Below are 57,248 nucleotides of genomic sequence, written 5' to 3' on the forward strand. Positions count from 1 at the left end.
GAACGGGTTCACCGTCGGATCGTTGGCCTTGACCGCGGCGGTGAACAGCGAGGTGTCCACGCCCCGGCCGGTGCGGGTTGCGCTGTCGGTCAGGTCGAAATTGCCCGACAGGCTCCAGCGCCAGCCGCCGAACATGCCCAGCGCCGTCGTCGCCAGCTCGATCTTGTCGGTGTCGATCTTGCGGCGCAGGGCGTCGCGCACGTCGAGATAGCGATAGAGCGCCACGTCGCCCGCGAACGGCGAGAACGGATTGTCGTCGTAGAGGTCGAGCTTGACGCCGGTCAGGCCCAGATAGCTGATCCGGCTGGTGCTCTCGAGATTGCCGCTGAACGACACCGTGGTCTTGCCGAAGTTGCGGCTGTAGCCGCCCTGGATCGCCCCCTCCTCGCCGCGCGGCAGCAGGGTGCGCGAGGCGGTCAGGTCGTCGGTCGCAAAGCCGCCGGCGCCGGCGACGAAGTCGGCAAGGCTCGGCGCGGCGCCCGCGAAGGCGCCCGGAACCGCGGCCTTGGTCACGGTCGAGCCGACCAGGGCCGACAGGGCCGGATCGATCTCGGTCGGCGTGGCCAGCGGCGGGCCGACGATGTTGCCCTGCAGGTCGTAGGGCGAGGTGCTGGCGCGGACGATGTCGCGCTCCTGCTCGTAGAGCGGGGTCTCGCGGCGATAGCGGACATTGACGGTCCAGCGACCGTCGGCGTCGACCTTGAACAGTCCGCCCCGCTCCTCCGAGAAGGTGCGGCCGCCCTCGGTGGCGAAACGCCGCTCGTCCTCGACGGAGACCTGGCGGAAGTTCTTCTTGAGGACGAAGTTCAGCACCTTCTGGTCGGCGCGGTAGCCGTAGGCCAGAGCCTTTTCCTCGGGATAGATCTCGGCCTTCTGCACCGCCTCGGGCGGGATGCCGTTCATCTCCTGCGGTCCGGAGATGCGCTGGCCGTTGATGACGATGATCGGCGGCTCGTCGCCGCCCCGGCCGCGCGAGGAGACGGTCAGCGGCGCCAACGCCGTGACCAGCTCCGACAGGCTGCCCGCGCCATAGGCCTGGATGTCGGCCTCGTCGAGCACGTGTTCGGCCTCGATCGGCCCCTCGGTCTTGCCGCGCGGCGCGGCGTCGACCGTCACGCCGGCGACGCTGTCGATATCTTCGGTGGTCGTGCTGGCGGGCGTGGTCTCGACGGGCGCGGTTTCAACGGGCGTGGTCGCCGAAGAGGTCGTCGAGGATTTTGCGTCCGACGCCTTGGCGTCCGAGGCGGCGGCCTCGGCGCTTGCCGGCTCGGCGGGCTTGGTCTCGCCCGGCTGGCCGCTTCCCACGGCCAAGGCGGCCGCCAGACCTTGCAGCAGCGTTCCGCCCAGCGCCATCGCCCCCACTCCCCACGCTCGCCCCGACGCTCAACCGTCGAGTGCCGCCCACAACCGAACCTTGGCCATGGATTTTGGCTGGATAACGGCGTTTTCGCGGATGCGAAAATTAAAGCCCTGTAAGGTGGGAAACCGGTTTCTTTGGTCCCGGAACGTGGGAGTTTCTACTCCTCCTTCGCCGCCTCCTTCGCCGCTTTCTGGGCGGCCAGCTTGGCCAGCACCCGGCCGCGTCCCTTCGACAGGGCGGTGATCACGCCGCGGAAGGTGCGGACCTCCTGGTCGGTCAGGCGGGCGCGGGCCAGCGGAACGCGCAGGTTGCGCACCATCGACGGCCTCTTCTCGGGCGGATGGTAGAAGCCGGCCTTGTCCAGCTCGCCTTCCAGATGCTCGTAGAGGCCCTGCATCGCGGCCTGGTCGGCCGGCCCCTCGACGTTCAGCTCGAACCTCTTCCAGGGGCGGTCGTCGACCGTCATCTTCCATTCGTAGGCGTTGATCGACACGGCCTGGGCCAGGTTCAGCGACCGGAAGCGCTCGTCGATCGGGATCGAGACGATGGCCTGGCACAGGGCGATGTCGTCGGTCTCCAGCCCGGCGCGCTCGCCGCCGAACAGCAGCCCGACCTTGCGGCCCTGCTCGACCTCGGTCGCCAGGTGGCCAGCGGACTCGCGCGGGGTGTAGACCGGCAGGCGCGTCTCGCGCGGGCGGGCCGTGGTGGCGTAGACCAGATGCAGGTCGGCGATGGCCTCGGCCAGGCTGCCGAACACCTTGGCGTCGTCCAGCGGCCAGCTGGCGCCCGAGGCGCTGGCCCAGGCCCGCTCCTGGGGCCAGCCGTCGCGCGGATTGACCAGCCGCAGCTCATAGAGGCCGAAATTGGCCATCACCCGCGCCACGGCGCCGATGTTCTCGGCCAGCTGCGGGGCGCTGAGGATGACGCACGGCGGCGTGCGGACGACGTCTTCGGGAGCAGTTTCGGTGGTCATGGGCGTCCCTTTGCCGCCGCAGCGCGCCTCCGCGCAAGTCCGAAGCGCGTTCTGGCGCGTTTAGCCCCCGCTCACGCTTGTTCCGACCGGAGGCCCCATGCACCGCCGCGCCCTGCTCGCCGCCCTCGCCGCGCCAGCCCTGGCTGGGACGCTGGCGGCTTGCCGCGGCGGCTCGCAGGCCGATCCGGCCTTCGACCCGGAGACCCTGAACCCCAAGCTGACGACCCTGGCCGAACGGGCCCGCCCCGGCATACTGGGCGTCGCGGCCCAGGACCTGACCACCGCCCAGCGCATCGCCACGGCCGGCGACCTTCCCTTTCCGATGGACGGGGTCTGGAAGGCGGCCCTGGGCGCGGCCGTGCTGTCGGAGATCGAGGCCAAGGCCCTGTCGCCGTCCGAGACCCTGGCGATCGAGGACGTCGACCTGTCGCCGCCGCCCGGCGCCGTGGCCGACGCCTGGCCCGCCCACGGCCGCTATACCGTCGAGGACCTGCTCAAGCGCGCCGTGGCCCTGTCCGACAACACCGCCGCCGACGTGCTGCTGAAGCGGATCGGCGGCCCCGGCGCGGTCACCGCCTGGCTGGAGCTGAGGAAGGTCGAGGGCGTGCGCCTCGACCGCTACGCCCGCCAGCTGCTGCCCGAGCGATCGGGCGCGGCCTCGTTCCGCGCCGACTGGAAGGGCCAGGCCTGGCGCAAGGCGGTGCTGGCGACGCCGGAGACAGAACGCCGGGCCGCGCGGCAGCGCTATCTCGCCGACCCGCGCGACACCGCCACGCCCCTGGGCGCGGTGCGCTTCCTCGAAGCCCTCAACCAGTTCGAACTGACCAGCCAGGACGGCCGGGGCCGCCTGCTGCGCCTGATGGAGGCCGCCGCCGGCGATCGCCTGCGCCCGGCCCTGCCCGCCGGCGCCCGCCTGGCGGCCATCACTGCCTCCGCGCCCTACGACCTTGGCCTCTGCGCCGCCGACGCCACCCTGGCCATGGTCCAGCTTCAGAACGGCCGCCGCTTCGCCCTGGCGATCTTCCTCAAGGCCTCGCCGCTGGAGGACGAGGATCGCAACGCGCTGGTGGTGGACATCGCGCGGACGGTGCTGGGAGCGGCGGAGCAATCGGGCCGATAGCGACGAGCAAGCACGACCTGACAGCGATCGCCGCCATCGGCTATGCTTGGACCTCACTCACGCGAGCGACCGCCATGTCACCAGCCGCCCCGCCCGACACGCCGCCCCTCGCCCCGGAGGAGACGCCCGGCCCGGACGGGCTGGCCATGCTGGGGCCCGCGGTGCGGGTCGACTGGCGCCGGCCGCCGGGCCGTGACGCCACGGTCGATTGGCGGATATTCTGGCTGGATGCCGAGGTGGCGGCGGGAACCCTGACCCGCGCCAATCCCACGACCAGCGTGTCGATGGTCGAGGCGACGCTCGCCGGCTCGATGAACCTCAGCTTCCTTCCGGACATGACGCTGTGGTGCGAACTCCGGGGCCCGAACCTGCCGCTGACGCGGACGACCCTGCAGGTCTGGCCCGCCCCGGTCGAGCTCGCCGAAACGGCGGACGGTTGCGCCCCTGAAAGCCTGGCGCCCCCTACTCCGCCGCGCTGACCTTCGTCGTCAGACGCGTGCGGGCGCCGGCCAGGGCCTGGACCAGCAGGCCCGGATTGAGCGGCTTGGCCACGTGCAGATCGGCGCCGGCGGCGTGGGCGGCGGCGATATGTTCGTCCATGGCGTTGGCGGTCAGCATGATCACCAGCATCCGCCGCGCGCCCTGGGCCGCCTCGCGGGCGCGGATCGCGCGGGTGGCGGTCAGGCCGTCCATCACCGGCATCTGCATGTCCATCAGCACCGCGTCGAAGGGCTGCTCGTCCAGCGCCCGCAACGCCGCCTCGCCGTCCTCGACCATGGTCAGGTCGACGCCGAACGGCTCCAGCACGATCTCGACCACCTTGCGGTTGCCCGGATGGTCCTCGGCCACCAGCACCCGCAGGCCCTCCAGCGAGATCGGCCCGTCGTCCTCGTCGTCCTCGTGGCCGAGGATCTCGGTCGAGGGCTGCAGCGCCAGGTCGACGATGAAGGTCGCGCCCCGTCCGGTCACCGCCCGCGCGTCGATCGAGCCGCCCATCATCTCGGCCAGGGCCGCGCAGATCGACAGGCCCAGGCCCGTGCCGCCGAACTGGCGAGTGATCGACTGGTCGGCCTGGACGAAGCGCTTGAACAGGCGCTCGCGCACGGCGTCGTCGAAGCCCACCCCGGTGTCGCTGACACTGAAGCGGACCACGTCGCCGATCCGCTCGACCGACAGGTCCACCCCGCCGACGCTGGTGAACTTCACCGCATTGCCCAGCAGGTTCGACAGGATCTGGCTGATCCGCCCGGCGTCGCCCTCGTAGCGGCCGATCGCCTCGGGCGACACCGACCACGAGAAGGTCAGGTTCTTGGCCTCGGCCGAGGCGCGGTGCAGCTCGGCCATGCCGGCGACCAGGGTCTCCAGGTCGAAGGGCGCGAAGGTCAGCTGGAACTCGCCGGCCTCGATCTTGGAAACGTCGAGAATGTCGCCCAGCACCTGCTCCAGCAGGCGCCCCGACGAGGCGACCAGGGCGGCCAGCTCGCGGCGGCGGGCCGGATTGCTCTCTTCGGCCAGGCGGTCGCCGACGGCGATGACGCCGTTCAGCGGCGTGCGCAGTTCGTGGCTCATATTGGCCAGGAACACCGACTTGGCCTGGTTGGCCTTTTCCAGTTCACGGGTGCGGTCGGCGACCCGGTCCTCGAGCGAGCGCAGCAGGTCGTCGTGCACTTCCCGCTGCTTGCGCAACGCCCTGGCCAAGGCGCCGATCTCGTCGCCGCGGGCCTCGATGCGGGCGGCCGCGACGCCGTCGTCCTCGCGATGGGCCTCGGCCAGGCCCCGCAGCGGCGTGACCACTTCTCGCGCCATCAGGCGATAGAGCAGCAGCAGCTGGGCGATCACCCCGACCACGCCGAACAGCAGCACCCAAGAGGCCGTCTTCACCGCGTTCCAGACGATCTGGTCCGAGCGGAAGGTCATCAGGAAGTACCAGTCTGGCTCCTTCATCCGGCCATAGGCCACCACCCGGTCGCCGCCCCGGTCGCGCAGGGCGCCGACGTCGCCCCCATTCTTGCGGATCTGGGCCACCAGGTCGGCCACCCGCTCGCTGGACTGCACCCGCGCCAGCTGGGCGGCGTCGACCACCCCGTCCTTGGCCAACCCGGGCGCGGCGATCAGCTCGCCGTCGGACGAGACGATCAGGTTCTGGCCGCCCGGCAGGGCGTCGCCCACCGCCCGCAGCAGGAAAGAGTCGAGCGACAGGCTGGTGCCCCAGGCCCCGACATGGCGTCCGTTGAGGTCGAAGGGCGTCATGCAGGCCGCGTTCAGCCCGCGCCCGCTGGGATTGGAGATCAGCTTGCGCAGCTTGGTGCACTTCATCACCCGCTGCGGATTGGCCTCCGGCCGGGTCAGCAGGGTCATCTCCTCCTTGGAGATGTCGAGCGTCGGCGGCGCGTCCTGCCGGTAGTAGAGCAGCCGGTCCTTGCGCTTGGGGCCGAACATCACCAGCCGGGTGTCGGGCGTGAAGAAGTAGAAGTTGTCGTAGTGGCCGATCTCGGTCTCGCCGGCGTTGGCCACCACCTCCATGGCGCCCACCAGCAGGGCCTTGTCCGCGCGGCTCAGGTCGGCGGCGTGGGGCACGAAGCCGCCGATGCCGTAGACGTAGTGGTTGCCCGTCCGACCGCCGTCATAGAGGCGCGGGGCGGTGCGGCGGGTGCCGTCGCCATGGTCGGGGAACAGCAGGTCGAACTGGCGGTCGATGTCAGGCTCGATCTCGCGCAGGCGGCGCAGCAGGGCCAGGCTGGAGGCGTCGTGCACCTTGACGAGGTCGGAGAACAGCCGGTCCTCGGTCTTCACCCGCTCGCCGACATATTCGGCCAGGTGGCGCATCTGGGTCTCGGCCGCGCTCTGCTGGACGAAGTAGAAGGTGACCGCCGTGACCAGCCCCGTGACCGCGATCGACACCAGGGCGGCGAAGGCCAGGAGCCGTCGCGCCAGGGGCGATTTCACGTCCGTATGGCGCCACAGGCTGCTCACGCATCTCCCCCAAACCGTCCCCCGCCAGGGACCTTCCGCACGATCTCAACCCATTAGGGCGCTGCGGGGGTGATGTCGCCTGCGGTGGAATGCCGCGCTCCCGCGCGAGGCGCCGCCACGCAGCCTTTCCCCAGCGGCCGCAACAGTCTATAGGGCTCGCCGTCCGCGCCACGTTCCGGCCCTGTGCGCCGAGCGTCAGAGCGCGCCACCGCGAGAGGAAGACCCCGCAATGGCCAAGATTAAAGTCGCCAATCCCGTCGTCGACATGGACGGCGACGAAATGACCCGGATCATCTGGAAGCTCATCAAGGATAAGCTGATCTTCCCGTATCTGGACCTGGAACTGGACTACTACGACCTGTCGGTCGAGAACCGCGACGCCACCGACGACCAGGTGACCATCGACGCGGCCAACGCGACGAAGAAGCACGGCGTGGCCGTGAAGTGCGCCACCATCACCCCCGACGAGCAACGCGTCGAGGAATTCAGCCTGAAGAAGATGTGGAAGTCGCCGAACGGCACCATCCGCAACATCCTGGGCGGCGTGATCTTCCGCGAGCCGATCATCTGCCAGAACGTGCCGCGCCTGGTGCCGGGCTGGACCCAGCCGATCATCGTCGGCCGTCACGCCTTCGGCGACCAGTACCGCGCGACCGACTTCAAGTTCCCGGGCAAGGGCACCCTGTCGATCAAGTTCGTCGGTGAAGACGGCGAGACCATCGAGCACGAAGTCTTCAAGGCTCCGGACGCCGGCGTCGCCATGGCGATGTACAACCTCGACGACTCGATCCGCGACTTCGCCCGCGCCTCGTTCGCCTACGGCCTGAACCGCGGCTACCCGGTCTATCTCTCCACGAAGAACACGATCCTCAAGGCCTATGACGGCCGCTTCAAGGACATCTTCCAGGAGATCTTCGACGCCGAATACGCCGACCAGTTCAAGGCCAAGGGCATCCACTACGAGCACCGCCTGATCGACGACATGGTCGCCTCGGCGCTGAAGTGGTCGGGCGGCTACGTCTGGGCCTGCAAGAACTACGACGGCGACGTGCAGTCGGACATCGTGGCTCAAGGCTTCGGCTCGCTGGGCCTGATGACCTCGGTGCTGATGACGCCGGACGGCAAGACGGTGGAAGCCGAAGCCGCCCACGGCACCGTCACCCGCCACTACCGCCAGCACCAGAAGGGCGAGTCGACCTCGACCAACTCGATCGCCTCGATCTTCGCCTGGACCCGCGGCCTGGCGCACCGCGCCAAGCTCGACGACAACCAGGAACTGGCCAAGTTCGCCGCCACCCTGGAAAAGGTCTGCATCGACACCGTCGAGAGCGGCTTCATGACCAAGGACCTGGCGCTGCTGGTCGGCGACAAGCAAGGCTGGCTGACCACCGAGGGCTTCCTCGACAAGATCGACGAGAACCTCCAGAAGGCCATGGCCGCCTAAGCGGTCCGGCCTTTCGGAACGAGAAGGCCCTCCCTCACGGGAGGGCCTTTTTCTTTGGGCGTCATGGCCCAGGGCTTGCCGAAGCCCCTCTCAAACATCCCGTCATTCCCGCCCTTGTGGCGGGAACCCCTGGTTCCGCTCGCACGTGAAGCGCCAGCGGACTGCTGAGCAGTCCGCTCCTTCCGCCCTTGCGGCTGATAGAGGGTTTCCCGCCACAAGGGCGGGAATGACGGGAGAAAAGGGGTGGGATTGCACCAGCGTTAGCGCCCATGTCCGCTTATCGGCGCCGCTCGCCACGATCCTGACGCGGGGGAGTGTTCACCTGCACGGGCGTCGGCGTTCCGGCGCTCGCCACGGACGCGTGATGCCAAGACCGCTGATCGACCAACCCGCCCGCCGCCGCCCCTCGCGCGCGACGCAGCTGGCGGCCGGGCTGGTCAGCGTCGGCGCGCACGCCCTGGCCCTGGTCGCGGTGCTGATGGCGCAGCCGGAGCCGCGTCCGCCCGAGCCCGAGCCGATCGCGGTCGATCTCGTCCAGCCTCCTCCCCCGCCGCCGCCCGAGCCGGAGCCCAAGCCGCCGGCCCTGGAGCCGAAGCCCGAGCCCACGCCCGCCCGGCCGCCCTCGCCCGCCCCGCCCAAGCCCGACCCGAAGCCGCCGACCCGCACCGCCCGCCCGGCCGTGCGCCCGCCCGACGTCGAGCCCCTGGTCGCGACGCCCGCCGACACCACCACGATGGCCGCCGAACTGGGCGAGGCCGATCTCGCCGGCGCGACCACCGTGGGAACGGGATCCGGCAACGGCGCGGGCGACGGCGCCAGCTGCGACATGGTCCGGCGGCTGCAAGCGGCCCTGCGGCGCAATCCGCGCGTCCGCTCGGCCCTGGCGTCGGCGCATGGCGAGGCCGCAGCCTCCGGCAAGGCGGTGCTGGTCTGGCGCGGCAAGTGGCTGCAGAGCCCCGGCCAGGTCGGCAAGGGCCTGGCGGGCGTGCGCGAGGCGATCATCATGGAGGTCGGCTTTGCTCCAGCCGCCTGCCGCGCCGACCTGATGCGCGGCCTCGTCGTCGTCAGCCTGGCCGACGGCCCCGGCGCGCCGCGCCTGGCGCTAGGCGACGCCTCCTGGCGCTGGTCCGACCTGCTGTTCGCGCCTGGGACGCGACGACCGTCTAGAGGATGACGACCTCGCCGTCCTCCTTGGTGAAGCTGGCCGGACGGCGCTCCAGCAGATCGAGCACCCGTTCTGACGGGCGGCACAGAGCCACGCCCTTGGGCGTCACCACGATCGGCCGGTTCACCAGGATCGGGTGCTCGACCATGGCGTCGAGGATGCGCTCGTCGGAGACCTCCTCGGCCAGCAGGCCCAGGTCCTGGGCGGGCGTTCCCTTCTCGCGGATCAGGTCGCGAAGCGGCAGGCCGGCGCGGGCGGCCAAGTCGCGCAGCTGCTCGGCGGTCCAGCCGGCTTGCAGATACTCGACGACGACCGGCGCGTAGCCGGCGGCCTCGACCATGGCCACGACGTTGCGCGAGGTGCCGCAGGCGGGGTTGTGGAAGATGGTGATCGGGAAGTCGGTCATGACGCGGTCTCCGCTTTCAGCAGCCAGCCGAAGACGCCCGCCGCCAGCAGGGCGCCGGCGAGCTGGGCGAGGATGAAGGCCGGGGCGCAGGACGGCGCGATCCCGGCGAAGGTGTCCGACAGGCTCCGCGCGATCGTCACCGCCGGATTGGCGAACGAGGTCGAGGCCGTGAACCAGTAGGCGGCGGTGATGTAGAGGCCCACCGCCATGGCCGTGCTGTCGGGCTTGAAACGCACGGTCCCCAGGATCGTCGCCACCAGGCCGAAGGTCGCCACCATCTCGGCCAGGGCCTGGGCGCCGCCCGCTCTCAGCTTGGTCGAGACCTGGACGATCGGCTCGCCGAACATGGCGTGGGCGATCCAGACGCCCAGCACCGCGCCGGCGACCTGCACGACCGGATAGGCCAGGGCCAGCCGCCACGGCAGCTCGCGCCGCAGCGCCGCGACCAGGGTCACGGCCGGGTTGAAGTGCGCGCCGGAGATCGGTCCGAACACCCCGATCAGCACCACCAGCGCAGCCCCCGTGGCCAGGGTGTTGCCCAGCAGGGCGACGGCGACGTTGCCGCCCGCCAGGCGCTCGCCCATAATCCCAGAGCCAACCACCACCGCCAGCAGCAGGGCCGAGCCCAGGGCTTCGGCGACGAGGCGGCGCGACCAGTCGAAGCGCGCCATGTCAGCAGCAGGCCCCAGCCTTGGCGACGATCGCGCCCAGCGGCGCGCAGACTTCCGGAGCGCCATTGCAGCAGTCCTCCATCAGGAAGCCCAGCAGGCCGCTCATCGCGCCGTAGTCCGCCGAATAGATGATCGACCGGCCCTCGCGCCGCGAGGTGACCAGCGCCGCATGCGACAGGACGTTGAGGTTGGCCGACAGACTGTTGGGCAGAACGTCCAGCGTCCGAGCGATGTCGCCGGCCGCGATCCCGACGGGACCGGCCTTCACCAGCAGGCGGAAGATCGCCAGGCGTCCCTCGTGACCGAGGGCGGAGAGCATGTTGACAGCGGACTTCGATTCCATATTTCCAATATGATGGAATTATTGGACAGTTCAATGACGCTCTTGGAGTCGCCCGTGACCGAGTTCCCCGCCCTCGACCGCAAGTTCCTCGCCCCGGTGGATCAAGCCCGGCTCGATGTGGCGGCGCCCGCGACGCATCCACCTCGCATCCTGCTGCTCTATGGCTCGCTGCGGGAGCGCGCGTTCAGCCGGCTGCTGATCGAGGAGGCGGCGCGGATCCTCCAGGCGCTGGGCTGCGAGACCCAGATCTTCGACCCGCGCGAGCTGCCCCTGCCCGACGCCGCTGGCCCCGACCATCCCAAGGTCCAGGAACTGCGGGCGCTGTCGCAGTGGTCGGAGGGCCAGGTCTGGTGCAGCCCAGAGCGCCACGGCGCGATCACCGGGGTCATCAAGTCGCAGATCGACTGGATCCCGCTGGAGATCGGCAGCGTCCGCCCCACCCAGGGCAAGACCCTGGCGGTGATGCAGGTCAGCGGCGGCTCGCAGTCGTTCAACGCGGTCAACACCCTGCGCCTGCTGGGCCGCTGGATGCGGATGATCACCATCCCCAACCAGTCGTCGGTGGCCATGGCCTACAAGGAGTTCGACGAGAACGACCGCATGAAGCCGTCCAGCTACTACGAGCGCGTCGTCGACGTGATGGAGGAACTGGTGAAGTTCACCCTGCTGACCCGCGACCGGGCCGACTATCTCGTCGACCGCTACAGCGAACGGAAGGCCGACGGGCGCATCCCCGAGCATGTCGCCCTGGGCGCCGAAGCCATGCGCCACGAGACCGTGGCGGCTGACTAGCCGTCGGTCGGCCAGGGACCGATCATGTCGACCACGCGGCCGGCGCCTTCGGCCCCGCCGAGGGCCTCGGTGAAGGCGCGGCTCTCGATGAACTGCAGGCCCATCTGGCCGTCGCCCTGCCAGACCATGCGGGTCAGGTGGACGAGGCGCCGGGCCGGGTCGACCAGGTGCAGCGGGCCGGCCTGCGGCGACAGCTCCGGCCCGGCGATGCGGGCGCCGCCCTTGGCGATGTCGATCAGGCGACAGCGCAGCGGCTCGCCGCCCACCACGAGGTAGGCCTTGCGCGAGGCGGGGTAGCGTCGGTAGGCGCGCTTTTCCATTCCCTGGACTTCAATCTGGCTCATCGCGGCGATTCTACACCCGACTTGGTGAATACAGCTTTGCGATTGTACGAACCGCGTCTTCGGCCTCGGCGCGGTCCGGCGTCTCGTCGGCGACGCCGTAGCCGAACATCTCGCTCTCGCCCACCTGCTGCACGACGATCCCGTCCGGGCGCGGCAGCACCGAGACGTGACGGTAGTAGAGGCCGTAGCGGACCTCGGGCTGCGGCGCCAGCCAGGCGATCTGGCCGCGCACGGGCGTGACGCTCTCGTCCTTCCACAGCGCCCGCGCGCCATAGCCCGTGCAGTTGACGACCACCGCCTCCTTCAGGCGGGCGAGATCCGCCGGCGTGTCGAAGGTCATGGTCTCGATGCGCCCGCCCTCGAGCAGGAAATCGGTGGTCAGCTGGTGGGCCAGGTCGGCGACGTTGAACTGCATCTGCACGCCCCGCCGCGCGCGGGCGACCGGGAACGGATGCGCGCCCGGCGGCAGGTCGCGCATGCTGGGCACCAGGCCCGCCAGGCGCTCATTGTAGGCGGCGAAACGCACCGCCGGCGCGGCGTTGACGGGGCCGGGGCCGCGCGGCGGCGGCAAGGCGTCGAACAGGGTGTAGCGGTCGCTCCACGCCACCGGCTCGCCCGGCAGGCCCAGCAGGGTCTGGTAGGCGGCGTAGGAGGTGCGGACCATCCGCTCCCACAGCGCCGGAAAGTCGGCTGACACACGGTCGGCGTCGGCGATGCGGCTGTCGGGCGACCAGGTGCCGGTGGCCCGGGCCGAGCGGGTGTAGGGCGTGCGCTCCTTGGCGTAGATCGTCACCTTGGCGCCGGCCCGCTGCAAGGTGAGCGCCGTGGTCAGGCCGATGGCCCCGCAGCCGATGACGGCGACCTCGCGGGTCCCGCCCTCCAGCGCCTTGCCCGCCGCGATCTCGGCAGAGCCCCACGACAGCGACCAGCCGCTGCCGCCGTGGCCGTAGTTGTGCACCACGCGCTTGCCCACGACGGTCTCGACGTCGAGGCGCGGCCCCATGGCCCGGAACGGTCTCAGGCAGACGGTGATCTTGGTGATCCGATCGACCTCCATCCGCAGCGGGGCCAGCGGCGTGGCGAGAAAGCCGGTCGGCCCCGGGGCCGGAAGCACGCGCCCCGTCGTGGCGCAGGCCGACAGGCCAGCGGCGCCCAGGCCGCCCAATCCCGCCAGCACCGCCCGCCGGCTGCTCGCCTCCGCCATGCCCCGCCTCCTGGAAATCCAGGGGCGAGCCTAGAGGCGCGGGGAAAGCCAGGGCAAGGCGCGAGGGCGGATGGTCCCCAGGAAGATGCCTCAGCGCCGAAACTTCACGCGACGGCGTCCCGAAACGATCCTGAACTCTTCTCCTCCCGTCATTCCCGCCCTTGTGGCGGGAAACCCTGGTTCCGCTCGCGAGGGCAGCGCAAGCGGCGTGCTGAGCACGCCGCCCCATCCGCACCTGCGGCTGACAGAGGGGCTCCCGCCACAAGGGCGGGAATGACGGGAGTTAAGAAGCAGCCGCCAGCTTCGAGTGCTTGCGCGAATAGCCGAAGTACATGACGCAGGCCGCCGCCGCCCACAGGCCGAACAGCAGGTAGGTGTCCCACGGCAGGCCGATGATCAGGTAGAGGCAGAAGGCCACGCTCAGCACCGGCAGCACCGGATAGAGCGGAACCTTGTAGCCACGCGGCAGATCGGGCCGGGTGCGGCGCAGGATGATCACCCCGGCCGAGACGATGGCGAAGGCGATCAGCGTGCCCATGCTGGTCAGGTTGACCAGCACGTCCAGCGGCACGAAGGCGGCCAGGAAGGCGATGAAGGCCGCCACGATCACCGTGTTCCAGACCGGCGTGCGGGTGCGCGGGTCGGTCTTCTGGAAGAGGCGCGGCAAGAGGCCGTCGCGGCTCATGGCGAACAGGATCCGCGTCTGGCCGTACATCACGACCAGGGTGACGCTGAAGATCGAGATGATCGCGCCCAGGCACAGGATCAGCGAGGTCCAGCCCGCGCCGGTCAGGTTGCGCAGGATCACCGCCAGCCCCGCTTCCTGGCCCGCGAAGGCGGTCCAGGGCTGGGCGCCGACGGCGGCCACGGCCACCAGCACATAGACGGCGGTGACGATCAGCAGGCTCAGCACCACGCCCAGCGGCAGGTTCCTGCGGGGGTTCTTGACCTCGTCGCCGGCGGTCGAGACCGCGTCGATGCCGATATAGGAGAAGAAGATCGACGAGGCCGCCGCCCCGATCCCGGCAACGCCCATCGGCGCGAACGGCGTCAGGTTCTCCGACCGAAAGCCGGTGAAGGCGATCACGACGAAGAACAGCAACACCAGCAGCTTGGCCACCACCAGCACGGCGTTGACCGTGGTCGACTCCTTGGCCCCGCGCAGCAGCAGCACCATGCACGAGCCCACCAGCACCACCGCCGGCAGGTTGAACACCCCGCCCGCTCCGGGCGGCGCGGCCAGGGCCTCGGGCAGGCGCCACTGGAAGAGGTCGAAGAACAGCTCGTTCAGGTACTGGCCCCAGCCCACGGCGATGGCCGAGGCCGAGACGGCGTATTCCAGCAGCAGGCACGCCCCGACCAGGAAGGCGACGAACTCGCCCAGCGTGGCGTAGGCGTAGGAGTAGGACGAACCCGAGACCGGGATGGTCGAGCCGAGCTCGGCGTAGCACAAGGCCGTCAGGGCCGCGGTGATCCCGGCGATGACGAACGAGACGATCACCGCCGGCCCGGCCAGGGGCACGGCCGTGGTCAGGGCCACGAAGATGCCGGTGCCGATCGTGGCGCCGACGCCCAGCATGGTCAGCTGGAACAGGCCGATCGAGCGGTGCAGTTCACCGGACAGGTCGTTGGGATTGTCGTCCCCCTCGGCCGCGATCGCGCCCACGGGCTTGCAGCGGAAAAGATCGGCGAGACGCAGGCCGGCCATGGGCGCTCCGGAAATTCCTCAGGGGCGGCGGGCGCTTAAGCCCGACCGCGAGCGGCGACCCCATAGAGCGCCCAGGCCCGTCAGGAAAGCGGATTCCATCAATGGAACTCCCGGCGCGCGAACGCCCTTGCAGGAAGGGCATGAATGCCCATTCTAGGCGGCGTTAACCGTGCGGGGGCGCAATGACTTTGCAGAAGCGGATCTGGGACCTCATCGTCCTGGCGATCTTCGTGTTCGCCGCCGCCTACGCCACGGCGCCCTGGTTCGCGTTCCGCGCCCTGAAGGCGGCCGCCCAGTACGAGGACGTGCAGGCGATCGGCGAACTGGTCGACTTTCCCTCGGTGCGCCGCAGCCTGACCGGCCAGCTGGACGAAGAGGCGCCGGCCGCCAAGCCCGAGGCCCCGTCGATCTGGAGCAACCCGCTGGGCGTCTTCAAGCGCGCCATCGAGCCGATCGCCCCGCCCGAGCCCAAGGTCGACCGCTACCTCACCGTCCCGGGCCTGCAGGCCCTGACGCGCGGCTACGCCCCAGGCGCGGCCCCGCTGTCGCCGCCGCGCCCGCCGACGGTGCTGGCCCGCATGCAGGCCGTGGTGCGCGGCCCCTACCCGACCATCGCCTACTGGGACCCCAACCGCGTCCGCATCGCCGTGCGCCGACCGGACGCCAAGGACAAGGCGACGATCTTCACCTTCCAGCGCCGGGCGCTGTTCGAGTGGAAGCTGGTCCACATCCGCCTGCCCGGCGACGAGCGGTAGCCTGCCTCAGGCCACGTAGGTCTTCTGGAACTGCTGGGCGAGCTTGATGGCCGCGCCCTTCGACGCCTCCGGGCCGGCGTTGGTCGCGGCGATGATCGCCGCGCCGCGGCCGGGCGCGATCAGCACCACGTCGTGCCACAGGGTGTTGGAGCCCTCGTGGGCCAGGATCGGACCCCGGCTCCAGGGCTTTTCCGGCACGACCACCCAGCCCAGCGCATAGGTCGCGCCCGGCGCCGGCGTGGTCAGGCGGCGGATGCTGTCGGCCGAGAGGATCGCGTTGTCCTTCAGGAACAGCCGGGCGAAGCGGGCGTGGTCCTGGAGCGTCATGTGCACCGTGCCGGCCGGACCGAGCGCCGGCGGATTGTCGGCCGGTCCCGCCGGATCGACCGGCGTCAGCCCGCCGCCCGGCGCGGACACGTGCCCCCAGGGGACGTCGCCCTTCGGCGCGCCGAAGCCGGCGCTTTCGATCCCCAGCGGCTGGAACAGGCGCGTGCGGATCGCCTCCTCCCAGGCGACGCCGGTGATCGCCTCGATCGCCGCGCCCGCCAGCACGTAGTTGAAGTTGGCGTATTCGAAGGTCCCCGGCTTGCCGGTCGGCGGCGCGGACAGCACCTGGGCCGCGACCTCGGCCCGCTGGACGGGAAGCGGCCGCTTGTCGAGGTTGGCGCGGACCAGCCACGCGCCGGCCATCACCGGCCCGTCGCGGAGGCCCGCACTGTGGCTCATCAGTTGCTCGATCGTGGTCTCGCGCCAGGCCGGGTCGAGCTTCACGCCCGGAAACAGCGCGCCCAGGGTCGCGCCCCATTTGGCCTGGCCGGCCTCGACCAGCCGGGCGTAGAGCGCCGCCGTCATCGCCTTGGTGTTGGAGCCGATATGCCAGGGATCGGAGGTCGTCGCCGGATCGGCCGCGCCCAGCCGGCGCACGCCGCCCACGACTTGCGCGATCACCTTGTCGCCGTCGCTGATCAGCCCGGCCACGGCCGGGGCGCCGGTCTCGGCCAGCACCGCCGCCGGGTCGACCGGCGCGGCGGGAGCGAGCGCGGCCTGCCGCGCGACCGCCAGGGACGGCGCGGCTCCCGCCACGGCGGCCAGGGCGAGCAGTCGGCGGCGGTCGAGCATGGTGAACCCCTCGCGTAAAGAACGAGGTTCGTTCAAGCTCAACCCCTCGGCGATGGCAAATGAAGGATCGGTAAGGCCGGCTTGCCGAGCCGGCGCACGATCGCTACGAGCGAGGCCGAACGGCGGGGGCGACCATTCTCGACATGACGAAATTCCGACTGAACCGTCGCTACTTCTGGCTGGGCATGGTCCTGACCATCGCCTTCACCGCCGCCGCGACGGCGATCCATCCCTCCGCGATCAACGGCGCTTTCGTCCTGCCATGGGTGCTCGTCCATGCCGGGCGGATGCGCGACCTGGGACTGCGCGGGGCCTGGGCCGGCTATGTCATCGCCGCCGTACTGTTCGCGCTCAGCACCCTGGCCGTCGTCTCGCCCCCGCCGTTGATCGCCGGCGGCATGGCGCTGGCGATCCTCTTGGCCACGTTCGGCTTCACGGCATGGCTGGGCGTTCGGCGCGGCCAGGCCGACGACAACCGTTTCGGCCCCGCCCCGAGGGGCTGGCGGCTGGGCCACGCGGCCTAGCTCCGCGCCTCTAAGACCCTATCAGGGCGCCGAACGGGCGTGCACCCGCAGCAGATCGCCGCACGGCGGCTCCTCGACGCCTGGCCGGCCGACCTCGCCGTCCGGCGACGCTTTTTGACCCCGGCGCGGGACGGGTGGTATCAGCGACCCCGCGTTTTCCGCCGAGGCCCTCGCGCATGACCCTGTTCCCGCCCGCCAAGGCGCATCCGGCGTGATCGCCCTGACGCTGGAGGTCCTGGCGCGGGCCCTGCCGTTCTTCATGCTGGTCGGGGCCGGCGTGGTGCTGGCGCGGCTGCGGCTGTTCGACGGCCGCATGGCCCAGGGCCTTTCCGCCTACGTCTACTGGATCGGCTTTCCGGCCCTGCTGGTGCATTCCCTGTCGCGCATGGGCCGGCCGGGTCACGACCTGACCCTGGGCCTGGCCGCCTACGCCGGCTGCCTGGCGGCGATCATGGGCCTGCTGGTGCTGGCGGGTCTGGCCTTGCGCTGGACCCGCGAGGAGCGGGCCGGCACGGCCATGGCCGCCGGCGTCGGCAACAGCGCGTTCCTGGGCCTGCCGGTGGCCGCCGCCGTGTTCGGGCCCGAGATCGCCCGCCTGGGCGCGGGCCTCGTGGCCGTCGACTTCGTACTGGCCACCGCCCTGGGCGTGGCTTTGCTCGGCTGGGCCGGCGGGCGCTCGGTCTGGCGCTCAACGATGCAGGCGTTCCGCAACCCGATCGTCGCCGCCGCCCTGTTCGGCGCGGCCCTGGCCCTGATCGGCCTGCAACTGCCCGGCGTGCTCGACCGCGCGGTCGGCGCGGCCGCCGCCTCGGGCAGCCCGGTCGCCCTGGTGGCGCTGGGCGTGGTGCTGGGCCTGCCGGTCGAGGCCGACGTCCCCGCCCCGCGCTGGAGCCCGGTGATCGCCGCCGCCCTCGCCAAGCTGCTGGTCCTGCCGCTGCTGGTCTGGACCGTGGTCGGCCTGACCCCGGCTCCGGCCGCCTTCCGTCTGGCCGCCACCCTGCTGGCGGCGACCCCGACGGCGGTGAACGTCTTCATCCAGACCCGCGCCTACAACGTCTTCGCCCGCGGCGGCGCCCGCATCGTCGCCCTGACCACGGTGGTCGCCTGCGTGACCCTGTCGGCCGTGGCGGTGTGGCTGAAGAGCTAGGGTCGCTGGGGTCTGAGAATGGACAGGAACGGTCGTCGGCTTGGTCCTCTGAAACCAGACAACCTCATCATCGAGTCAGCCGCCGCCCTGAAGCCATTCCTTCACCGCCGTCATCGCCGGCGTTTCGGGGCGTGATTTCAGCCGCGTGAGCCAATAGCGGCCGGCGTCGACGCAAAGACTGAAAGGCTGAGCCAGCCGGCCGCTCGCAAGGTCCTGCTCAAACAACCGGGCGGGCAGCAGGGCGACGCCCAGGCCGCTTGCCGCCGCTGCCGCCAGGCTGGACGAGGCGTCGAATACCGGGCCGCGGATAGCCGGCGTGGTAAGGCCGGCGGCGTCGAACCAGACCTTCCACTCGTCGCGACGGTAGGACCGCAGCAAGATCTCTCCTTGCAGGTCGGCCGGCGTCTGCAACCGCCGCGCAAGGCTCGGTGAGCAAAGCGGCGTCAGCGGCGCTTCCAGGATCGGGACGGCGTCGGTTCCGTGCCAGGCCCCGTCGCCGTAGCGGATCGCCAGGTCCAGCCCTTCGCCCGCGACGTCCACCCGGTTGTTGTTGGTCATGATCCGAAGGTCGACGCCGGGGTGGAGCGCGGTGAAATCGGGCAGGCGCGGAAGCAACCAGCCGTTTGCGAAGGTTGCGACGACGCCGATGCTGACGATCTCCTGAAAGCGTCCGCCAGCGAACCGGTCGAGGGTGGCGGCCAGGCGATCGAGGGTGTCGCTGACGATTGGCGCGAGGGCGGCGCCTTCGTCGGTCAGGGCAAGGCCCCTGGGCAGCCGGCGGAACAGGAGCGCGCCGAGCTGATCTTCCAGCAGCTTGATATGGTGGCTGACGGCGGCCTGGGTGACGCGCAGCTCGAGCGCGGCGCGCGTGACATTGAGGTGCCGCGCGGCCGCCTCGAAGGCGCGCAGGGCGTTGAGCGGCAGTCGCGATCTTTCCATGAGAAAGCATTAGTTCATTTTATGGATATCGCCAATTTTGATCGCTTGTAGCGCAGGCAAGGCGCGGAGAACCTCTTATCTGTCGCTGCGACATGAAGAAAAACGATGTGTCGCGCACATTGGCCACGCTTTGGGGGAGGGTCGAACATCATGAAACTTGTTTGCACCGTGGCATGGGCTGCATTGCTCCTCGCCCCGGCGTCGCAGGCGGCGACGCCTGGCGCCGCGCCGGCCGGTTGGCAGCCCTCCCCAGGTCACCGCCAGATGCCGATCTGGCCGGGAGCGGCCCCAGATACACCGCCTGTCCCGGGGCCGGAGACCGCGAAGGATGGGGGCGTGACCAACGTCACCCGGCCGACGATGACGGTCTATTCGCCCAAGGGGAAAAACAGCGGCGTCGCGGTCATCGTCATACCGGGGGGCGGCTTTCAGCTGCTGGCCATGGATCTCGAAGGCGTCGAGATCTGCGACTGGCTGACTTCCAGGGGCGTCACCTGCGTGCTGCTCAAATACCGCGTGCCGAGCATCCCCTACCGCTGGCAATGCGACTGCCGCCCGCACAATAAGGAGATTTCGACACCGTCCCTGCAGGACGTGCTGCGGACCGTGCGGCTGACGCGGGCTCGCGCCGCCGAATGGCGGATCGATCCGCGCAAGATTGGGGTGATCGGGTTTTCCGCAGGCGGGTATCTGGTCGCCGAGGCCAGCACCCACTTCGACGATCGCCTCTATGCGCCTGTGGACACGGCCGACCGGCAAAGCGCTCGCCCGGATTTCGCCATCGCCGTCTATCCAGGGCACCTGGCTCTGGCCAAGAACAGCATCGCGCTCAATCCCAATATCGAGAAGGCCATCACGCGCCGCACGCCGCCAACCTTTCTATTGCAGAACGAGGACGACCATGTGGACAGGGTCGAGGACGCGCTGAGCTACTACATGGGCCTGAAGAAGGCGGGCGTCGCCGTGGAACTGCACTCATACGCCCAGGGCGGCCATGCCTTCGGTCTGCGGGAGAAGAAGCTTCCCGTGTCTGCGTGGCCCAGGTTGGTGGAGACATGGCTGCGGACGATCGGGATGCTTTCGGAGTGAACGGCGCAGACATTGCGGATCGCGCCGTGTGGGGGCGAGGGTCCGCAACGGGCGAGCCCCGCCGGCGCCGAAACTTCGAATGACCACTATGGGTCGTGACTAGCCCCTACCCGCCCCTCTTCCGCCCCAGCCGCGCCAGCCAGGGCTGGGTCGGATAAGCGATGGCGCCGGCGACGCTTAGGGTGATGGTGGTGCCCTTGCCGGCGGCGCTCTCGATGGCCAGTTGGGCGCCCATCTTGCTGGCCCGTTCGTGCATGCCGATCAGGCCGTAGTGGCCCTCGCGGCTGGCCCAGGCCATGCGGTTGGCGCCGATGCCGACGCCGTCGTCGCGGATGGTCACCTGCAGCTGCCGCACGCCGTACGAGACGCGCACCTGCACCTGGCCGGCGCGAGCGTGGCGGGCGGCGTTGAACAGGGCCTCGCCGCCGATGCGGACGATCTCCTCCTGCACCAGCGGCTGGATGGCGCGGGCCACGCCCTCGACCACCAGCTCGACCTTCACGCCGGGCTCGAACGGCTGCTCGGCCATCAGCTCGCGCAGCTGGATGTCGAGGCGGCGGGTCTCGCGGCCGCGCAGGTCGCGCACCCGGTCGCGGCCCTCGACCAGCATCTGGTCGGCGCGGTCCAGCGCCTGGTTGATGACGTCCTTGGCCGGCAGGTCGTCGGGGATCTGATAGGCCACCGACTGGAAGCGCATGATCAGGCCCTGCACGCTCTGCAGCAGGGTGTCGTGCAGCTCGCGGGCGATGCGCTCGCGCTCGGCGGCGCGCTCCTCCAGCCGGTCCTTGATCTGGGCCGACACTCGCCGCAGCCGCAGGGCGTAGACGCCCCATAGCGCCAGGCCCACGGCCGCCATGCACAGCAGGCGGAACCACCAGGTCTCGGCCAGGGTCGGCGGGATGGTGACGACCACCTGGGCGCCCCGCTCGTTCCAGACGCCGTCGTTGTTGGCCGCCTTGACCCGGAAGCGGAAGGTCCCGGGATGCAGGTTGTTGTAGAGCACCTCTCGCCGGCCGCCGGCGTCCACCCAGTCGCGATCGACGCCCTCCAGCCGGTACTGGAAGCGCACCCGGCCGGGCACGGCGAAGCTGAGGGCGGTGTACTGGATGCGCAGGCTGGTCGTGCCGGCCGCCAGGCGCACGGCCGAGGGGTCGGCGAAGCGTCGCTCGCCCGCCACCACCGCGCGGATCGCCACTGGCGGCGCCACGGTGTTGAGCGCCAGGCGGGCCGGATCGACGACCAGCACGTTGCGCCGGGTCAGGATCCAGACGCGGCCGTCGCCGCCGGCGGCGATCTGCGCGCCCGGCGACTTCTGCACGAAGCTGTTGAGGCCGTCGCGGAAGTCGAACACCTGCCGGGCCAGCGGCGCGCCGGGCTTGTCGAGGGCGCGGTCGAGATCGGCCGAGCGCATCCGCACCACCCCGGCGTCGCCGATCGTCCAGGTGTCGCCGGCCGGGGTCTGGACCAGGCCGTTGACCGAGGCCAGCCACGGATAGCGCTCGGCGTCGAGGGTCGCGGTCTTGCCGTCGCGCAGGCGGGCCAGGCCCTGGCCGCCGCTGAGATAGAGCGCCGCCGCCCCGGGCAGAACGCCCTCGATCTCGCCGATCGCAAAGCGCTCCTTGTAGAGCGGCTCGAACGGCGGGCGCCCTTGCAGCGGCGGCGGGGTGCGGAACAGGATCGCCGCCCGACCGTCGGGCTGGACGGCGGCGTTGGAGGCCACGCCCAGGGTCGGCGACAGGCCCGGCCAGCGGTTCCAGGTCCCGTCCTCGCGCCAGTAGAGGCCCTTGTCCAGCGCGGCCATCCACAGCCGGCCCTCGGCGTCCTGCGCGCAACCGAAAGCGCTGGCCTCGGCGGGCTTTTCGAAGGTCTCGACCTTGCCGGCGCGCACCTTCAGCACGGTGTCGCGCAGGGTGACCCAGACGCCGTCGTTCTCGTCGGCGCACAAGGCGCCAGCCGACCAGCTGGTCCGCGCCACTGGCTTGGGCGCTTTGCCGGGGGCGATGGCGTAGACGGTGTGGGCGTCGGCGACCCAGACCGTACCGTCCCGGGTGGCGGTCATGCGGTAGCCGCGCGCGGAGTTGGGCGGGATCGCCTGCTCCACCACCACGCTGGCCGGCCGCATCATGTCGAGGCCCAGCTCCGTGCCGAACCAGACATTGCCCTCGCGGTCCTCGAACACGGCGTGGGTCTGGTCGGAGGTCAGGCCGTGCACGGCCTTGTAGGCCTGGATGCGCAGGCCCGCCGCGTCGGCGCTGCGGGCCGCCACGCCGGGCGCTGGAATGTGCACGACGCCGTCGGTCCAGGTCGCGCCCCACAGGTCGCCCTTGTGGTCGAACAGGATCTTCGAGCCGCCCACCTCGTCCTGGCGCGGATAGGCCCGGGCCAGCGACGAGGCGGCCGGGGCCTCGCCGGCCAGCAGCCGCACGCCCTTGGTGTCCGACACCCAGAGGCGACCAAGGGCGTCCTGCGCCAGGCTGGCGCGGCGGGCGACCTTGACGCCGGTGGCCGAAAACCGGGTCTGGCCGGGCGCGCGGCGCAGCACGGTGTCGCCCAGCACCAGCCACTGGACCCCGTCACGGCTGAAGAAGATCTGCCAGACCTCCTGCTCGGGCACGCCGGCCTCGGCCCCGAACTCCTGCCAGCGACCGTAATGCCAGCGGGCCAGGGTGTTGCGCTTGCGGCCGCCGCGCGCGACCCAGATCCCGCCTTCGCGGTCTTCGGCCAGGCTCGTGACCTCGCGCGAGGGATTGGGCATGCGGGCGTCGATCAGCTGGCCGTCGCGATAGACCGCCACCCCGCCGCTGCGGCCAAGGCCCACCCACAGCGCGCCGGACTTCGCGCCCAGCACCTGCGAGACGTTCAGCCGCCCGGGCTTGGGCCCGCCGCGCTGGATCTGCTCGAAGGCGACGCCGTCGAAGCGGAACAGGCCGTCGACGCTGCCGATCCATAGATAGCCGTCCTTCGACTGGCCGATGCTGTTGACCCGGCTGGGCGCGCCGCCCTCCAGAGACCAGCTGACGCGCTTGTATTCGGCCAGGGGCTCGAGCCCCGGCGCGGCCTGCGCCGAGACGGCGAGGCCCAGGGCGAGCGCGACGCCCGCCAGTGCCGTGCGAAAGCCCCCCGCCCGGCTCAAAGGTCGATGATGCCGCGCTTGGCGGCCACGGTCACCGCGTGGGTCCGGTCGTTGACGTAGAGCTTGGCGAAGATGCTCTTGATGTTCGACTTGATGGTGTCTTCCGAGAGGTTCAGCTCGCGGGCGATGTGCTTGTTGGAATTGCCGTTGGCGATCAGCTGCAGGACGGTGATCTCGCGGGCGTTCAGCGTCTCGTCGATGGCGTGGATGGCGATGCGCTCGGCCACCTCGGCCTGAAGATGGCGGCGGCCGGCGTGGACGCCGCGGATGGCGTCCAGCAGGTCGCGGCGCAAACTGCTCTTCAAGAGATACCCCGCCGCGCCGGCGCGCAGGGCGTGCAGGGCCTGGGCGTCGCCGGTGAAGGTGGTCAGCACGATGATCCGCGCCTCGGGATGGGCCCGGCGGATGGTCTCGATAGCGACCACGCCATGGCCGGGCATCTGCAAATCCATCAAGGTGATGTCGGGACGCAGCGCCTCCCAGCTGGCGACCGCCTCGTCGCCGGTGGCGGCCTCGCCGACCACGACCATGTCGGCCTGCGTCTCCAGCACCGAGATCACCCCTTCGCGCAGCATCGGGTGGTCGTCGGCGATCAGTACGCGGATGCGCTCGTCGCTGGCAGGGGACGCGCCGCTGGCGGGGTACTCGTTCATTTCGGCGGCGTCCGGGGACCGGTCCTTGCGCATGGGACTCGTACAGGTGACGTGTTTGGCGAACCGCGACCATACACGAAAGCGGCGCAGCATTACCCTTTCGGGGGTTGACGCGGAACCGCCCGGATCAAGCCTGCGCGGGAATGGGACGCCCATTGGCAAGCGCCCAGTCGAGGGCGAAGTCGGCGACGTCCTCCCAGCCCGGCTCGTTGCACAGCCAGTGCGAGCGGCCCGAGAAGCATTGCAGGTCGGTGCGCGAGGCCGCGCGGCGCTGCTGGCGGGCGCTGGCGGCGACCATGGCGACCGGCGCGACCCGGTCCTCGTCGCCGGCGATCAGCAGCAGCGGCGGCCGGCGACAGCCCGTTCCCTTGCGACGCCTCCAGGGGCCGAGCAGGGCCTGACGCACCACCCTGGCCGGCGCGGACACGATCTGCTCGGCATAGGCCGCGCGGCGGTCGGCCTCGGGCAGGGTCTGGGCGAACAGGGCGGCAAAGCGCTCGGGGCTCAGCGGCGCGGCGCCGTCCCAGTCGCGCCAGCGGGCCAGGATCCGGCGCAGGGCCCAGGCCGCGCGCGGCCGCTCCAGCAGGCCGAACGGCGGGGTCGAGGCGATGGCCACCCCGCAGGCGCCGCAGCCGCGATCCAGCAGGAGCTGCACCACGAGACCGCCAAAGCCGTGGCCGATCAGGATCGGCGGCTCCGAAAGCGTGGCGGCGCGGACGGCGTAGCTTTCGACCACCTCCTCCAGGCTCAGCCTGCCGAAGGCGCGGGGCGGCGAGCGGCGCAGGGCCTCGACCGGCGCGTCCAGCAGCGGCCAGGCCGGCGCCAGCACGCTCAGGCCGCGCGCGGCGTAGCGGTCCTGGAAGCGATCCCAGTGCCTGGGCGTCAGCCAGGCGCCGTGGATCAGCAGGACGGTGGCGGTCACGACGGGGTCCGATCCTTACTCATTCCGCCGCGATCAACGGCCAGGCCTCGCGCTCGCCGCCGCGCAGGCGACGCCAGACGCTGGGCGACTGGCCCTCGAAGCGACGGAACATCCGGCAGAAGTGGGCCTGGTCCGACAGGCCGCAGGCCAGGGCGATGGCGGCCAGGCTGTCGCCGGTCGACAGCATCATGTCCTTGGACCGGGCGATCCGGCGGCGGTTGACGTAGGTCTTGGGCGCGTCGCCGAAACTCGCCCGAAAGGCCCGCGAAAAGTGGCTGGGGCTGAGGCGGGCGGCGGCGGCCAGCTCGGCGCTGGTCACCCGGTCGGCCAGCCGCGCCTCCACCAGCGCCTTGACCCGCAGCACCTGCCAGGGCGCCAGGCCTCCGCGTTGCAGGGCCGGCGAGGCGGCAGGCGCGCCCGCCGTCTGGGGGGCGAAGCTGCGCGAGGCCGCCGCGTCGATCTGCGGCAGCAGCCGCACCGCCACGGCGATGCAGCGTTCGGCGTCGGCGGGGTCGGTCGCCAGGACGTGGCGGGCCTGCTGCAACAGCTGGCGGATCTGGTCGTGCGCCGGTTCGGGGGCCGGTTCGGCGCCCGTGTCGGAGGCGCGGGTCATGACGGTCTGGGCTTGCATCGTCGCTCTCTTGGGAAGGTGGTCAGTCCAGGACGCCGCCGACCACTTGCCGGCGCAGGAGCAAACTCAACCAAGGCGCGCCGCAGCGCCATTCCCGCACGGGTGAAGCGCACTCACCCAGGCGGGTGAAAAATCCCGCCCCTCTGGGACCGCTATCTCCTCCCCCTATTTCACCGCCACGCCTCGGGCCTCGTCCGAGAACAGCGACAGCAGGCCCAGCGCCGCCGACGGCCAGAAGGCCGCGGGTCCCAGCAGGGCGAAGGCCAGAGCGCCAAGGCCGCAGCCGGCAGCGAACAGGCCGACGGCCACCGACAGCTTCCTGATCCGGGCGATCGAGGCTCCCCGATCGGGTCCCCGGCGGATCAGCTCGGCGACGTCGAGCATGATCTGGGTGGTCGAGCCGGTCATCAGAGTGGTGGGCGGCGCGGTCGGGATGTGCACCCGGTGGGCGGCGTTCTGGATGGCCATGGCGCAGACGAAGACCGCCGCCACCAGGATCAGCTGCCAGCTGTCGCCCTTGGCGAACGGCGCCAGGGTCACGGCCAGGGCCGAGCCGGCGACCAGCAGCAGGGTCTTCACCCCCAGCATGATCCGCAGCACCGGCAGGCCCTCGGCCTCCAGCCGGAACGTCACAAGTCTGCTGATCACCACCGCCGCGCAGAAGATCGGCAGCACCAGCAGCTTGGCCACCGCCCCGTCGGCCCCGTGGATCATCGCCGCGCCGAAGGTGACGAAGTTGCCGGTGACGTGGGCGACGAACAACCCCTGCAAGGCCAGGAACCCGACCGTGTCGAGATAGCCGCCATTGAAGCTCATCACCTTAGAAAGGCTGGGAAAACGCATGGTCACCATCCGTACTTGAGCTCGACGCCGAGATAGTCGCTGTCGTCCCGGCCGGCGGCGCGCAGGGCGCTTCCGGCCTCGAAATGGACGGCCTCGATGGTCCCCGTCAGGCTCCGATTGAAAGCATAGTCGGCCCGCAGGTGGCCGTAGGCGCCGGTCCAGCGACCGCCCTGCCCGGCCGTGCCGGCATAGGCTGCGAAGGGCTGGCCGTAGATCGCGTCCGCCGCCGTGCGCCGCCACTGGCCGGCCAGGGCCGCCATGACGGTCAGCTTGCCGGTCGGCGACACCGTCACCGACGGCTTCAGGTGCGCGATGTTGGCGTAGCCGGTGTAGCCGGCGCGGGTGAAATAGGCGGCGTTGGGATAGAGCGGGTTGAAGGTTCCGAGCCGCCCGTCCCCCTTCCGGGTGTCGCCGCTGGCGAGATCGCCTTGCAGCCCCAGACGCGGCGACCAGGGGATGCCCGCGAACGTCCAGCCGCCCCGCGCCCCGGCCGCCCAGGCGCGGACGTCGGTCGAGCCGACCTCGCCGCGCTGGGCCATGGCTTCGAGGTCCCAGTCCAGGCTTTTAGCCTTGCCGGCGTAGCGCAGGTCGTAGACCTGCCGATCCTCCTGCCCGACCGCGTCGCCGTAGCGGGCGGTCGAACGGGCCAGGCGACCGGCATAGGCCGACACGACCCCGCCGAACGCCTTGCGCTCGACGCGCGCGAAGTCGAGCCGCACGTGTCCGCTGGACGTATCGTCGAAGGCCTCGTCGTCGGCATATTGCACCGGCTGGCTGACGACGCCGGCCAGGGTCCAGGGACCCCGGCTCCAGTCGACCCAGACCGCGTCGAACGACTGGCGCACGCCGGGGCCGTCTCGCGCCGACAGGAAGCGCTGCTGGTCGATCGGGAAGTCCTGGCGGCCGACCCGCACCGTCGCCTTGCCGCCGGCCAATTGGCCCACGTGGTCGACGAAGGCCAGGCGCAGGTCCAGGCGGTCGGCGTCGGCCCCGCCGACATGCCGACGGCCGAAGGCGCGCACGTCCTCCAGCATGACGAAGGCCCGCCAGGCGCCGGCCCGGGCGTCGGCGTGGATTTGCAGGCGCTGCGACAGGCTGGTGTCGGGCGTCTCCTGGCCGAAGGTCGGGGCGTCGCCCAGCTCCAGCCGCTCGCGCAGGGTCAGGCCCAGCGACAGGAAGGCGTCGTCGCCCAGCGGAACGTATTTCAGGCCGTCGAGAGGCTCGGTCCGCTTGGCCGGATCGGCCAGGACCGACCAGTCCTCCTGCCAGCGGTTGACCTTGATCGCGGGACGCTCGGCCGCCAGGGCGGGACCCGTTACGAGGAGTGGGGCCGCGAGCACCAGGGCCGCGGCCGCCAGCGTCCTCATGACCCTCTCCGCGCGTCGAGATCGTGCCAGGCGACCAGCAGGAAACCGCCGACCAGGCCCAGGTGCTCGAAGAAGCTGTTGGTCGCGCCGAACCGTTCGGGCGGCGCCATCTGCCAGAAGCGGTTGGCCATGAAGGTCGCGCCCAGGGTGAACGTCGCCAGGGCCAGCGCCCCCAGCCAGCGCAGCCGGCCGCTCAGGATCATCGCCGAGGCGGCCAGCTCCAGCGCGATCACCGCCACGGCGAACGGCGCGGCCGGCGACAGGCCGAAGTGGGCCATCTCGCCGACGGCCCCGCCGAAGTCGAAGGCCTTGGTCAGGCCGCCCTGGATATAGGCGGCGCACAGGCCCAGCAGCGCGACCCAGCGCACCGCCTGCGAGGTGAGGACGGCCCGCATCAGACCGCCCAGCAGGCGCAGCCCAGCGCGCCCCAGAACGACTTCAGGTCGCTGATCGGCAGGCTCTTGGTCCAGGCCGTGGCGTGGTCGTGGCCGTGCACGCCGCAGCCGCTGGCGCAGGCGCACGACGCGGCCGCCTGGCGACGCATGGCGGCGTCCTTCTCCGGCTCGGCCCAGGCGGCATAGCCGCCGAACACCCGCACCGGAGACCAGTCGGGCATGGCCGGCGGCACCTCGTTCTCGTCCAGCTTGGCGAAGTCGCCCGCGCCATAGACGATCTTGCCGCCGACCATGGTCAGGTCCGAGGTCATGTCGGCGATCTCGTCCTCGGGCACGCCGAAGAAGTCGCGGTCGGGCACGATCAGGTCGGCCAGCTGGCCTTCCACGATCCGGCCCTTCTTGCCCTCCTCGTTGGAGAACCAGGTGACGTTCTCGGTCCACATGCGCAGCGCCGCCTCGCGGTCCAGGCAGTTGCGCTGCGGATAGATCCGGGTTCCGCCCACCGTCTTGCCGGTGATCATCCAGGCCAGCGAGACCCAGGGATTGTACGAGGCCACGCGCGTCGCGTCGGTGCCGGCCGAGACCTTGAGACCCTTCTCCAGCATCTTCGCGATCGGCGGCGTCGCCTCGGCGGCGGCCGCGCCATAGCGCTCGAGGAAGTATTCGCCCTGGTAGGCCATGCGGTGCTGCACGGCCACGCCCCCGCCCAGGGCGGCGATGCGGTCGATCGACTTTTCCGAGATCGTCTCGGCGTGGTCGAAGAACCAGTTCAGGCCCTCCAGCGGGACGTCCTTGTTGACCTTCTCGAACACGTCCAGCGCCCGGTCGATGGTCTCGTCATAGGTGGCGTGCATCCGCCAGGGCCAGCGGTTCTGGGCCAGGATGGTGACCACCTCCTCCAGCTCGCCTTCCATCTGCGGCGGCATGTCGGGACGCGGCTGGCGGAAGTCCTCGAAGTCGGCGGCCGAGAACACCAGCATCTCGCCGGCGCCGTTGTGGCGGAAATAGTCGTCGCCCTGCTTGTAGGTCGAGGTCTTGGTCCAGTTGAGGAAGTCGTCCTTCTCGCCCTTGGGCTTCTGGGTGAAGAGGTTGTAGGCGAGGCGAATGGTCAGCTGGTTGTCGTCGGCCAGCTTCTGGATGACCTCGTAATCGTCCGGATAGTTCTGGAAGCCGCCGCCGGCGTCGATCGCCCCGGTCACGCCCAGCCGGTTCAGCTCGCGCATGAAGTGGCGGGTCGAGTTGACCTGGTAGTCGAAGGGCAGCTTCGGGCCCTTGGCCAGGGTGGCGTAGAGGATCTGGGCGTTGGGCTTGGCCAGCAGCAGGCCGGTCGGATTGCCCTGGCTGTCGCGGATGATCTGGCCGCCGGGCGGTTCGGGCGTGTCGCGGTCGTAGCCAATCACCCGCAACGCCGCCGCGTTCAGCAGGGCGCGGTCATAGAGGTGCAGGATGAACACCGGCGTGTCGGGCGCCACGGCGTTCAGTTCCTCGATGGTCGGCAGGCGCTTTTCGGCGAACTGGTGCTCGGTGAAGCCGCCCACCACCCGCACCCATTGCGGCGGCGGGGTGATGGCCACCTGGCGCTTGAGCATGCCCATGGCGTCGGCCAGCGAGCGCACGCCGTCCCAGCGCAGCTCCATGTTGAAGTTCAGCCCGCCGCGGATGATGTGCAGGTGGTTGTCGATCAGGCCCGGCAGCGCCCGGCGGCCCTTCAGGTCGACCACCTTGGTCGCCGGCCCGGCCAGGGCCATGACCTCGGTCTCGGTCCCCACGGCGGAAAAGCGTCCGCCGGTCACGGCGACGGCCTGCGCGTTGGGATTGCTCCGGTCGAGGGTCGTGAAGCGGCCGTTGCGCAGGATCAGGTCGGGCGAGGTCATGCGGATACTCCGGGGGAACTGGGGCCGAGGGAACTGGGGGACGTCAGGCTTGGGGATGGGGAGGCTCGGCGCGCGCCTGCTCGGGAGGCTTCACGGCCCCCGGCAGGCTGCCGAACATGTGCGGCCCCACCTGGTGACGCAGCCACGAGACGGCGGCCGGCTGGCGGGCGGCCAGGCTCTTGACCAGCGGCGGGATCTGCTCGCCGACCAGTATGCCGAAGAGGCCGATCAAGGCCACGACCGGCGGCGCCGGCGAGCGCACCTGCACCAGGGCGTAGAACACCCCGACGGCCAGGCCCGCGGCGAGCGACAGGAGATAGATCTTCATCTTGGGACGCCTTGTTGAAAGGCGGTCCGCGCCGACCTGGAAGGTCGGCCGGCGCGGGCCGGTTCGTCAGCCCTCGTGGGCGTTGAACATGGTCTTGGCGTAGATGATGCCCAGGCCGTAGCCGCCGCCGAACTTCTTGGCGATGCCGGTGGTCAGGTCGTAGGTCTCGCCGCGCGCCCAGTCGCGCTGCAGCTCCAGCAGATACTGCAGGGCCGTCATCGGCCGCGCGCCGGCCTGGATCATCCGCTGCACGGCCCGCTCGTGGGCTTCCTCGGAGATGTCGCCGCAGGCGTCGGTGATCACATAGACCTCATAGCCCTGCTGCAGGGCCGACAGCGCCGGGCCGACGATGCAGACGCTGGTCCACAGGCCGGCCAGCACGATGCGGCCCTTGCCGATCTTGTTGACCTCCTCGATCACGCCGGCGTCTTCCCAGCTGTTCATCGAGGTGCGGTCGACCAGGGCCTTGCCCGGGAACGGCTCGGTGACCTCGGTGAACATCGGGCCCGAGAAGCTCTTCTCGGCCACGGTCGTCAGGATGGTCGAGACGCCGAAGCCGGCCGCGCCGCTGGCCACCAGGGCGGCGTTGTTGCGCAGGGAGACCGGGTCGATCGACTTGGTCGCGAACGCCATCTGCGACTGGAAGTCGATCATGATCAGGGTGTGGTCGGTCGGGGTGATCAGTTGATCGCCGGGGGTCGGGGTGGCCGTGATCGGCATCGACGGTGTCCTTGGAAAACGGAGTGGATAGAACGCCGCCGATACTGTCGGCGGAGGGCCGCTGGGTCTTGTTTAGGTCGGCCTCGATTTGGCCGCGCGGGCTGTGCGGACGTCGCCCTCGAGGTCGTCGCGACCCGGGTCGGGCCGAGCCTTTCCGATACCGGCGATATGCTCGCCCTCAACCTGAGGCGCTGAAAAAGCCAAGCAAATCCTCACGTTGCCGCGATTGGCCAGATCGGCGCTTTCAGCCCATTTCTAATACGACATATCGTATCCCACTCGACATTTCCGGAGCGAGGCGGTTATCATCCCGACTATCGGGATAAGTTCCCACAATATGAAAACTGTCGATCTCGGCGTCGCGCCCTCCCCCGGGTCGCCTCCGAGCCACGTCAGGCACAGGAGGAAACGATGAAGTCGTCGACCAGCGCGCAACTGTGGGCGGGTGTTTCGAGCGTCGCGGTGGCCGCCGCCGTGTTCGCCGCCCCGGCCATGGCCCTCGCCCAGACCGCGCCCGCCGCTCCGGCCGGCCAGACCGTCGAGCCCGACGCGGTCGAGGAAGTCGTCGTCACCGGCATCCGCGCCTCGCTGCGCAGCGCCATGGACACCAAGCGCAACTCGCTGCAGGTGGTCGACTCGATCTCGGCCGAGGACATCGGCCAGTTCCCCGACAAGAACCTCTCCGAAGCCCTGCAACGGGTGACCGGCGTGCAGATCAGCCGCCAGGACGGCGAAGGTCGCGGCGTCAGCATCCGCGGCGCCGATCCCAGCCTCAACCGCGTCGAGATCAACGGCTCGTCGGCCCTGTCGCTCACCGTCGGCGGCAGCGACCGCGCCGTGGACTTCCGCGACATCCCCGTCGAGTTCGTCTCGCGCCTGGACGTGGTCAAGTCGCCGACCGCCGACATGGCCGAGGGCGGCATCGGCGGCACCGTGCGGGTGATCACCCGCCGGCCGTTCGACAGCAAGGAGCCCTATGTCGCCGGTTCGATCCAGGGCGTCTATTCCAACCTGGCCAAGGAATACGACCCCAAGGTCGCCCTGATCGGCAGCCGCACCTTCTTCGACGACAAGCTGGGCGTCCTGCTGTCGGGCACCTGGGAAAACCGCCACCTCAACAGCAACAACGCCCGCACCACCGGCTGGATTCGCCGGGCGGCCACGGCCACCGGCACGGGCGCGACGCCCGGGCGCAGCACCGACGTCAACAATGACGGCACGCTGGACTGGATTCCCGAGATCCCGCGCCTGATCATCGATCGCCGCGAGACCGAGCGCAAAGCCCTGAGCAGCGTCGTCGAATGGCGGCCGACCGACAACTTCAAGGCCTATTTCGACGCCACCTACGCCACCGCCAGCGAGAAGGTGAACAGCTCGTTCCTGCAGCTGGGCGCCTCGGGCGGCCTGATCGACTACAGCAAGACCACGCTGGGCGCCGACAACACGGTCAACCACATCGAGCTGACCAGCGACGCCAACTTCCCGATGGACCTGGCCTACCGCAACATCCTGGGCGGGCTGAAGCGCACCCAGTACACGACCGCCGTCGGCGGCGAGTGGAAGCTCGACCACTGGGTGTTCGACGCCCGCTTCGACTATTCGAACGCCGAGGTCCAGAACAACGAGATCAACTCCACCGCCACGGTGTTCGGCGTGCCGCGCGCCGTCGTCGACTACACCGGCGGCCAGGGCGCGCCGAACTTCTCGTTCCCGGGCCTGGACGTCACCACCGGCCAGGGCGTCAAGCGGATCGACGCCCTGTTCAACCCGCGCAACAACACCTCCGAAGAGACCGCCCAGCAGTTCAACGTCACCTACAAGCCGGAAAGCTCGTGGCTGACCTCGATCAAGGCCGGCGTCCAGGCGCGGCAGTTCGAGACCGACCAGATCCTCTACCAGCGCACGACGCGCCTGAACTGCCGTAACGACGCCAGCAGCGGCGCCGTGGTCGCGGTGGCGACCTCGTGCGCGACGCTCGAGAACATCGTCAACATCAACTCGATCGTGAACAGCATCCCGTTCTTCGAGACCGGCGACCTGGGCTATTCCGGCGGCATCCGCCAATGGAACGACAACACCATGGGCACCTACGCCGCCACCCTGGCGACGGCGGGCCTGATCAACGACGTCTACGGCGTCAATCCCAACGCCAACACCGCCGAGACCTATGGCGGCCGCGGCACCTTCCAGGCCTTCCTCGACACCTGGTCGGTGGAGGAGAAGACCCGCAGCGCCTACGTCCAGGCCGCCTTCGACTTCCGTGAACTGCCCGTGGGGATCAGCGGTACGCTGGGCGTCCGGGTGGTCGACACCGAGACCGTCTCCACCGGCTACAACCGCGTGCAGACCGGCACGACCTCGGCCCCGATCGTCAACTTCGTCAAGGGCGAGCAGGACGGCGGCTACACCAAGACCCTGCCGTCGCTGAACCTGCGGTTCGAGTTCATCCCCGGCAAGCTGATCGGCCGCGCCGCCGCCAGCAAGGTGATGGCCCGCGCCGCGCCCAGCCAGCTGGCCCTGCGCCGCAGCATCGATCAGATCGGCTTCACCGGCTCGCGCGGCAATCCGGACCTCCAGCCCTTCGAGGCCACGGCCTACGACGCGGGCCTGGAATGGTACTTCGCCAAGGACAGCTTCGTCTCGGCGACCTACTTCCGGAAGGACATCTCGTCCTCCATCATCAACCAGACCACTTCGGAGGTCATCGACGGCCAGACCTACGCCATCTCGCGCCCGGTCAACGGCACCGACGAGGTGTCGATCAACGGCCTGGAGATCGGCGGCCAGTACGCCTTCGACTTCCTGCCCGCGCCGTTCGACGGCTTCGGGGTGCTGGCCAACTTCACCTACCAGAAGGACAAGGGCTTCAAGGGGGTCAACCTGCTGACCAACGAGATCCTGCCGTTCCCGGGCCTGTCGCGTAAGAGCTACAACGTCTCGCTCTACTACGAGAACGACAAGTTCAGCGCCCGCGCCTCGTACAACTGGCGCGACGACTGGCTGATCACGGCCGCCGGCCGCGGCAACCTGCCGGAGTTCAACAAGGCCTTCGGCTCGCTGGACGCCTCGGCCAGCTACAACGTCAACGACAAGATCACCGTCTTCGTCGAGGGCGTGAACCTGACCGACGAGGTGCGCATCGAATACAACAGCGCCGCCCGCCGGATCGGCAACGAGACCTTCGGCTCGCGCTACTTCTTCGGCGTCCGCGCGAAGTTCTAAGAGCTCAGGCTTCAGATGACAGGGGCGCTCTTTCCGAGAGGGAGGAGCGCCCTTTTTCGTTCCTGTGCGTGATCCTCGTCCTTCGACAAGCTCAGGATGAGGACCATGGTTCGGCCCGAGCGACGAACGCTCGACCGCATAAAAACCTCATCCTGAGCCTGTCGAAGGACGAGGTTTTCGCCGCCCCCTAAGGCGCGACCTCGACCGCGTCGCTGCCCTTCAGCTGCAGCCAGTCGGTGAACGGCAGGTGGTAGTAGAGATCGAAGACCTCGGCCTGCAGCTTGAAGGGCAGGCTGCTCTCGCTGTTCCACAGCATGACGACGCCGGTCTTGGTGGCCGGGTCGAACATCATGGTCGAGCGGTAGCCGTCGACGGCCCCGCTGTGGCCCGCCAGGCGGTGGCCCTGATAGCCGAAACTGCGCATGCCCAGGCCATAGGCCGGCTTGTCGAGCGAGCGGCCCAGCGGCGAGTTGCCATAGGGCCGGTTGGTCAGCACGCGCGGACGCTGGATCTCCTCCAGCACCTTGGCCGGCAGCACGGCGGGCGCCAGGCCCATCTGGGCCTGCATCCAGCGCGCCAGGTCGACGATGTTGGAGTTCACCCCCGCCGCCGCCGGCACCCGGTAATAGGCCTCGGCCAGGATCGACTCGCGGCCATAGCGGGTGGGCCGCGCCCAGTGCCGCTCGCCGCGGATCTCCTCCATGCCGATGGTCGTGCTGCCCATGCCCAGCGGCAGGAACAGCTTCTGGCGCGCCTCCTCGGCGTAGGGCCGGTGGGTGGAGGCCTCGATCACCTCGCGGATCGTGTCGTAGGCGAGGTTCTGGTAGGTGTGGCAGGTGGCCGGCGGGCACTGCGGCGGCACCGTTCCCAGGGCCTGCCGGATCGTCTTCGGATCGCGGCCGCCTTCCAGCCAGCCGTCATAGGCGTTGCGCGGCAGGCCGGTGCGCTGTGACAGCAGTTGCTCGACCGTCAGGGTCTGCTCGGCCCCGCCCGGCAAGCGCAGGCTGACGCCGAACCTGGCCAGCGGGTCCTGCAGCGAGAACGCCCCCTCCCCGGCCAGGCGCGCGCTCAGGGTCGACGACACGGTCTTGGACAGCGAAGCCCAGCGGAACACGGTGTCGGCGTTGACCGCCTCGCCGTCGTTCGGCGTGGTCTGGCCATAGCCCTTCACGAACGACAGCCGGCCGTCCTCGACCACGGCGACGGCCAGGCCCGTCATGCTGCGGTCGGCCATCATCGTCCGGATGCGGGCGTCCAGCGCGCGGTAGTCGATCTTGCCGCGCCAGTCCTTGGCCTCCAGCGGCAGGACGACGGGGGTCGCGGCCGCGGCGACCTGACGCTCGGCCTTTGTACCGGGCTCGGACGGCCGCGTGCAGCGCGAGACGGTCAGGCCGACGCCGCCGCCGATCACCGCCACCATGGCGGCAAGGCCCAGCCAGACCCGCCAGGCGCGACGCTCGGCGGGATCGGGCATGATGTTGTGGATCTTACGCAGGCGCTGGTCCGCCGATACTGACTTGAGAACGAAGTCGGCCCGCTTCGACGAGGAAGCGGGCCGATCTAAGGCGATCAGCCGGCCAGAACGGCCTTGATGGCGGCCAGGCCGTCGTCGGCCTTGGTCGCGTCCGGGGCGCCGCCCTGGGCGAAGTCGGGCTTGCCGCCCGCGCCCTGGCCGCCCATGGCGATCACGGCGGCCTTGGCCAGTTCGGCGGCGCTGAACTTGGCGGTCAGGTCGGCGGTCACGGCCACGGTGACGGCGGCCTTGCCGTCGGTCGTGCCCACCAGGGCCACGACGCCGCTGGTCAGCTGCTTCTTGAACTCCTCGGCGACGCCGCGCAGTTCCTTGCCGCCGACGCCGTCGAGGACGCGGGCGATCAGGGCGGTGCCATTGACGTCTTCCGGACCCGAGGCCGCGCCGCCGCCGCCCAGGGCCAGCTGCTTCTTGGCCTCGGCCAGTTCCTTCTCCAGCTTCTTGCGCTCGGCGACCAGGGCGTCGACGCGGGCCAGAACCTCGGCGACCGGGGTCTTGAACTGGTCGGCCAGGGCCTTGGCGACGCCGGCCTGGTCGAGCAGGAAGCGGCGGGCCGCCTCGCCGGTCAGGGCCTCGATGCGGCGCACGCCGGCGGCCACGCCCTGCTCGGAAACGATCTTGAACAGGGCGATGTCGCCGGTGCGGGCCACGTGGGTGCCGCCGCACAGCTCGACCGAATAGGCCTTGCCGGCTTCGGTCAGGCTGTCACCGAGGGTCAGCACGCGCACGCTGTCGCCGTACTTCTCGCCGAACAGCGCCACGGCGCCGGCCTCGATGGCCTCCTGCGGGGCCATTTCCTTGGTCTGGGCCGCCACGTTCTGACGGATGACCGCGTTGACCTCGGCCTCGATGCGCTCGATCTCGTCGGGCGACAGCGGGCCGCCGTGGCTGAAGTCGAAACGCATGCGCTCGCCGTCGACCATCTGGCCCTTCTGGGCGACGTGCGGGCCGAGCACATGGTGCAGGGCCGCGTGCACCAGGTGGGCGGCGGAGTGGTTGGAACGGGTGGTGTGGCGGCGTTCGGCGTCGACGCTGGCCACGACCTGGTCGCCGACCTTCAGCGGCCCGGCCAGCTCGACGCGGTGCACGTGCAGCTCGCCGGCCTGCTTCTGGGTGTCGAGCACGCGGCTCTCGGCGCCATTGGCCTCGATCGCGCCGGTGTCGCCGGCCTGGCCGCCGCTCTCGGCGTAGAAGCTGGTGCGGTCGAGCAGCACGTCGACAGTCTGGCCGGCCGAAGCGGCCTCGACCTCGGCGCCGTCGGCGACGATGGCCTTCACCACGCCCGTCGTCTCGGTGGTCTCGTAGCCGACGAAGTCGGTGGCGCCGGCCTTTTCCTTGATCGAGAACCAGGCGGCGGCCGCGCCCTGCTGGCCCGAACCGGCCCAGTTGGCGCGCGCCATCGTCCGCTGGCGGTCCATGGCCACGTCGAAGCCGTCGGTGTCGACCGTGATGCCCTTGGCGCGCACGGCGTCCTGGGTCAGGTCGAGCGGGAAGCCGTAGGTGTCATAGAGCTTGAAGGCGGTCTCGCCGTCCAGCACGCCGCCGCTTTCGAGCCCGGCGGTAGCTTCGTCAAGAAGCCCCATGCCACGGCCCAGGGTGACGCGGAAGCGCTCTTCCTCCTGGCGCAGGGTCTCGACGATCGAGGCCTCGGCGCGGCGCAGTTCCGGATAGGCCTGGCCCATCTCGGCCACCAGGGTCGGGGCCAGACGGTGCATCAGGGGCTCTTGCGCGCCCAGCAGATAGGCGTGGCGCATGGCCCGGCGCATGATCCGGCGCAGCACGTAGCCGCGGCCTTCGTTCGACGGGGTGACGCCGTCGGCCAGCAGGAACGACGACGAGCGCAGGTGGTCGGCGATGACGCGATGCGACGGGGCCTGGTCGCCCTCGGCCTTCACCCCGGTCAGCTCGACCGAAGCGGCGATCAGGGCCTTGAACAGGTCGATGTCGTAGTTGTCGTGCTGGCCCTGCAGGACCGCGGCGATGCGCTCCAGGCCCATGCCGGTGTCGATCGAGGGCTTGGGCAGCGACAGGCGCTCGCCGCCGGCCAGCTGCTCGAACTGCATGAACACCAGGTTCCAGATCTCGATGAAGCGGTCGCCGTCTTCATCGGGGCTGCCCGGAGGGCCGCCGAAGATGCCTTCGCCGTGGTCGTAGAAGATCTCCGAGCACGGGCCGCAGGGGCCGGTATCGCCCATGGACCAGAAGTTGTCGCTGGTCGGAATGCGGATGATCTTGTCGTCGGACAGGCCGGCGATCTTCTTCCACAGGTCCGCCGCCTCGTCGTCGGTGTGGTAGACCGTGACCAGCAGCTTGTCCTTGGGCAGGGCGAACTCGCCGGTCAGCAGGGTCCAGGCGTGGGTGATCGCCTGTTCCTTGAAGTAGTCGCCGAACGAGAAGTTGCCCAGCATCTCGAAGAAGGTGTGGTGGCGGGCGGTGTAGCCGACGTTGTCCAGGTCGTTGTGCTTGCCGCCGGCGCGGACGCACTTCTGCGAGCTGGCCGCGCGCGGATGCGCGGGCGTCTCGGCGCCGGTGAAGACGTTCTTGAACGGCACCATGCCGGCGTTGACGAACAGCAGGGTCGGATCGTTCTGCGGCACCAGCGGCGCCGACGGCGTGACGGCGTGGTCGGCCTTGCCGAAGTAGTCGAGGAAGGTGCTGCGGATCTCGTTGAGGCTAGGCATCGTCGTCTCGGGAATCTCGAAAGGTCCGGTGTCGGCCGGAAGTCGGCGCTGCATAGCGCGGTTTCAAGATTTGTGGAAATCGAACCTGGGATGTGACCGGTTTCGGACGGCGCGCCGCTGGCCGGGCTCGCCGTGGTCGCGCTATGGGACTCGGGGGCGACGCGGGGGACGCGGGATGGTCGATCGAAATCTTGGCGTGACGCGGCGGCCGCGCCCCGCCCGCACCGCCGGCGAGGTGCGGGTCGAGGGCCGCAGGCCGCCGCCCTGGCCGCTGCGGCTGATGCTGGCGGTCGCCATCGTCTCGCCGCTGTTCAGCCTGTGGTGGGAAGCCGAGCACAAGGCCGAGGTCGAGATCGAGCAGGCCGGCGAGTGGAGCCTGGACGGCGAGCCCTGCCCGGCCAGCACCGCCGCGGACTTCGCGGCGGCCTCGCGGCGCGCGCCGATGACCACGGCCTTCGACGAGGTGCGGCTGTCGCGCCGAGCCGGCCACGTGCAGTGCGCCCGCCACGCCTATCGCCTGGACGGCGGCAAGCAGGAGGCCCAGGTCTGCGACTTCACCAGCCCCGGCGCCCTGGCGGTCGAGAGCCCCAAGGCCGTGGTCTATTACACCGCCCCGGGTTCGGCCCGGGTGGCGGTGATCGACGGCCAGCCGCGCTGCGTGCAGACCGCGCGCTTCCGGATGGGACAGTGACGGCAGGCGAGGAGCGACATTCCCCGGCTCGCCCCCAACCCGTTCCTCCCCGCGAAGGCGGGGGTCCAAACTGGCTTTCAGGATGAGGCGGGGCGGCGGATCACCTGCGGCCTCGGCTTTCCCCTTCGCGGGGATCCTCGGTGAAAAGGGGCAGAGTTTCCCGACGGCGTCCGGCCTGACGCCGTAGCTCGGCAGGTCCGTCTCTCTATTCTTCTATTGGCGTACGCATCCCGCCGCTCCTACTGTCGCCGGGCGGGAGGACCAGGATGGGCGCTGCGGGGATTGGGGAACGACCGGGGGCCGTGCGGGTCGATGGACGCGCCAGGCGCGGCGGCTGGATCTTCTGGGCGGCGATCGCCCTCGCCATCGCCGCGCCGCTGATCGTCTTCGTCGCCTGGAAGCAGCGCGAGGCCGCCGGCGCCGCCGAGGCCTATTGGAGCCTGGCCGGAACGCCCTGCCCGGTCCTGACCCAGGCCGCCTTCGAGGCCCGGCAGCGCAAGCCGATGACCTTCGCCTTTGACAGCCTCAGCGTGGCGCGCGGCGCCGGCCACATGGAATGCACCCACCGGACCTACGGCCAGGCCGGCGGCAAGCGCGAGGCGCCGGTCTGCGACTTCAGCGGCCCGATCGCCCTGGCGGTCAGCGTCGGCGGGCGGCAGGCGTTCTATGCGCCGACGGGATCGGCGCGGGTGGCGGTGATCGACGGCGCGCCGGTGTGCGTGCAACGGCCGTGGACGAAGATCGGGAACTGAGGGGGCTGGGGCTTCTACTCATCTGACGGAATTCGGCCGACGCTCTGGAAGCTGAAAACGGCCCCCCTCCGGCCCTTCGGGCCACCTCCCCCAGAGGGGGAGGATCTGATCCGGCGCCGCGCCAGGAAGATGCTCCCCCTCTGGGGGAGCTGTCGCGGAGCGACTGAGGGGGAAGGCCAGCGCCCTGCGGCGGTCGCCCCCTCCGTCACGGCGCGTTCCGCACCGCGCCACCTCCCCCGCTTTGCGGGGGAGGACAAACGAAATCGGACGCCTGGCATGGGGTCCAGGCGTCCGGGGATCGCGGCCGTCGTGGCGGTGTAGGTCCGCCGCGGGCGTATGGCGGGGTCGCCCTCGGCGGGCGGCGGCCGCGAAACTCGGAGCAGGCGCGCCCCGAGTTGTCTCTTATTCTTCCTCGCCGTCCTCGGGACCGCCGACCAGCAGCTCTTCCTCGATCTTCTGCGAGGCCTTGCGCACGGCCATCTCGATCTCGTTGGCCAGGTCCTTGTTGTTCTTGAGGAACTCGCGGACGTTGTCGCGGCCCTGGCCGATGCGCTGGCTGTTGTAGGAGAACCAGGAGCCGGCCTTGTCGATGATGCCGCCCTTGACGCCCAGGTCGATGATCTCGCCGAGCTTGGAGATGCCCTCGCCGTACATGATGTCGAACTCGACCTCGCGGAACGGCGGGGCCACCTTGTTCTTCACCACCTTGACGCGGACGTTGTTGCCGATGATCTCGTCGCGGTTCTTGACCGAGCCGGTGCGGCGGATGTCCAGGCGCACCGAGGCGTAGAACTTCAGCGCGTTGCCGCCCGTGGTCGTTTCCGGGCTGCCGTACATCACCCCGATCTTGTGACGGATCTGGTTGATGAAGATGACGATGGTGTTGGCCTTGTTGATCGAGCCGGTCAGCTTGCGCAGCGCCTGGCTCATCAGACGGGCCTGGAGGCCGGGCAGGCTGTCGCCCATCTCGCCTTCGATTTCGGCCTTCGGGGTCAGGGCGGCCACGGAGTCGACCACGACGATGTCGACCGCGCCCGAGCGCACCAGGGTGTCGGTGATCTCCAGAGCCTGCTCGCCGTTGTCCGGCTGCGAGACCAGCAGGTTGTCGAGATTGACGCCCAGCTTGAAGGCGTAGCCCGGATCCAGCGCGTGCTCGGCGTCGACGAAGGCGGCGGTGCCGCCGGCCTTCTGGACCTCGGCGACGACGTGCAAGGCCAGGGTGGTCTTGCCCGAGCTTTCGGGGCCGTAGATCTCGATCACCCGGCCCTTGGGCAGGCCGCCGATGCCCAGCGCGATGTCCAGGCCGAGCGAGCCGGTGGAGACCGACTCCATCTCGACCTTGCCCTTTTCGCCCAGCTTCATCACCGAGCCCTTGCCGAAGGCCCGATCGATCTGCGCCAGGGCCGCTTCTAGCGCCCGCGCCTTGTCGCCTTCTTCCTTGCCCACGAGTTTCAAAGCCGCCTGACTGGTCATTGGATGATCCGCCTTATTCCATGATTCCGACCGTCCGGCCGGAAGTTCGAGCGCCTCGGCGCCCACCGCCTGTGGAATGATTAACGTGTACACATTTTGTTCTATGTTCGCAAGATGTTCTTTTTCGTTCCGGCGCGCCCGCCGGACCTGCCTGCGACGGGCGGTCGCAGCCCCATCGGCGACCCGCCCCCGTGCACGGGTCTTTAAGCTAAGGCGCGCAAGCTGCCCCACCTCTGGGGAGCTCTGCCTTGTCGATCGATCCGCGCCGCCTGCTGGGACTGGCCTTCGCCAGCGCCGACCTATTGCTGGAACTCGAGGGCGACCGGGTCAGCCTCGCCCTGGGCGCGGCGCAAAAGATCATGGGCAAGCCTGAAACCTCCTTGATCGGCCGCGTCTGGCGCGACCTGTTCACCGCCGCGGACCGCCCGCTGATGGACGCCGCGCTCTATGCTCTCGACGAGGGGCAGCGCCGGGGTCCGGTCACCGTCCGCGTCGCCGGGGAGCCGGAGCGCTTCGTTGGAGTCACTCTGCGCGCCCTCCCCGACAATTTCGGTCGCACCTCCATCGCGGTCACCGCCGCCCGCCCGCCCGCGGGAGGCCTCGACGCCGCCGGCCTGCGCCCGCGCGAGAACTTCGAGGAGATCGCCAAGGGCCTGTTTGAAGCCGCGCGGGTCACCGGGCTCGAGCTGGAACTGGCCATGGTCGAGTTCGCCGGCCTGTCGGCCCTGCGCGAAGGCCTGAACGCGCCCGACGCCCTGGCGCTGGACATGAAGATCGCCGGCGCCGTGCGGGCCGAGTCCCACGCCGGCGCCATGGCCACCCAGGTCTCGCCCGAGCGCTACGCCCTGCTGCGCGCCAAGGACGACCGCCCCGAGGCCCTGGCCGCCCGCCTGACCAAGATCGCCGCCCTCGACGCCAGCGCCCACGTCGTGCCGCTGGACGGCGGGACCTCGTCGCGCGGCCTGCGGGCCCTGCGCTACGCCCTCGACGACTTCCTGCGCGAGGGCCTCAAGGACACCCCGCCGCTGACCCTGTCCGAGGCGATGAACCGCTCGGTCAAGCGCACCCTGGCCCGCGCGGGGGCCCTGGGCGCGGCCGTCAGCCAGCGCCGCTTCACCCTGGCCTACCAGCCCGTGGTCGACCTCGCCTCCGGCCAGGCCCACCACCACGAGGCGCTGGTGCGCTTCGAGGACGGCGCCAGCCCCTTCGCCCTGATCCGCATGGCCGAGGAGTTCGACATCATCGAGGAGCTGGACCACGCCATCGCCGAGCAGGCGGTGCGCCGGATCGCCTCGGACCGCAGCGGCGCGGTGAAGCTGGCCGTCAACGTCTCGGGCCGCACCATCGTCAGCGAGACCTTCGTCGATCACATCAACCGCCTGCTGACCCAGACTCCGGCCGCCAGGGGCAAGCTGATCTTCGAGGTCACCGAGACCAGCGCCATCGACGACCTGCCCCGCGCCAACCGCCACATCCAGGCCCTGCGCGGCCTGGGCTCGCTGGTCTGCCTGGACGACTTCGGGGCCGGCGCGGCCTCGTTCGCCTACCTCCAGGAACTGACCCTCGACATCGTCAAGATCGACGGCCGCTACGTGCGCGAACTGGCCGGCAACAGCCGCGACGGAGCCATGGTGCGCCGCCTGGTCGAGCTGTGCCGCGACCTCGACGTCCGCACCGTCGCCGAGATGGTCGAGACCGCCGAGGTCGAGGACGTGGTCCGCAAGGCCGGCGTCGACTTCGCCCAGGGCTGGCTCTACGGCAAGCCGGCCGACCAGCCGCAGCCCTCGCAGAAGCCCTTGGCCGTCACCCCGATGGCCCGCCGCGCCGGCGTGTCGGAAGGCTGGGGCTGAAAAAACTTTACCCTGATCGCGTGGAACCGTTGATCGCGCCAAGCGTCTTAAGCCTCTAGTCGATAGGCGCGTCGGCTATCCGACGCCGCCGGTGATTGAGGGGGGCCTCAAGTTTCGCATGGACGCCGCCGATCCGGCGGAGCGTGAGGCCGATCGCCTCGCGGCGCTCCGCCGTTACGACATTCTGGACACCCCGCGCGAGGCGGCCTTCGACGAGATCGTCTCTCTGGCGGCCGAGATCTGCGGCGCGCCCATCGCCGTGGTCAACCTGATCGACGAGCACCGGCAGTTCTTCAAGGCCGAGGTCGGCCTGGGCGTGCGCGAGACGCCGCTGGAGACGTCGTTCTGCGCCAAGGCCATCCTGGAAGACGACTTCCTGCTGGTGCCCGACGCCACGCGCGACCACCGCTTCGACGGCAATCCCCTGGTCACAGGCGAGCCGCACCTGCGGTTCTACGCCGGCGCCCTGCTGAAGACCGCCGAGGGCCTGCCGATCGGCACGCTGTGCGTGCTCGACACCGCGCCCAAGGAACTGTCGCCCCTGCAGCAGCGCACCCTGCAGGTGCTGGCCCGGCAGGTGATGAGCCAGCTCGACCTGCGGCTTTCGCTGCAACATCGGGCCCAGAGCGAGCAGCTCTACCGCACCCTCTTCGACTCGATGGACGAGGGTTTCTGCATCATCGAGTTCTTCGACGGCCCGCACGGGCCGCTCAGCGACTATGTCCACGTCGACGCCAACGCCGCCTACGCCCGCCACGCCGGCATCCCCGAGGTGGTCGGCCAGAAGCTGCGCGAGATGGTGGGCGACGAGGCCGACGCCTGGGTGGCGCGCTATGGCGAGGTGCTGCGCACCGGCCAGCCGATCCGCTTCGAGCAGGAGCTGGTGGCCACCGGTCGCTACCTGTCGCTGTCGGCCTTCCGCATCGAGCCGCCCGAGCGCAGGCAGGTGGCGGTGCTGTTCCAGGACGTCACCGAGCGCCGCCGGGCCGAGCTGGCTCTGCGCCAGCTGAACGAGACCCTGGAGCAGCGGGTGGCCTCGGCCCTGGCCGAGCGCCGGGTGCTGGCCGACGTGGTCGAGGGGACCGCCGCCCTTGTCCAGGTGATCGACAACGACTTCCGCTGGCTGGCCGTCAACGGCGCGGCGGTGCGCGAGTTCGAGCGGGTGTTCGGGGTGACGCCGCGGGTCGGCGACAGCATGCTCGACCTGCTGGCCGACCATCCCGACAACCGCGAGCAGGTGCGCGCGGTCTGGTCACGCGCCCTGGCCGGCGAGGAGTTCGTCGCGGTCGAGGCCTATGGCGATCCCGCCGGCTATCGCCGCGACTACGAGATGCGGTTCGGCGTGCTGCGCGACGACATGGGCGTCAAGGCCGGCGCCTATCAGTTCGTCTACGACGTCACCGAGCGCCTGGCCGAGCAGGACCGCCTGCGCGAGGCCGAGGACGCCCTGCGCCAGGCCCAGAAGATGGAGGCCGTCGGCCAGCTGACCGGCGGGCTGGCTCACGACTTCAACAACCTGCTGTCAGGGATCTCGGGCTCGTTCGAGATGATCGGCACGCGCCTGTCGCAAGGCCGCATGGTCGATGTCGATCGCTATGTCGCCGCCGGCCAGGGCGCGGCGCGGCGGGCCGCCTCGCTCACCCACCGCCTGCTGGCCTTCTCGCGCCGCCAGACCCTGTCGCCCAAGCCGATCGTCATCAACCGGCTGATGGCCGAGTTCGTCGAGCTGGTGCGGCGCACCGTGGGGCCGGCGATCAAGGTCGAGACCGTGGCGGCAGGCGGCCTGTGGCCCACCCTGGTCGACGCCAACCAGCTGGAGAACGCCCTCCTCAACCTCTGCATCAACGCTCGGGACGCCATGCCCGACGGCGGCCGCATCACCATCGAGACCGGCAACAAGTGGCTCGACCGCCGCGCCGCCGACGAGCGCGGCATGGAACCGGGCCAATATGTCTGCATCTGCGTCAGCGACACGGGCGTGGGCATGGACAAGGCCGTCCAGGAGCGGGTGTTCGACCCGTTCTTCACCACCAAGCCGATCGGCGAGGGCACCGGCCTTGGCCTGTCGATGGTCTACGGCTTCGCCCGCCAGTCGCACGGCCACGTGCGAATCTATTCCGAACTGGGCCAGGGCACGATGGTCTGCATCTACCTGCCGCGCCACTTCGGCAAGGAGGAGAGCGACGAGAGCGACGTCGCCGCGGCCCTGCCCGCTCCCGCCGCCGCCGGCGAGACGGTGCTGGTGGTCGATGACGAGCCCACGGTGCGGATGCTGATCGTCGATGCGCTGCAGGAGCTGGGCTACGCCTGCATCGAGGCCGCCGACGGTCCGGCCGGCCTGCGCCTGCTGCAGACCGACGCCCGCATCGACCTTCTGATCACCGACGTCGGCTTGCCCGGCGGGCTGAATGGTCGCCAGGTGGCCGACGCCGCCCGCGCCCTGCGGTCCGACCTGAAGGTGATGTTCATTACCGGCTACGCCGAGAACGCGGTCCTCAACCACGGCCATATACAGCCCGGCATGGAGGTGCTGACCAAGCCCTTCGCCGTCGCCGACCTGGCCGGGCGAGTGGATCGTATGCTGAGGGGTTGAGAGTCAGGAATGTGGCGAAATCCGGCTTGAACTCGACCATCCGGTTAGGCATGATTCCACTCAGCCGGCGGGGCGATAACGACATTTGATCAAGGCGTAACCAACGTGACTAAGGCACGTCGGCGCGAAAGCGCACGCGTGTCTGTTCGAAGTCTCCGTTCTCCCTGACGCCTTGGGGGCGACGGCGTTTGTGCGATGTGGCGGCTCGCTGCGTCGGTCAAAGGCGTCGCCATGTCGCCGACCGAACCAGACGACGCCCCAAGGAGGGTGTTATGGTTGCGGTCAATCTCGAACTGAACATTCAGGGCGCACGATGCGTCGAGGGCCAGCGACGCTCACGCACTTTGGGGGGCGATCGTCGCGAAGAGATCCCCTCGCCCGGGGGGCCGCCCCGATGGTCGTAGACGCCACAACGCTCGCCGCGGCCGCGAAGCACGGCTCATGGGTGGTGGCGCTCAGCCTCTTGGTCCTTCTGGCCAAGGTAGTCGCCCCTCACATTGCCAAGCTGTCGGACAATTTCGTCAAATGGGACGAGATCCGACGCCACTACAAGCTGGCCGACCGGACCCTCGACAAGTTGCCCGAGGGTCCGCTTTCACGCGCCGAGGTCAAAGACCTCTTCAAGCAATCCGAACCGCCGCCTTCTCCTCCTACTTCCACCCCTCCTGCTCCTCCAACGCCTCCGGCTCCCCCCTCCGAGCCGCAGCAGTTGCCGGAACCGAATACGGACGATCCAAACAAGCGGGCGGCCAACGATCAGCGCTGATCGTCGCGACCGTTGATCGGAAAGGGCGAACCCGCCTGCATTGACGGACGCCGCGGGTCGTGGCTGGCTCGCCGCCTCCGTTCGGGCGTCGCCCGTCCGCTTCCGTGAAGGACTCCCATGGCCAGGCTGATCTTGAGCGTCGTCGGCAGCGACCGGCCGGGCCTGACCCAGGCGCTGGCCCAGGCGGTGCTGTCGGCCGGCGGCAACTGGCTGGAGAGCCATCTCAGCCGGCTGGGCGGGCTCTATGTCGGCTCGGTGCTGGTCGAGCTGGACGAGGCCAGGGTCGACGCCCTGCGCGCCGCCGTCGGCGCGGTGGACGCCCAGGGGCTGGAGGTGCGGATCGCTCCGGCCGTCGAGGCCTCCGCCGGCTTGGGGGAAAGCGCAGGCGAGGCGATCCAGCTGGCCCTGGTCGGCCAGGACCAGCCGGGCATCGTGCACCAGGTGACGGGCGTGCTGAGCGGCCTTTCGGCCAATATCGAGACCTTCGGCACGCGGCTCAGCGTCGAGCCGCATTCGGGCGCGCCGCTGTTCCACATGGAGGCCCGGCTGCGGCTGCCCGCCGGCCTGTCGGTGGCGACCGTGCAGGCGGCGCTGGAGGACATCTCGGGCGAGATCATGGTCGACATCGCCCTGGCGCCCGCCGAGGCAAACTAGCTCCCGCCTTCGCCTTTCCCATCGGGCGGCTTGCGCAGCACCACCATCACCTCCACCCCGCCCGGCCGCCGGGCCAGGGCGTCGCGCAGCATGGCCAGCAGGGTCTCCTCGGAGACGTGCAGGTCGACGATCCGCGCCGTCTCCTCATAGACCATGTGGAAGTGCGGCTCGGGCTGGGTGTCGAACACCGGCTCAGGACCGGTGGTGGGCAGGCGCGAGACCAGGCCGTGGTCGGCGAAGGCCTCCATCTGGCGGGCCAGTTCGCCGAGCGGGATCGAAAGGCCGGCCTCGGCCGCCAGGTCGGCGACCTCCGGCAGGGTCAGGTGGGTCTCCTCCGAGGCGCGCAGCAGCGCCAGGAGTCGGGGCGCCGGGCCGCGGCTCGGCAGTCCCGCCCGGCGCAGCGCGTCCTGCAGGACGGCGTCCACGGCGTGAGGCATCGAAGGCGTCCTCCCGGGGCGGAGGGACGGTCGCGCTCTTTGACGGCGTCGCGACCTGTCCCGCGCCCTAATTCCGGCGACGCCCGAGGGCGCCGCCGCGAAGGACCTTCACGCAAACTCAGATTGAATAGAAGCGCCAAGATCCAATGGTTGCGATAGGCTTCCCCTATCGGGAGGAACCATGAACCTGCGAGACCTGCGCTACCTGCTGGCCGTGGCCGAGCACGAGCACTTCGGCCGCGCGGCCCGCGCCTGCGGCGTCAGCCAGCCCACCCTGTCGGTGCAGATCCGCAAGCTGGAGGAACTGCTGGGCGTCACCCTCTTCGAGCGCACCAGCAAGACCGCCGCCCCGACCGCCGCCTGCCGCGAACTGCTCGACCACGCCCGGGCGGCGGTGACGGCGGGCGAGGCGGTGCTGGCCACGGCCCGGAACCTGCGCGACCCGCTGGCCGGCCGCTTCCGCCTGGGGATCATCCCGACCCTGGCGCCCTACCTGCTGCCGCTGATCTTCGCGCCCCTGCGCGAAGCCCTGCCCCATCTCGAGATCGAGCCCTGGGAGGACCAGACCGCCGCCCTGCTGGAGCGCCTGCGCACCCACGAACTGGACGCCGTCCTGCTGGCCACCGACGAGGCCGCGCCCGACCTCGACGGCCGCGCCCTGTTCGCCGAACCGTTCCTGGCCGCCCTGCCGCCGGACCATCCGCTGGCCGGCCAGGAGGTCATCGCCGAGACCGACCTGGCGCGCGACATCCTCGTCCTGGCCGACGGCCACTGCCTGCGCGACCAGGCGCTGGAGGCCTGCGGCAAGTCCAGCACCGCGCTGAGCACGGCCCTGCGCGCCTCCAGCCTTTCCACCCTGCTGAACATGGTCGCCGCCGGCTACGGCACCACCCTGATCCCGGGCCTGGCCTCGGGCGCGGCGCAGGACGCCGGCATCGTGCTGCGGCCGCTGTCGGCGCTGACCAGCCGCACCGTCCGCATCGTCTGGCGCACCCATTTCCCCCAGCGCCCCGCTGCCGAGGCCGTGGGCGAGATCATCGCGGGGCGGCTGAAGGGCTATGCGGAGGGCGCGGCGGCGGGGGCGGTGTAGGAAAACCCTCTCTCTTAGAGAGAGGGAGGGGCCCGCCGCGAAGCGGTGGGAGGGTGAGTGGTTACGAGGTCTGCCGGCGTGCCGGCACGCCGGCTGGCGGCGTCCCCCCTCACCCCAGCCCTCTCCCCATGGGAGAGGGAGCTACAGCTTCACCACCCAGTTCTTCCGGTACATCACCCAGCCCAGCAGCCAGCACACCAGCATGTAGGCCACCGCGCACAGCAGAGAGCCCACCGGCCCCGGCGCGACCGCCTGGAACACATGCACGCCCACCCACTCGTACGGACCCACGCCGCCGATCGCGAACTGGTTCAGGGTGACCACGAACAGCTCCGAGAACAGGTAGATCACCAGCGGATTGAGGCCGAACACCTGGAAGAAGCGGGTGGCGGCGTTGGGCTCGCGGCCTTCCAGCACGGCCGTCAGGGCGGCCAGCAGCAGGAGGTCGATACCCACCGTCAGCAGCACGAAGGGGCCGGTCCACAGTTTCTTGGCGATCGGGAACCACGGGTTCCAGGCCAGGGCCGCCAGGATCAGCACGCCGCCGATACCGGCCATGCGCACCAGGGTCTTGCGGGTGTCGGTGGCCTGGCGCAGGGCGCGGGCGGCCAGATAGCCGGCCAGCACGTTGACCGCCGACGGCAGGGTGCCCAGCAACCCCTCGGGGTCGAAGCCGCCGTCCTTGCGATAGAGGTGGTCGCGGCCGACGACCAGCAGGTCGAGCTTGGTCCCGGCGTTGCCGAGCTTGGAATAGGGATCGCCGTCGCCGAAGCCCAGCAGGATCGCCCAGTAGCTCAGCAGCAGACCGGCGCACAGCGCCAGGATCCAGCGCGGCGACAGGAACCGCGCGGCGAAGGCGGCGATCAGGTAGCACAGGGCGATCCGCTGCATCACGCCCATCACCCGGGTCTGCGAGAACGGCGCCAGCGCCCAGTGCCCGTCCACGTGATGCACGAACGGGAACCAGTACATCAGGAAGCCGAGCAGGAAGATCAGCGCCGTGCGCTTGAGCACCTTGGCGCTGAAGTCCGGCAGCGGGATCGGCCGCGAGAAGGCGAACGCCATCGAGCAGCCGACGGCGAACAGGAACGAGGGAAACACCGCGTCGGCGGCCGTGAAGCCGAACCACTTGGCGTGCACCAGCTGGGTGAAGGCCTTGGCGCCGGGCCCCGCGGTGTTGACCACGATCATCAGGCAGACCGTCAGGCCGCGGAACACGTCCAGCGACAGGAAGCGGGGGGCGGGCTTGGTCGTCATGGCTCTGTCTCTCCCCCTCTAGGCCCGGTCGATACGCGCGATCAGCGCCCTGACCCCGGCGACCGGATCGGCCGGCGCCTGGCGGCGATAGGCGACGTCGGCGGCCACCCAGGCCTTTTCCCAGACGATCCCGTCCTTGACCACGGCGGCCTCGTCGAAGGGCCCCGTACCCGCCGCCTTCAGGGCGTCGAGGAAACGGCCCCAGCGCGGCAGGTAGAAGTCGGCATAGAGCCCCTGCCAGGCCTTGGAGGCGTAGTCGTTGAGGTTGCCCTCCCCGCCCCACACCGTCACCTGGGCCTTGGCGTTGCTCACATAGGTCGCCTTGTCGGCGGGCGTGTCGCCATAGGCGCGGGCGTCGTCGATCCAGGTGGCCAGGGTCTCGGGCTGAACGCCCAGCAGGGCGTCGACGGCCAGGGCCAGATCCTGAACCTTGCGGCGGGCGAGATCGCCGGCGGCCGCGTCCCCCTTGCGATAGGCGGCCACGGCGGCCTGCAGCTGGACGTCGATCTCCAGGCTGGCCAACTGCCGGGCGGCGTCGACCAGGTCGAGCACGAACAGCTTTTCCTTGGCGTAGCCCGGCGCCAGGGCGCTCAGCGCCCGCACGGCCGCATCGAGCTTGGCGCGGTCGCCCGGATGGCCGGGGAACTCGCCGATGGTCGCCGTCGGCCGCTTGAAGAAGAGATAGGCGCCGGCCTTGCTCTTCCACCAGCGCGAGGACCAGTAGCGGGTCGAATAGGCGCCCTGGACCAGCAGGCCCATGGCCGCGTCCAGCTGCGGCGAGGTCTTGCCGTAGCGCGCCTTGGAACGGCTCGACAGCCAGGCGCCCGTCGAGGTTCCGCCGCCGTTCCAGGCCAGGTCATAGACCGCCTCGTAGACGATCGAGTTGTTGTGCAGGCCCTCGGGGAACATGCCGAAGCCCGACAGCTTGCCGGTCTCGGAGCTGGCGGCCACCGCGGCGATGTCGCGGCGGTAGTAGTCGAGGTCGCCATAGACCGGGTTGCTGCCGCCGTAGTTATGGACGTAGCCGTAGATCCACGGCTTGCCGCCGAAGGCCTTGGCGTTCTTCCAGACGTCTGGATAGCGGTCGTTGCCGATGTCGAGGATCATCAGCTTCTCGTCCGGCACGCGGCTGAGATAGGCGCTGATCGCGGCCGGATCCCAGAAGTGGCTGTCGGCGCCGAACAGCCAGCCCTGCATCACCCACACCGCGTCCGGCCGGGCCTGGCGGATGGAGTCGTAGATCGCCTTGCCGTAGGCGGCCAGGCGCTCGGCCTTCAGGGCCGGATCGACCTCGACCTTGGTCTTGGTCGCCGAGGTGTTGGCCGTGCCGTCGCCATAGGCCGCGTCGCGCGCATCGGCGCCGTCGGCGTTGATCGGCGGCAGCATCTCGTTGAAGGAGTCGGCGAGATAGTAGGTCCCCGCGCCATAGGTCTCCGTGTAGAGCGCCAGGAACCGGCCGGCGATCCTGGCGAACAGCGGGTCGGCCGGATCCAGCCAGTAGGTCTCGTGGAAGCCCTCCCACGGCCGCATGCGGTAGATCTTGGCCTTGGGGTTCTTCTTGGCGAAGGCCTTGGGCACGTAGCCGCCGAAGGCCGGCAGGATCGGCGTCATGCCAAGCCCGCGCATCCGCGACAGGATCTTGACCTGAAGGTCCTTCTTCTTGTCGATCCAGGCGGTCGGCAGCGGGGCGGCGTAGCCCTCGATATTGCCCATCCGATGCCAGGGCGTGAACGCCGCGCCGGAGAAATACTCGGCCAGCTCGGCCTCGCTCAGCCCGAACTCGCGCCACAGGGCCCGCCAGACATATTCCTGGCCTTCCATGGCCAGCGGCATGTCGACGCCGTGGACCGCCATCCAGTCGATCTCGCGGCTCCAGCGGTCCCAGCCCCACCAGGGCGTGGTGTAGCCGTAGGTGCAGGTGTTGAGATAGGCGCGGTGGGCGAAGGGGCTTTCGACCCGGCCAGTGTCGGCGTCCGGCAGACGCGCCGGCAGGGCGACGCGGTCGCCTTCCCAGCTCACCGAGGCCGCGCCGTTGTCTTTGAGATAGGCGTAGGCGCCGCGGGCCAGGGCCACCGGCGTGTCGCCGCTGATCGCCGCCTTGCCGCCGGCCGCCTTCACCACGTAGCCGGGCTTGCCGCCCTTGGACGCCGTCAGGGCCAGCTGGATCCCGGCCGCCTTGGGTCCGAACCGCCGCGCCAGCACCGCCCGCGCCGCCGCCACGCCGCCCGGCTCTCCAGCCGCCTTGCCCGCCGTCTTGCCTGCCGCCTGGGCCAGCGACGGCGCGGTGGAGACGGCCATCAGGGCCAGGGCCTGCTTCAGGGTCTGGCGACGCGAGGGGATGGACGGCATCGTTGGCTCTTGCTCCAAAACGAAAATCTGGTCGCCGCCCAGGAGTCAGGCGGCGACCAGCAGTTGCGCCGCACGGAACGGCGTCTCCGGGGAGGAGATACGGGGTTACATCTTGTACTGGAACGACAGGTAGTAGCTGGGGCCGGTGACCGAGGTCATCTGCCAGCGGCTCTCGTTGCCGAGATAGGCCTTCTCCTGAGCGTTGTTGATGTTCATCGCCGCGAACGACAGGCTGAGCTTCTCGTTGATGTTGTAGCCCAGGTTCAGGTCGAACTGGGTGCGGGCGTCAACGGTGTGGCCCAGCGGGCCCGAGAAGAAGCTTTCGACCGAGGTCTGGTCGTAGGCGCTGCGGTAGTTGGCCGACAGGCGCGCGCTGAACGTCTGGTTTTCCCAGTAGATCGTGCCGTTGGCGGTGTGCTCCGACAGGTTGGCCAGCTTGAAGCCGGTCACCGAGGTCGCCGGATTGACGTGGGTGTAGTTGGCGATCAGGCCGAAGCCCGCGATCGGCAGCCAGGCGTCGAGCGACTGTTGCCAGTTCAGCTCGTAGCCGTGGATGTCGACGGTGCGCGCATCGTTGAAGCTCTGGGTGATGGTGTAGGTGTCGCCGGCGGCCGAGACGCAGACGCCGCTGCTGTCGGTCGACAGCGAGGTGCCTTCGTACGCGGTCGGGCACATGGTCGAGGTGTAGACGCCGTTCTTGACCTTCTTCGAGAAGAAGCCCGCCGACAGGCCGTTGCCCGAGCCGTAGTACCACTCCAGGCTGACATCCAGCTGGTTGGCGGTCATCGGATCCAGCGAACCCTGGCCGATCGAGATCGTATAGACCTTGTGGCCGGTGGTGTCGGTGGTGCTGGTCATGGTGGTGGCCAGCTGGTTGTTGGAGTCGATGATCGGACGCACCAGCACCTTGGCCGCGGCGACGCGCAGCAGCAGGTTGTCGGTGATGTCGAAGCTGAAGTTCGCCGACGGCAGGACGTTGTCATACGACTTCTTGGTCGTGTAGGTGCCGGCCACCAGCTTGACTTCGGTGTTCAGCGGGTTGACCGCGCCGCCGACATAGCCGTTGACGGTCTGGTCGGTGCTTTCGCGACGCACGCCGATGTTGCCGCGGAAGGTGCGCGACAGCACTTCGCCCTTCAGGTTGGCCATGGCGTAGAGCGAACCGAGGTCACGCTCGACGCGGAACGAGCCGGCCGGATCGAAGGCTTCGTAGACGGTGACGCCCTGGGCCTTGAGGGCGGCGCGATAGGCGTCGAGGTTCGGCGAAACCCAGCTGCCCGGCAGCGTCATGTCGCCGTCCAGGAAGTTGGTCACCAGGATGCCCGAGCCGGCCATGGTCGGCGAGTACGAGGCCGGGATGGTGTTCTGGCCGTCGCGGCGCACGACGTAGCGCTTGAGCACTTCCTGGCGGATCTTCGCGCCGAACTGCACGGAGTCGAGGATGCTGAAGTTCACGTAGCGCTTGGCGTCGAACTGGCCGGCGTTCTCGTAGGAGTCGATCGTCCGGTAGGCGCCGTTCGGGTAGGTGTTCCGGATCAGGGTCGAGGTGTTGTACTGGGCGGTGTCGTCCAGCGCCGTCGCCGTCGAGAACACGATGTTCTTCGGGTTGCTGATGTCGAGCGTGGCGCTCGAGATGTTGACCCCTAGGATCGCCGCCTCTTCGTTGAACAGGGCGTGGCCGCGCGAATAGTGGCCGACGCCGCTGAAGTCCCAGTTCTCGATGCCGGTCCAGCGCACCTTGGTGGTGAAGGCGCCGGTCGACTGCGGACGGTCCTCGTGCTGGTGGTTGTTCTCGAGGCGGAAGTTGTTGATCTGCACCTTGGTGGCGGTGTTGTTCGCCGTCGCCAGGGTCACCACGTTCGAGGCCGAGGGCGTGGTGAACAGGAAGACCTGCTGGTGCAGTTCCTGCGTCGTCTCGTCCTTGGCGTAGGTGGCGATGGCGTCGATCTGCAGGTCGTCGGTCGGCTTGAACTGGATGGCGCCGTTGACCATGCTGCGCTTGGTCTCGCGGTCGATGCGGCGATAGCGCAGGCGGGCCGGCGTGTAGACGCCGTTGCTCACGGTCCAGCGGTCCATCCACAGATAGTCGCCGCGGTCCTTCAGCTCCTGGTAGCCGGCGCCGAGGAAGACGCCCAGCTTGCCGTCGAGGAAGTGGTCGACATAGGTCGCGCCGAACTTGGCGGTCGGGTCGCCGCCGATCAGTTCCTGCTGCTGCAGCTTGCCGGCGAAGATCAGCTGGCGGCCCTTCACGTTGAAGGGGTGCACGGTGTCGATGTTGACGGTGCCGGCCAGGCCGCCGGCGTCCATGTCGGCGGTCGGCGACTTGTAGACCTGGATGCCCGAGGCCAGCTCGGTCTGGATGACGTCGTAGCGGAAGCCGTCGGTGAAGTTCGAGCTCTTGAAGGCCTGGCCGTTGACCGTGGTCAGGGCGTACTGCGGACCCAGGCCCCGGATGCTGATCGTCGAGCCGCGGCCGTTGATGTTGGAGATCTGCACGCCCGGAATGCGCTGGATGGCTTCAGCGATGTTTTCCGACGGGAACTTGCCGATGTCCTCGGCCGAGATGCCGTCCGAGACGCGCACGTCGTTGCGCTTGGTGTCGAGCGCCGTGGCCAGGCTCTTGCGGAAGGCGGTGACCACCACCTCGTCGACGGCCTCGCTGGGCGCGGTCTCCTGCGCGGCGGCGACGCCGGCGAAGCTGACGCCCGCCAGCAGGGCCAGGGCGAAGGCCTTGCGCTGGGCGGCGGGCCTGAAACTCGTAAGCTTGTGACCGATCATCCTGTTATCCCCTCAAGCTGGCGCGGCGCGCGCGCCCTGTGAACGCCGCTCCCCCGCGGCGTTGTTTTTGAGCAGACCATTTAAAGACCTTTTTTCGCTGCTCACCGGCAACCTAGGGGCCGACGCGATACCCGTCAAAGCCGACAACCCGTTCTATTGCTTGTATTTCGGCAGAGATTGCCGGTTAGGCGCCCAATTTGTCGGGCTAAGCCACGCCGCATATCGGCGATCGGCAACAAATACGAATGAAGTCAGTCAATTAGTGAAATTTTGTCCTTATTGGACAGGGCCAGGCATAATACCAATTTAATGCCTTTTTTGCGACCATTCGCGCCCAACACCCCGGACCTACGCAAGCTCCGCGCGCAATCCACCGACCTCCGCGCGCGCAACTTGCGCCCGGCGCCCACGAAAAGGCGCCCGCGCCCCGCGAGCGCGGCCCCGCATGACGCGAGTCGTCGAGTCTTGGCCAGGTGGAGGGCCAGATACCTCCCCCGCTCATCTCCTCCCGCATTTTCCCCGCCCCCTCCATTTCCCCGCCTCCCTCGCCCTTGTGGCGAGGGCGCATGCCGGCGGCTGCTCAGACAGCGGCCGCGCTCGAAAGGTCTGAGCAGGCTGAACGATGGATCCTGGGCACAAGGCCCAGGAAGGCGGTGGAAGGAGCGAGGGGTTAGGCGGCCACCGCCTCCTGCAGCGCCCTGGCTACGGCCTCGGCATTGGGTCCCAGCACCAGGTGCACCACCGGCCCATCGAGCCGCACGAGCGCGCGGACGCCAGCGGCCTTGAGGGCCGCCTCGTCGAGCTTGGAAGGATCGGCCAGTTCGAGCCGCAACCGGCTGGAGTAGGCACTGACGGCGACGATGTTGCCCGCGCCGCCAAGGCCGGGCAGCAGGGCCTGGGCCGTGGCCGGGTCAGCGGCCTTGGCCGAAGCCACAGCCACCACGGCGGGAGCCTGTACGCCCGCCCCCGCCGCCTGGCGGATCTCGCCGGCGACGGTGTCGGCGATGGGGCCCAGCACCACCTGCAGGGCCTTGTCGGAGGGCCGGACGATCCCGCGCGCGCCCAGGGCCTTGAGGCGAGGCTCGTCGATGATCTTCTGGTCGGCGACGATCAGGCGCAGGCGGGTGGTGCAGGCGTCGACGCTGACGAGGTTGGCCGGGCCGCCCAGGGCGATGACGAAGTCGGCGCCACGTCCGCCGGCGCTGGGGGCCGGGGCGGCGCTGAGGAGCGCGGCTTCCTCCTCGGGCTCGCGGCCGGGGGTCTTGAGGTCGAATTTGACGATGAAGAACCGGAAGAGGCCGTAATAGACGGCGAAATAGACCGCCCCGATCGGCAGCAGGAAGAGCGGGTGCGTGGCCTTGCCGAAGTTGAGGATGTAGTCGAACAGGCCCGCCGAAAAGGTGAAGCCGAGCTTCACGTCCAAGAGGTTCATCAGCGCCATCGACACCCCGGTCAGGATGGCGTGCACGGCGTAGAGCGCCGGGGCCAGGAACATGAAGCTGAATTCGATCGGCTCGGTCACCCCGGTCAGGAACGAGGTCAGGGCCAGGGAGACCAGCATGCCGGCCACGGCCTTGCGGCGCTCGGGCCGGGCGGTGTGCAGCATGGCGAGGCACGCGGCCGGCAGGCCAAACATCATCACCGGGAAGAAGCCGCTCATGAAGCCGCCGGCGGTCGGATCGTCGGCGAAGAACCGGCGAAGGTCGCCGGTGGCGCCATGGAAGTCGCCGATCACGAACCAGGCGATGTTGTTGAGGATGTGGTGCAGGCCGGTGACGATCAGGATGCGGTTGAGGAAGCCGTAGACCAGAAGCCCCCACTGCCCCGAGCCGACGATGGCCCGGCTGGCGGCGTCCACCCCGCCGTTGATGGCGTCGTAGCCCAGGCCCACCAGCCCGGCCATGACCAGGCCCGCAAGGCCGGCCACGATCGGCACGAACCGCCGGCCGCTGAAGAAGGCCAGGTACTCGGGCAGCTTGAAGCCGGAGAAGCGGTTGTAGAAGAGGCCGCCGATCACCCCCGACAGAATGCCGATCGGCACGGAGAGCTTGGACAGCGCCTTGGCCTTGTAGGCCGCCCCGGCGAGAGCCGCGTGGGCTTCGGCCAGACCCGCCGTCGCATCGGCCGGCACGTGCAGCAGGGCCTTGCCGCCCTCGGTGGCGATCAGGAAGCAGACGACGCC

General features: G+C 69.8%; 46 protein-coding genes and 2 pseudogenes (2 of these 48 running past the window's edge). 18 read left to right on the top strand and 30 right to left on the bottom strand.

Features of this window, described 5'->3' with window-relative positions; all coding sequences use genetic code 11:
• On the bottom strand, positions 1-1,353 hold the beginning of the coding sequence (locus AC1RRS_RS11345) for a TonB-dependent receptor (protein ID WP_492855247.1). The gene continues 1,545 nt to the left of window position 1, outside the view; only the first 1,353 of its 2,898 coding nucleotides appear in the window; its start codon is at positions 1,351-1,353; its stop codon lies off the left edge, out of view.
• A 164-nt stretch (positions 1,354-1,517) separates the two neighbouring features.
• Positions 1,518-2,333, bottom strand: coding sequence for an RNA methyltransferase (locus tag AC1RRS_RS11350; RefSeq protein WP_492855248.1), 816 nt, complete (start codon positions 2,331-2,333; stop codon positions 1,518-1,520).
• 97 nt (positions 2,334-2,430) lie between these two features.
• Between AC1RRS_RS11350 and AC1RRS_RS11355 the strand changes: the two genes are divergently transcribed.
• Both AC1RRS_RS11355 and AC1RRS_RS11360 read left to right on the top strand, forming a co-directional pair.
• Positions 2,431-3,453 carry a serine hydrolase gene (locus AC1RRS_RS11355; protein WP_492855249.1) on the top strand — a complete coding sequence of 341 codons (1,023 nt, stop codon included), beginning with the start codon at positions 2,431-2,433 and terminating at the stop codon, positions 3,451-3,453.
• Positions 3,454-3,527: 74 nt separating this feature from the next.
• The gene (locus AC1RRS_RS11360) at positions 3,528-3,932 is read left to right on the top strand and encodes a hypothetical protein (RefSeq protein WP_492855250.1); all 405 of its coding nucleotides are present in this window, start codon (positions 3,528-3,530) and stop codon (positions 3,930-3,932) included.
• On the opposite strand, the gene AC1RRS_RS11365 is transcribed toward AC1RRS_RS11360, so the two are convergent.
• Positions 3,916-6,426 carry an ATP-binding protein gene (locus tag AC1RRS_RS11365; protein WP_492855251.1) on the bottom strand — a complete coding sequence of 837 codons (2,511 nt, stop codon included), beginning with the start codon at positions 6,424-6,426 and terminating at the stop codon, positions 3,916-3,918. The genes AC1RRS_RS11360 and AC1RRS_RS11365 overlap by 17 nt on opposite strands.
• Before the next feature lie 229 nt (positions 6,427-6,655).
• Between AC1RRS_RS11365 and AC1RRS_RS11370 the strand changes: the two genes are divergently transcribed.
• Complete coding sequence (locus AC1RRS_RS11370) at positions 6,656-7,870, top strand: NADP-dependent isocitrate dehydrogenase (protein WP_110121515.1); 1,215 nt, start codon at positions 6,656-6,658, stop codon at positions 7,868-7,870.
• 102 nt (positions 7,871-7,972) lie between these two features.
• On the opposite strand, the pseudogene AC1RRS_RS11375 reads toward AC1RRS_RS11370, so the two are convergent.
• Positions 7,973-8,102, bottom strand: a pseudogene (locus AC1RRS_RS11375) (hypothetical protein); the annotation flags it as partial.
• Positions 8,103-8,234: 132 nt separating this feature from the next.
• Between AC1RRS_RS11375 and AC1RRS_RS11380 the strand changes: the two are divergent.
• Entirely contained in the window at positions 8,235-9,044 is an 810-nt protein-coding gene (locus AC1RRS_RS11380) for a hypothetical protein (RefSeq protein WP_492855252.1), read from the top strand.
• Here AC1RRS_RS11380 and arsC read toward each other — a convergent pair.
• Genes arsC through AC1RRS_RS11395 form a run of 3 tightly spaced genes read right to left on the bottom strand, consistent with a single transcriptional unit; the run spans position 9,034 to position 10,455 of the window.
• Positions 9,034-9,441: an arsenate reductase (glutaredoxin) gene (gene arsC, locus AC1RRS_RS11385; protein WP_492855253.1), complete on the bottom strand. Its 408-nt coding sequence runs from the start codon at positions 9,439-9,441 to the stop codon at positions 9,034-9,036. The two genes, AC1RRS_RS11380 and arsC, sit on opposite strands and share 11 nt — an antisense overlap.
• Positions 9,438-10,112: an aquaporin gene (locus AC1RRS_RS11390; RefSeq protein ID WP_492855254.1), complete on the bottom strand. Its 675-nt coding sequence runs from the start codon at positions 10,110-10,112 to the stop codon at positions 9,438-9,440. Before AC1RRS_RS11390 ends, arsC begins: the two co-directional genes overlap by 4 nt.
• Position 10,113: 1 nt before the next feature.
• Positions 10,114-10,455 carry an ArsR/SmtB family transcription factor gene (locus AC1RRS_RS11395; protein ID WP_492855255.1) on the bottom strand — a complete coding sequence of 114 codons (342 nt, stop codon included), beginning with the start codon at positions 10,453-10,455 and terminating at the stop codon, positions 10,114-10,116.
• Positions 10,456-10,509: 54 nt separating this feature from the next.
• Between AC1RRS_RS11395 and arsH the strand changes: the two genes are divergently transcribed.
• Complete coding sequence (arsH, locus tag AC1RRS_RS11400; RefSeq protein ID WP_492855256.1) at positions 10,510-11,247, top strand: arsenical resistance protein ArsH; 738 nt, start codon at positions 10,510-10,512, stop codon at positions 11,245-11,247.
• On the opposite strand, the gene AC1RRS_RS11405 is transcribed toward arsH, so the two are convergent.
• The 3 genes from AC1RRS_RS11405 to AC1RRS_RS11415 all read right to left on the bottom strand — a co-directional run bounded on the left by AC1RRS_RS11405 (position 11,244) and on the right by AC1RRS_RS11415 (position 14,503).
• Complete coding sequence (locus AC1RRS_RS11405) at positions 11,244-11,591, bottom strand: PilZ domain-containing protein (RefSeq protein WP_110121521.1); 348 nt, start codon at positions 11,589-11,591, stop codon at positions 11,244-11,246. The two genes, arsH and AC1RRS_RS11405, sit on opposite strands and share 4 nt — an antisense overlap.
• 10 nt (positions 11,592-11,601) lie before the next feature.
• Complete coding sequence (locus AC1RRS_RS11410) at positions 11,602-12,795, bottom strand: FAD-dependent oxidoreductase (RefSeq protein WP_492855257.1); 1,194 nt, start codon at positions 12,793-12,795, stop codon at positions 11,602-11,604.
• Between the two features lie 283 nt (positions 12,796-13,078).
• Positions 13,079-14,503 carry an amino acid permease gene (locus tag AC1RRS_RS11415; RefSeq protein ID WP_492855258.1) on the bottom strand — a complete coding sequence of 475 codons (1,425 nt, stop codon included), beginning with the start codon at positions 14,501-14,503 and terminating at the stop codon, positions 13,079-13,081.
• 182 nt (positions 14,504-14,685) lie between these two features.
• Between AC1RRS_RS11415 and AC1RRS_RS11420 the strand changes: the two genes are divergently transcribed.
• The gene (locus AC1RRS_RS11420) at positions 14,686-15,258 is read left to right on the top strand and encodes a DUF2939 domain-containing protein (RefSeq protein ID WP_492855259.1); all 573 of its coding nucleotides are present in this window, start codon (positions 14,686-14,688) and stop codon (positions 15,256-15,258) included.
• Positions 15,259-15,264: 6 nt separating this feature from the next.
• Here the strand turns inward: AC1RRS_RS11420 and AC1RRS_RS11425 are convergent, their stop codons facing one another.
• Entirely contained in the window at positions 15,265-16,377 is a 1,113-nt protein-coding gene (locus AC1RRS_RS11425) for a serine hydrolase domain-containing protein (protein WP_492855260.1), read from the bottom strand.
• Between the two features lie 143 nt (positions 16,378-16,520).
• On the opposite strand from AC1RRS_RS11425, the gene AC1RRS_RS11430 reads away from it, so the two are divergent.
• Both AC1RRS_RS11430 and AC1RRS_RS11435 read left to right on the top strand, forming a co-directional pair.
• On the top strand, positions 16,521-16,901 hold the full coding sequence (locus AC1RRS_RS11430) for a hypothetical protein (protein WP_492855262.1): 381 nt from the start codon (positions 16,521-16,523) through the stop codon (positions 16,899-16,901).
• A gap of 211 nt (positions 16,902-17,112) precedes the next feature.
• Positions 17,113-18,048, top strand: a complete 936-nt coding sequence (locus AC1RRS_RS11435; protein WP_492855263.1) for an AEC family transporter — start codon at positions 17,113-17,115, stop codon at positions 18,046-18,048.
• Positions 18,049-18,123: 75 nt separating this feature from the next.
• Here the strand turns inward: AC1RRS_RS11435 and AC1RRS_RS11440 are convergent, their stop codons facing one another.
• On the bottom strand, positions 18,124-18,987 hold the full coding sequence (locus AC1RRS_RS11440; RefSeq protein ID WP_492855264.1) for a LysR substrate-binding domain-containing protein: 864 nt from the start codon (positions 18,985-18,987) through the stop codon (positions 18,124-18,126).
• Positions 18,988-19,323: 336 nt separating this feature from the next.
• Between AC1RRS_RS11440 and AC1RRS_RS11445 the strand changes: the two genes are divergently transcribed.
• Positions 19,324-20,076, top strand: a complete 753-nt coding sequence (locus AC1RRS_RS11445) for an alpha/beta hydrolase (protein ID WP_492855265.1) — start codon at positions 19,324-19,326, stop codon at positions 20,074-20,076.
• A 106-nt stretch (positions 20,077-20,182) separates the two neighbouring features.
• On the opposite strand, the gene AC1RRS_RS11450 is transcribed toward AC1RRS_RS11445, so the two are convergent.
• The 10 genes from AC1RRS_RS11450 to AC1RRS_RS11495 all read right to left on the bottom strand — a co-directional run bounded on the left by AC1RRS_RS11450 (position 20,183) and on the right by AC1RRS_RS11495 (position 30,942).
• Positions 20,183-23,209 carry a sensor histidine kinase gene (locus tag AC1RRS_RS11450; protein WP_492855266.1) on the bottom strand — a complete coding sequence of 1,009 codons (3,027 nt, stop codon included), beginning with the start codon at positions 23,207-23,209 and terminating at the stop codon, positions 20,183-20,185.
• The gene (locus AC1RRS_RS11455) at positions 23,206-23,862 is read right to left on the bottom strand and encodes a response regulator transcription factor (protein WP_110121527.1); all 657 of its coding nucleotides are present in this window, start codon (positions 23,860-23,862) and stop codon (positions 23,206-23,208) included. The genes AC1RRS_RS11450 and AC1RRS_RS11455 overlap by 4 nt, the downstream gene beginning before the upstream one ends.
• A 127-nt stretch (positions 23,863-23,989) precedes the next feature.
• Positions 23,990-24,784 carry an alpha/beta hydrolase gene (locus AC1RRS_RS11460; RefSeq protein ID WP_492855267.1) on the bottom strand — a complete coding sequence of 265 codons (795 nt, stop codon included), beginning with the start codon at positions 24,782-24,784 and terminating at the stop codon, positions 23,990-23,992.
• Between the two features lie 19 nt (positions 24,785-24,803).
• Complete coding sequence (locus AC1RRS_RS11465) at positions 24,804-25,415, bottom strand: helix-turn-helix domain-containing protein (RefSeq protein WP_492855268.1); 612 nt, start codon at positions 25,413-25,415, stop codon at positions 24,804-24,806.
• A 165-nt stretch (positions 25,416-25,580) separates the two neighbouring features.
• Positions 25,581-26,258 (bottom strand): YoaK family protein, encoded by a 678-nt coding sequence (locus AC1RRS_RS11470; protein WP_492855269.1) that lies wholly within the window; start codon positions 26,256-26,258, stop codon positions 25,581-25,583.
• Positions 26,259-26,260: 2 nt separating this feature from the next.
• The gene (locus AC1RRS_RS11475) at positions 26,261-27,625 is read right to left on the bottom strand and encodes an alginate export family protein (RefSeq protein ID WP_492855270.1); all 1,365 of its coding nucleotides are present in this window, start codon (positions 27,623-27,625) and stop codon (positions 26,261-26,263) included.
• Positions 27,622-28,020, bottom strand: coding sequence for a DoxX family protein (locus AC1RRS_RS11480; RefSeq protein WP_492855271.1), 399 nt, complete (start codon positions 28,018-28,020; stop codon positions 27,622-27,624). Before AC1RRS_RS11480 ends, AC1RRS_RS11475 begins: the two co-directional genes overlap by 4 nt.
• Positions 28,020-29,894, bottom strand: a complete 1,875-nt coding sequence (locus tag AC1RRS_RS11485; protein ID WP_492855272.1) for an amidohydrolase — start codon at positions 29,892-29,894, stop codon at positions 28,020-28,022. The genes AC1RRS_RS11480 and AC1RRS_RS11485 overlap by 1 nt, the downstream gene beginning before the upstream one ends.
• 43 nt (positions 29,895-29,937) lie before the next feature.
• The gene (locus tag AC1RRS_RS11490; RefSeq protein WP_110121531.1) at positions 29,938-30,222 is read right to left on the bottom strand and encodes a XapX domain-containing protein; all 285 of its coding nucleotides are present in this window, start codon (positions 30,220-30,222) and stop codon (positions 29,938-29,940) included.
• A gap of 66 nt (positions 30,223-30,288) precedes the next feature.
• Positions 30,289-30,942, bottom strand: coding sequence for a hydrolase (locus AC1RRS_RS11495; protein WP_492855273.1), 654 nt, complete (start codon positions 30,940-30,942; stop codon positions 30,289-30,291).
• A 411-nt stretch (positions 30,943-31,353) separates the two neighbouring features.
• Between AC1RRS_RS11495 and AC1RRS_RS11500 the strand changes: the two genes are divergently transcribed.
• Positions 31,354-34,164: a TonB-dependent receptor gene (locus tag AC1RRS_RS11500; protein WP_492855274.1), complete on the top strand. Its 2,811-nt coding sequence runs from the start codon at positions 31,354-31,356 to the stop codon at positions 34,162-34,164.
• Between the two features lie 187 nt (positions 34,165-34,351).
• Here the strand turns inward: AC1RRS_RS11500 and AC1RRS_RS11505 are convergent, their stop codons facing one another.
• Together AC1RRS_RS11505 and alaS are read right to left on the bottom strand one after the other, a co-directional pair.
• Positions 34,352-35,638 carry a serine hydrolase domain-containing protein gene (locus AC1RRS_RS11505; protein WP_492855275.1) on the bottom strand — a complete coding sequence of 429 codons (1,287 nt, stop codon included), beginning with the start codon at positions 35,636-35,638 and terminating at the stop codon, positions 34,352-34,354.
• Positions 35,639-35,733: 95 nt separating this feature from the next.
• Positions 35,734-38,376, bottom strand: a complete 2,643-nt coding sequence (alaS, locus tag AC1RRS_RS11510; RefSeq protein WP_492855311.1) for an alanine--tRNA ligase — start codon at positions 38,374-38,376, stop codon at positions 35,734-35,736.
• A 175-nt stretch (positions 38,377-38,551) separates the two neighbouring features.
• On the opposite strand from alaS, the gene AC1RRS_RS11515 reads away from it, so the two are divergent.
• Both AC1RRS_RS11515 and AC1RRS_RS11520 read left to right on the top strand, forming a co-directional pair.
• Complete coding sequence (locus AC1RRS_RS11515; protein ID WP_492855277.1) at positions 38,552-39,067, top strand: hypothetical protein; 516 nt, start codon at positions 38,552-38,554, stop codon at positions 39,065-39,067.
• 302 nt (positions 39,068-39,369) lie between these two features.
• Positions 39,370-39,819 carry a hypothetical protein gene (locus tag AC1RRS_RS11520; RefSeq protein ID WP_492855278.1) on the top strand — a complete coding sequence of 150 codons (450 nt, stop codon included), beginning with the start codon at positions 39,370-39,372 and terminating at the stop codon, positions 39,817-39,819.
• Between the two features lie 402 nt (positions 39,820-40,221).
• On the opposite strand, the gene recA is transcribed toward AC1RRS_RS11520, so the two are convergent.
• Positions 40,222-41,292, bottom strand: coding sequence for a recombinase RecA (gene recA, locus AC1RRS_RS11525; protein WP_487287918.1), 1,071 nt, complete (start codon positions 41,290-41,292; stop codon positions 40,222-40,224).
• A gap of 248 nt (positions 41,293-41,540) precedes the next feature.
• On the opposite strand from recA, the gene AC1RRS_RS11530 reads away from it, so the two are divergent.
• The 5 genes and pseudogenes from AC1RRS_RS11530 to AC1RRS_RS11550 all read left to right on the top strand — a co-directional run bounded on the left by AC1RRS_RS11530 (position 41,541) and on the right by AC1RRS_RS11550 (position 47,155).
• The gene (locus AC1RRS_RS11530) at positions 41,541-43,142 is read left to right on the top strand and encodes an EAL domain-containing protein (RefSeq protein WP_492855279.1); all 1,602 of its coding nucleotides are present in this window, start codon (positions 41,541-41,543) and stop codon (positions 43,140-43,142) included.
• A gap of 118 nt (positions 43,143-43,260) precedes the next feature.
• Positions 43,261-43,719, top strand: a pseudogene (locus tag AC1RRS_RS11535) (GAF domain-containing protein); the annotation flags it as partial.
• Complete coding sequence (locus tag AC1RRS_RS11540; RefSeq protein ID WP_492855312.1) at positions 43,720-45,735, top strand: PAS domain-containing protein; 2,016 nt, start codon at positions 43,720-43,722, stop codon at positions 45,733-45,735.
• Positions 45,736-46,129: 394 nt separating this feature from the next.
• Complete coding sequence (locus AC1RRS_RS11545; RefSeq protein ID WP_492855280.1) at positions 46,130-46,501, top strand: hypothetical protein; 372 nt, start codon at positions 46,130-46,132, stop codon at positions 46,499-46,501.
• A gap of 117 nt (positions 46,502-46,618) precedes the next feature.
• Positions 46,619-47,155, top strand: coding sequence for a glycine cleavage system transcriptional repressor (locus tag AC1RRS_RS11550; RefSeq protein WP_492855281.1), 537 nt, complete (start codon positions 46,619-46,621; stop codon positions 47,153-47,155).
• Here AC1RRS_RS11550 and AC1RRS_RS11555 read toward each other — a convergent pair.
• Positions 47,152-47,592, bottom strand: a complete 441-nt coding sequence (locus AC1RRS_RS11555; RefSeq protein ID WP_110118725.1) for a transcriptional repressor — start codon at positions 47,590-47,592, stop codon at positions 47,152-47,154. The genes AC1RRS_RS11550 and AC1RRS_RS11555 overlap by 4 nt on opposite strands.
• Before the next feature lie 181 nt (positions 47,593-47,773).
• Between AC1RRS_RS11555 and AC1RRS_RS11560 the strand changes: the two genes are divergently transcribed.
• A complete protein-coding gene (locus tag AC1RRS_RS11560; RefSeq protein ID WP_492855282.1) occupies positions 47,774-48,682 on the top strand; it encodes a LysR substrate-binding domain-containing protein in 909 nt (302 codons plus the stop codon).
• Between the two features lie 141 nt (positions 48,683-48,823).
• Here the strand turns inward: AC1RRS_RS11560 and AC1RRS_RS11565 are convergent, their stop codons facing one another.
• From AC1RRS_RS11565 to nagE, 4 genes are all read right to left on the bottom strand, one after another.
• The gene (locus tag AC1RRS_RS11565; protein WP_492855283.1) at positions 48,824-49,939 is read right to left on the bottom strand and encodes an acyltransferase family protein; all 1,116 of its coding nucleotides are present in this window, start codon (positions 49,937-49,939) and stop codon (positions 48,824-48,826) included.
• An 18-nt stretch (positions 49,940-49,957) separates the two neighbouring features.
• Complete coding sequence (locus tag AC1RRS_RS11570; protein WP_492855284.1) at positions 49,958-52,288, bottom strand: alpha-N-acetylglucosaminidase; 2,331 nt, start codon at positions 52,286-52,288, stop codon at positions 49,958-49,960.
• Positions 52,289-52,393: 105 nt separating this feature from the next.
• A complete protein-coding gene (locus AC1RRS_RS11575; protein ID WP_492855285.1) occupies positions 52,394-55,066 on the bottom strand; it encodes a TonB-dependent receptor in 2,673 nt (890 codons plus the stop codon).
• Between the two features lie 670 nt (positions 55,067-55,736).
• A protein-coding gene (gene nagE / locus AC1RRS_RS11580) for an N-acetylglucosamine-specific PTS transporter subunit IIBC (RefSeq protein WP_492855286.1) crosses the window boundary here: on the bottom strand, positions 55,737-57,248 show its 3' portion. Its footprint extends 228 nt past the window's final position; only the last 1,512 of its 1,740 coding nucleotides appear in the window; its start codon lies off the right edge, out of view; the stop codon is at positions 55,737-55,739.

The organism is Caulobacter sp. GW821-FHT12A07, assembly GCF_058807655.1.

Coding starts and splice junctions, on each gene's coding strand:
- AC1RRS_RS11350 (WP_492855248.1), bottom strand. CDS start 2,333: ATGACCACCGAAACTGCTCCCGAAGACGTCGTCCGCACGCCGCCGTGC.
- AC1RRS_RS11355 (WP_492855249.1), top strand. CDS start 2,431: ATGCACCGCCGCGCCCTGCTCGCCGCCCTCGCCGCGCCAGCCCTGGCT.
- AC1RRS_RS11360 (WP_492855250.1), top strand. CDS start 3,528: ATGTCACCAGCCGCCCCGCCCGACACGCCGCCCCTCGCCCCGGAGGAG.
- AC1RRS_RS11370 (WP_110121515.1), top strand. CDS start 6,656: ATGGCCAAGATTAAAGTCGCCAATCCCGTCGTCGACATGGACGGCGAC.
- AC1RRS_RS11380 (WP_492855252.1), top strand. CDS start 8,235: ATGCCAAGACCGCTGATCGACCAACCCGCCCGCCGCCGCCCCTCGCGC.
- arsC (WP_492855253.1), bottom strand. CDS start 9,441: ATGACCGACTTCCCGATCACCATCTTCCACAACCCCGCCTGCGGCACC.
- AC1RRS_RS11390 (WP_492855254.1), bottom strand. CDS start 10,112: ATGGCGCGCTTCGACTGGTCGCGCCGCCTCGTCGCCGAAGCCCTGGGC.
- AC1RRS_RS11395 (WP_492855255.1), bottom strand. CDS start 10,455: ATGGAATCGAAGTCCGCTGTCAACATGCTCTCCGCCCTCGGTCACGAG.
- AC1RRS_RS11405 (WP_110121521.1), bottom strand. CDS start 11,591: ATGAGCCAGATTGAAGTCCAGGGAATGGAAAAGCGCGCCTACCGACGC.
- AC1RRS_RS11410 (WP_492855257.1), bottom strand. CDS start 12,795: ATGGCGGAGGCGAGCAGCCGGCGGGCGGTGCTGGCGGGATTGGGCGGC.
- AC1RRS_RS11415 (WP_492855258.1), bottom strand. CDS start 14,503: ATGGCCGGCCTGCGTCTCGCCGATCTTTTCCGCTGCAAGCCCGTGGGC.
- AC1RRS_RS11420 (WP_492855259.1), top strand. CDS start 14,686: ATGACTTTGCAGAAGCGGATCTGGGACCTCATCGTCCTGGCGATCTTC.
- AC1RRS_RS11425 (WP_492855260.1), bottom strand. CDS start 16,377: ATGCTCGACCGCCGCCGACTGCTCGCCCTGGCCGCCGTGGCGGGAGCC.
- AC1RRS_RS11430 (WP_492855262.1), top strand. CDS start 16,521: ATGACGAAATTCCGACTGAACCGTCGCTACTTCTGGCTGGGCATGGTC.
- AC1RRS_RS11440 (WP_492855264.1), bottom strand. CDS start 18,987: ATGGAAAGATCGCGACTGCCGCTCAACGCCCTGCGCGCCTTCGAGGCG.
- AC1RRS_RS11455 (WP_110121527.1), bottom strand. CDS start 23,862: ATGAACGAGTACCCCGCCAGCGGCGCGTCCCCTGCCAGCGACGAGCGC.
- AC1RRS_RS11465 (WP_492855268.1), bottom strand. CDS start 25,415: ATGCAAGCCCAGACCGTCATGACCCGCGCCTCCGACACGGGCGCCGAA.
- AC1RRS_RS11470 (WP_492855269.1), bottom strand. CDS start 26,258: ATGCGTTTTCCCAGCCTTTCTAAGGTGATGAGCTTCAATGGCGGCTAT.
- AC1RRS_RS11475 (WP_492855270.1), bottom strand. CDS start 27,625: ATGAGGACGCTGGCGGCCGCGGCCCTGGTGCTCGCGGCCCCACTCCTC.
- AC1RRS_RS11480 (WP_492855271.1), bottom strand. CDS start 28,020: ATGCGGGCCGTCCTCACCTCGCAGGCGGTGCGCTGGGTCGCGCTGCTG.
- AC1RRS_RS11485 (WP_492855272.1), bottom strand. CDS start 29,894: ATGACCTCGCCCGACCTGATCCTGCGCAACGGCCGCTTCACGACCCTC.
- AC1RRS_RS11490 (WP_110121531.1), bottom strand. CDS start 30,222: ATGAAGATCTATCTCCTGTCGCTCGCCGCGGGCCTGGCCGTCGGGGTG.
- AC1RRS_RS11495 (WP_492855273.1), bottom strand. CDS start 30,942: ATGCCGATCACGGCCACCCCGACCCCCGGCGATCAACTGATCACCCCG.
- AC1RRS_RS11500 (WP_492855274.1), top strand. CDS start 31,354: ATGAAGTCGTCGACCAGCGCGCAACTGTGGGCGGGTGTTTCGAGCGTC.
- AC1RRS_RS11505 (WP_492855275.1), bottom strand. CDS start 35,638: ATGCCCGATCCCGCCGAGCGTCGCGCCTGGCGGGTCTGGCTGGGCCTT.
- alaS (WP_492855311.1), bottom strand. CDS start 38,376: ATGCCTAGCCTCAACGAGATCCGCAGCACCTTCCTCGACTACTTCGGC.
- AC1RRS_RS11515 (WP_492855277.1), top strand. CDS start 38,552: ATGGTCGATCGAAATCTTGGCGTGACGCGGCGGCCGCGCCCCGCCCGC.
- recA (WP_487287918.1), bottom strand. CDS start 41,292: ATGACCAGTCAGGCGGCTTTGAAACTCGTGGGCAAGGAAGAAGGCGAC.
- AC1RRS_RS11545 (WP_492855280.1), top strand. CDS start 46,130: ATGGTCGTAGACGCCACAACGCTCGCCGCGGCCGCGAAGCACGGCTCA.
- AC1RRS_RS11550 (WP_492855281.1), top strand. CDS start 46,619: ATGGCCAGGCTGATCTTGAGCGTCGTCGGCAGCGACCGGCCGGGCCTG.
- AC1RRS_RS11555 (WP_110118725.1), bottom strand. CDS start 47,592: ATGCCTCACGCCGTGGACGCCGTCCTGCAGGACGCGCTGCGCCGGGCG.
- AC1RRS_RS11560 (WP_492855282.1), top strand. CDS start 47,774: ATGAACCTGCGAGACCTGCGCTACCTGCTGGCCGTGGCCGAGCACGAG.
- AC1RRS_RS11565 (WP_492855283.1), bottom strand. CDS start 49,939: ATGACGACCAAGCCCGCCCCCCGCTTCCTGTCGCTGGACGTGTTCCGC.
- AC1RRS_RS11570 (WP_492855284.1), bottom strand. CDS start 52,288: ATGCCGTCCATCCCCTCGCGTCGCCAGACCCTGAAGCAGGCCCTGGCC.
- AC1RRS_RS11575 (WP_492855285.1), bottom strand. CDS start 55,066: ATGATCGGTCACAAGCTTACGAGTTTCAGGCCCGCCGCCCAGCGCAAG.